Below are 54,504 nucleotides of genomic sequence, written 5' to 3'. Positions count from 1 at the left end.
TACAAAGTGGTGCTGAACCAGTCCTTTACCAACCTATCCGCACTGGAGTTTGAAGAGATGGTCACCTTGCAAGAGGTTGCCCATGTTATCAAGCGGGTAGAGATGGTCATCCGCGTCAAAATGGAAATCAAACGTTACGTCAATGAGCTCGGTACGGAAGGCCGCCTCATCAGCATGCAGATGGAAGAGCTTGTCGGCGGCGTGGAAGAAGAAGCTTGGTTCCTGCTCAAGGATTATGTGAAGGATCCCAACGAGGACCGCATCCGTGAAATTCGCGCGAGCATCCGCAAGCTGAATTCCGAAGAACTGCTGGAACTGGGGCAAATCATGAAATTGCTCGGTTATAGCGGACTAAGCGCTGCATCCGAAGAAATGGTTGCGCCGCGCGGCTACAGATTGTTAAGTCGAATTCCAAGGCTGCCGCAGGTTATCATGAATAATCTCGTGGAACGATTTGGATATTTGCCTCATATTTTGATGGCAACGATTGAGGAATTGGACGCTGTGGACGGCATTGGCGAGGTACGGGCACGTGCGATTAAGGAAGGCTTGAAGCGGATCCAGGAGCAGATGTTCATTGACAGACAAATTTAAATCCCATACAATGAGGGAATGCAGACGGACGCTGGTTACAACTGACAATTAGCCGTATTGCACCCCTTAAACTTCTGGTGGAAGTTATTTTCTCAGTTTGCCTGCACTACTGCAAATTGCGGTTTTAGGGCATAGTAAAGATGAGGTGGAGCAAATGATTACGAAGTCAATACCGAGTCTTTTTACAGTGGCGAATTTATTTCTGGGTATTGTCGCCATTATTCTCATATTTCCTGAGAATGCGAAGCCTGAGGTAGCTGCGATGATGGTTATTATCGCGATGCTGATGGATGGCGTGGACGGCCGAGTCGCCCGCGCACTTAACGCTCAAAGCGAATTTGGTAAAGAATTAGATTCACTGTCGGATGTAATTTCTTTTGGAGTTGCACCTGCTTTTATTATGTATAGTGTTGCTTTCCAAGAACTCACTCCGGCTCCGGCTTGGATTATAACCGCTTTGTTCCCGATTTGCGGAGCATTAAGGCTCGCGAGATTCAATGTCATCTCCGGTATGCCCGGTTATTTCATCGGCTTGCCGATTCCGGCCGCTGGCGGCGTACTTGCCACACTGGCTTTGTTCCACAAAGATATTGCCGTTTCCGTCTTGATGGCTAGCACACTTGTGCTGTCGTTCCTGATGGTCAGCACCGTTCGCTACCCGAACTTTAAGAAGCTCGGCATTCCGAAGAACGCGATCTGGGTTGTACCGATCATCGTGGCGGTCTCCGTCGTGCTCGGCATCTTGTTCCCACATCATCTATCGAAGATCCTATTCGTTCCGCTGGTCCTCTACGCGCTGTACGGCCTAAAAAAAAACGTTGATCGCCGTCTCCCAAGCAGGAAACGCAAGCGTTTAATGGAAAGCAAGCGCCAAGAAGAAGCGGTTCAAAGCGAACATAGCGCATAAGCTGCTAATAAGAAAGACCGCCTTGTCTGTCCCCTGAGGGGATGTACAAGGCGGTCTTTCTTGCGTTTACCGCTGATTATGCCAGCAGATGGGTAAAGACTAAGTAAGATTGAATAAGCCGAGCGTACTGCATTTATCGGATTCGTGTTCAATGACGTCTTCAAGTTGAATGTCGAGCAGATTCGCCATCGCGGACATATAGAACAAATTCCGGCCGAGCTCGTTCTGTATGGCTTCTTTGCAATGTTCGCAGAGCTCGCCTGAAATGTGATGATGAAGCTTTGTTTTGGCTTGCTCGAGGTTAAAGTCATCCGCGAACTGCTGCTTCCGGGCATTTAACTCGATACATCCGCATTCCGTAACGGATTTGGCAACTGCCCGATTAACGGAAGCGCCGGACTGGCCGTACTTCGACATGACGTCTAACAAGCTGCGATGCCGCAACAGCAGTTCAGAGACCTGCTGCTGAAATTGCTCCAGTGTTGGTGCGTTCATCGATTCCACCTCATTTCAGGAATGGATTGCTTTTCTTTTATTATAAGCCTCCCCGCCCTGCATTTCAAAATGGATTTCTACTTTTTGTCCGCTTTTAGGGATAGGTTAATAAATTCTAATGCTTTCGCTCCGCATAGGCGATTAACGTAACCATAATTGGAACATAATTGTAATGGAGGTGGATTTATATGATGAAACGAATGATTCAACTGATTGGTCTTTTGTTCGGCGGATTTCTGGGCGCTCAAATGAACAGCTCCCTAAATGGCAGTGTGAGCTGGGCGGAATCGTCAACCGGTCTTATGCAGCATTCAGGAAGCTATTACATGAACGTCGGCATTGGCGCGTTATGCGGTCTTGCAGCAGCAACGGTATTGGCAGGCTCCATCCTCAAATGGATGCGGCAAGGAGCGGAGCGGGCGTCATCCATTCCGACAGGCGAACTGGTAGCAGGCGGCGGTGGATTAATTGGCGGGCTTGCACTGTCAGCGCTATTGTATCCGGTTTTATCCGGTTTATCGGGAGCAGGCCTATTCATTCCTCTACTACTGACGTTGTTCTTAGGGTATGCAGGACTGCGGGTCGGGTTAAACAAACGTGAGGAATTTACGGAAAGCCTGAGAGGGCTCTTCGAACGTCGGAGCAATGCAGCCCGGGTGGAAGAGGAAAGCAGCTATGAGGAGCATAAGATTCTGGATACAAGTGTCATCATCGATGGCCGCATTGCAGACATTTGCAAAACCGGCTTTATCGAAGGCACCTTGGTCATTCCGGAGTTTGTGCTGGAAGAGCTGCAGCATATTGCGGATTCATCGGATTTGCTCAAACGGAACAGAGGGCGCAGAGGGCTCGATATTTTGAACAAGATTCAAAAAGAGCTCGACGTAAAAGTGCTCATCTATGAAGGAGAAGCCGAAGAGGGCGAAGTGGACAGCAAGCTCGTGAAGCTGGCGAAAGTGCTGCATGGTAAAGTGGTCACCAATGACTTCAACCTGAACAAAGTGTGCGAGCTGCAAGGGGTATCGGTGTTAAATATTAATGACCTTGCCAATGCAGTGAAACCGGTTGTTCTTCCCGGCGAAGAGATTGTCGTTCAAGTCATCAAAGATGGCAAGGAACATGGCCAAGGGGTCGCGTATTTGGATGACGGTACCATGATCGTAGTGGAAGGCGGCAGAGACTACATCGGAACGACGATGGAGGTGCTCGTAACGAGCGTGCTGCAAACCTCTGCGGGCAGAATGATTTTTGCGAAGCCGAAATTGTTGGAAAAAGCGCTGTAACGCGGTATGATAAGTGTTATGCTAATTGGTTTGCGCGTACAATCGAAAGATTGGACATGCAGCATTTAGCTGTATACGAAGTTTACACGCGGGGCGGTTGAAGGCATGGAAGCAGCAGTTGCAAAATGGGGCGTCGTCGTTGTGGCGGCGGGCCGTGGAACCAGAATGGGCACAGCGGAGAGTAAACAATATTTGCTCTTGCGGGACAAGCCTATTCTGGTACATACTCTTGAACGATTTCAAGCCATGGATGACATTGCGGAAGTGGCGCTTATCGTCGGTCGGCAGGATGTGGACCGATGCCGTGAATTCGTAACGGAGTATGGCCTTCACAAGGTGAAGCAGGTGTCAGCCGGCGGAAGCGAGCGTCAGCATTCGGTACATCTCGGATTGGCAGCTTTAAGCGACTCGGTCAACTGGGTCATGGTTCATGACGGCGTTAGGCCGTTTGTGACGGAGCATGCGGTCCGGTCATGTATGCATAAGGCTCTTCAGACCGAAGCAGCTGTGCTTGCCGTTCCTGTTAAAGATACAATTAAGCAAGTGAATGAAACCGGCGCCATTACGGCGACTCCGGATCGGCGAAGCTTGTGGGCGATTCAAACGCCGCAGGCTTTTCGTCGTTCCTTGCTGCAGCAGGCGCTTGATCAAGCAGCCGCGGATCAGTTCCTTGGGACGGATGACGCGATGGCTGTGGAACGATTAGGGGTAACGGTATCTGTTGCCGAAGGCGATTATACGAATATCAAGATTACAACACCGGAGGATTTGCCATACGCGGAGTTTCTGCTGGCAAGCCGAGAGCGGGAGAGGGGATCGAAATCATGATTCGAGTAGGACAAGGGTTTGATGTGCATCAATTGGCAGAGGGACGGCCTTGTATCATTGGAGGTGTCACCATTCCATACGAGCGCGGGCTTCTGGGGCATTCCGATGCCGATGTACTGCTGCATGCGATCAGCGATGCGGTACTTGGGGCGCTTGGCCTTGGCGATATCGGGAAGCATTTTCCGGATACGGATCCGGCGTTTAAGGATGCGGACAGCTTAAAGCTGCTTCAGCATATTTGGGGTTTGGTGAAAGAGCGCGGGTATAAGCTTGGCAATATCGATTCCACGATCATCGCGCAGCGTCCGAAAATGCTGCCTTACATTCCGCAAATGGTCGAGATTATTGCGGGAGCCCTGGAAGCCGAGGATCTCTCGCAGGTGAATGTGAAAGCCACCACGACGGAGCAGCTCGGATTCACCGGACGCGGCGAAGGGATTGCCGCGCAATCGGTTGTCTGTCTTGTAAAAGTTGTGCTATGATTCTGCAATACAATCGCTTGCCCGGGAGGAGTTAAACAAGATGTCAGAACAAATCAGAGTACGGTATGCACCGTCACCTACAGGTCACTTACATATCGGCAACGCCAGAACGGCCTTATTCAACTATCTGTTTGCGCGTAATTTAGGCGGCAAATTCATTATTCGGATCGAAGATACCGACGTGAAACGCAATGTGGCGGGCGGCGAAGAAAACCAGCTCACTTATTTGAAGTGGCTCGGGATCGACTGGGATGAAAGCATCGACATCGGCGGAGGCTACGGTCCATACCGTCAGACCGAACGCCTTGATCTGTATCGCGAGTACTGGCAAGAGCTGCTCGACAAGGGTCTGGCCTACAAGTGCTACTGCACCGAGGAAGAGCTGGAGCAGGAGCGGGAAGAGCAGACGGCACGCGGTGAAATGCCTCGTTATTCCGGCAAGCACCGCAGCTTGACCGAGGAACAGCGGACTGCTTTTGAAGCGGAAGGCCGCATTCCAAGCATTCGTTTCCGCGTACCGGAGAACCGGACCTATACGTTTAACGATCTTGTTAAAGGTCAAATCAGCTTCGAGTCCGACGGTATCGGTGATTTCGTTATCGTGAAGAAGGACGGCATTCCAACGTACAACTTCGCTGTTGCATTGGATGATCATTTGATGGCCATCAGCCACGTCCTGCGCGGAGAGGATCATATCTCCAACACGCCGCGCCAATTGATGATTTATGAAGCGTTCGGCTGGGAGCCGCCGGTATTCGGACATATGACGCTGATCGTCAATGAGAACCGGAAGAAGCTGAGCAAACGCGACGAGTCCATTATCCAATTTATCGAGCAATACGATAAGCTTGGCTATTTGCCGGAAGCGATGTTCAACTTTATTACATTGCTCGGTTGGTCGCCTGAGGGCGAGCAGGAGATGTTCACGCGCGAGGAACTGGTATCGGTCTTCACGGCCAATCGCTTGAGCAAAAGCCCTGCCGTGTTCGATACGAACAAGCTGAGCTGGATGAATAATGAGTACATGAAGAAATCAGACGTTCCGCGCATCGTGGAGCTGTGTATTCCGCATCTTCAAGAAGCGGGACGCCTGCCTGAGGCGCTGAGCGCAAGCGAGCATGCTTGGGCCCATGATCTGGTTGCGCTTTATCAAGATAAGCTGCGGTTTGCGGCGGATATCGTGCCGCTTACGGAGCTCTTCTTCTTGCCGGAGGCGGCAGACGAGGATGAGGCTAAGACCGTTCTGGCGGAGGAGCAGGTGCCGGTTGTCTTGCAAGCTTTCTTGGAGCAAGTGAAAGCGATGGAAGCCTTCGATGTAGACGGAATCAAAGCAGCCATCAAATCGGTGCAGCAAGCAACGGGCTTCAAGGGCAAGCAGCTCTTCATGCCGATTCGCGCCGCTCTGACGGGGCAAACGCACGGACCGGATTTGAATCAGACCCTTGCTCTGCTGGGTCAAGCAAAGGTCGAACAGCGTTTGCAGGGTCGTCTGGTCTAAATCGCGTCAGGTGCCCTAGTGAAATCCACTCTTACCTGTGAGTGATGGGCGTTTGACTACTTGCCAGTTGGGGAGTCCTCAGCTATACTTGAATTAATTTAGAACGATAAGGCTTGGAACAGGATTGTTTATTTCAATACAGGAATACCAGAGAGGGCGACCTTCAAACGGAGCCGCAGATACGGTAGTATAGCGGGTTCGAATGACTGGGTGTAAGTCGCTTATTCTTGGGAATAAACGTTGCGCCTGGGAGCCGCATCTCCGAGCTGCCGTCATCGGCAGGGTGGGTGGTGACGATTGGTCCTCGTTACGGACTATAAGACGGGCGATATGAAGAAGTACAACAATCGTTCCGATGCAGAGTGGGACCGCGTGATTACGCCTCTGCAGCCTTTGGGCTGCGGGGGCTTTTTGTATTCTTGTCGATACCGGAGAGGGGGAATTTCGATGTTTCGAAGCTTGGCGTCTGACATTGAGACCATACTAGAGAATGATCCTGCTGCCCGCAATAAGCTGGAAGTCGTGTTCACTTATTCAGGTCTTCATGCGATATGGTCGCACCGAATCGCACATGCGCTATTCAAACGCAGGTGGTACACGCTTGCCCGCGTCATCTCGCAGACCAGCCGATTTTTTACAGGCATTGAAATCCATCCGGGTGCGACAATCGGGGAAAAGCTGTTTATTGACCACGGCATGGGTGTCGTCATCGGGGAGACCTGCGAAATCGGCGATAACGTCGTGATCTACCAAGGGGTTACGCTCGGCGGGACGGGGAAAGAAAGAGGGAAACGCCATCCGACCATTGGCAACAATGTGGTCATTGCATCAGGGGCAAAGGTTCTAGGCTCCTTCAAGGTTGGAGACAATGTGAATATAGGGGCAAATTCGGTTGTGCTGCGGGAAGTTCCGTCGAACAGCACAGTGGTCGGCATCCCCGGCAGAGTAATTAAGCGCAATGGCACGCGGGTGGGGGATCGCTTAGATCATACCCAGCTCCCGGATCCTGTCATTGAGATGCTGCGGGCGATGCAGAAGGAAGTGTCCGAGTTAAGAATAGAGCTGGAGCAAGAAAGAGAAAGACGCAAAGAGCCAGTTGCTGGAGGAGAAACGAGATAATGAGCCTGCGTATATATAACACACTGACACGTGAGAAGGAAATCTTTCAATCGCTGGAGCCCGGCAAAGTCAAGATGTATGTTTGCGGACCGACGGTTTATGATTACATCCATATCGGGAATGCCCGACCGGCCATCTTCTTCGATGTCGTGCGGCGTTACTTGGAGTCGTCAGATTACGAAGTGAACTACGTCGTCAACTTTACGGATGTGGACGATAAACTGATTCGCAAAGCGGAGCAGCTGGGCACAACGGTCCCCGAAGTCGCAGAGCGGTTTATTCAGGCGTTCAATGCGAATATCGACGGGCTCGGCATCCACAAAGCCACGCTTAATCCGCGAGTGACCGATCATATGGATGAAATTATTGCCTTTATCCAGTCGCTCGTTGATGGCGGCCATGCGTATGAGAACGGCGGCGATGTGTTTTTCCGTACGAGTACCTTTCCTGATTACGGCAAGCTGTCCCATCAGAATATGGATGAGCTGCAGCTGGGCATTCGGATCGGCGTGGATGAGCGCAAAGAAAGCGGTCAAGACTTTGTATTATGGAAAGCTGCGAAGCCCGGAGAAATTAAGTGGGATAGCCCATGGGGAGCGGGACGCCCGGGCTGGCATATTGAGTGCTCCGCGATGGCGCGCAAATATCTCGGCGATACGCTTGATATCCATGGCGGCGGCCATGACCTGCAGTTCCCGCATCATGAATGTGAAATTGCCCAATCCGAGTCCGTGACGGGAAAACCGCTCGCGAACTATTGGATGCATAATGGCTACATCAACATCAACAATGAGAAAATGTCGAAGTCACTCGGCAATGGGATCACGGTCCAGGAGATGCTTACTCGCATTAAACCGGCCGTTATCCGGTACTTTATGTTGTCGGCCCATTATAGAAGTCCGCTTAACTTCAGCGACGAGACGATTGCGCAGGCAGAGAACAGCGTGGAGCGAATCTTGAACTCCGTTTCGAATGTGAAGCACCGCCTTTCACTTGCGGTAAGCGAGCCGGATGCGGCGGCGCTTGACCAGCTTAAAGAGCGGGTTGCTGCGATTCGCGAGCAGTTTAAGGCGAAGATGGACGATGACTTCAACACGCCGGATGCCATTACCGCTATGTTCGAGCTGGTCAGCGAAGCGAATCTGCTTCTGCAGCGTCCGGTTGTATCGCAAGCGGAGCTTGAGCTGCTGCTTACAGCGTTCCAAGATTTTGACCGCGTGCTGGGATTGTTGGAAACGGTAGATGAACTGCTCGATGCCGATATCGATGCGCTGATCGTGCAGCGGACAGAAGCGCGGACCAATAAGGATTGGAAGCGGGCCGATGAGATTCGCGATCAGCTGTCTGCGCTCGGGATTGTACTGGAGGATACTCCGCAAGGTATCCGGTGGCGGCGGAAATGATGGATAACGGGCATTTGGAAAACGAAATCGGAGGAAGCGGTGGAATCGGTTTGGGCATGGAAGAGGGATTATGGTTCCACGCCCCGAACAAACCGGTCCATTTAATGAATCCCATCGTGCTGGCTTACATTGGGGATGCGGTGTTTGAGATGATGGTGCGACAATATCTCATCTCGCGGTCCAATCATAAGCTGCACCATCTTCACCGCCAGGCGACACAATTTGTATCGGCTAAAGCGCAGCGGATCCTGCTGGAAAAGTGGCAGCCGATTCTGACCGAGGAAGAAGCGGATATTGTAAGGCGAGGACGGAATGCCAAGTCAGGCACTTCGCCGAAGAACGCAGATCCTGCCGACTACCAACAGGCGACGGCGCTGGAGTGTTTGATCGGGTATTTGTATTATGGCAAGCAAGTGAGCCGGCTGCGTGAGCTGATGGCCATCGCTTTCGACGAATAGAAGCAGACGAGACATACTTAAGGAGGTTAATGATGCGCGAGGTTGAAGAAGATACACAGGAATGGATCGCAGGCAAGCATCCCGTAATGGAAGCACTGCGCTCCGGACGCGAAATCAACAAAATTTGGGTGGCGGAGCAAGCGCAGAAAGCTGCCCAGCCGATTATGCTGGAAGCGAAGAAAGCGGGACTTGTCGTACAGATCGTGGACAAACGGAAGCTGGACCAAATGGTGGAGGGCGTCCCGCATCAAGGTGTTGTTGCACAAGCGGCAGCCTACCGGTACTACGAGATTGATGAACTTCTTGCGCGGGCTAAAGAAAGCGGCGAGCTGCCATTCTTCTTGCTGCTCGATGAAATTGAAGATCCGCATAACTTAGGCTCTATTCTGCGGACAGCTGAATGTACCGGCGTACATGGCGTTATCATTCCGAAGCGCCGCTCGGCTTCGCTGACAGCTACGGTTTCCAAAACATCGGCAGGTGCAGTCGAGTACATGCCGGTTGCTCGCATTACGAATATGGCACAAACGATTGATAAGCTGAAGGAAGCGGGCGTTTGGGTAGCGGGCGCTGACGTTGGCGCGAAGCAGGATGTGTATTCCTCCTCTACAAAGTTCGATATGCCGCTTGCGATTGTCATTGGGAATGAAGCAAAAGGAATCGGGCGACTGATTCGTGAGAAATGCGATTTCCTCATCAAGCTGCCGATGAACGGCCAATTGAATTCACTAAACGCGTCCGTTGCAGCAGGTGTGCTGATGTACGAAGTCTTGCGGCAGCGCCTCTCCAAGTAGGCGATGAAGCGGCGGGATGACGTTCTGCTGGTTGACGGCTACAATATGATCGGTGCTTGGCCGGTTCTGTCAGCTTTGGGTGACAGGGATCTGGAGGATGCGCGGGATCGGCTGCTGGAAATGCTGGCGGACTATCAAGGCTTCACCGGCATGAAGGTTATCGTGGTATTCGATGCGCATCAAGTTCCCGGAGTGGGCTCCACGTTCAAACAGCATAGGCTTACCGTCGTGTTTACGAAGGAGAAGGAAACAGCGGATGCTTGTATTGAGCGGCTGGCATCGGAGCTTGCGCTTCGAAGCCGAAACATTCATGTCGCGACATCGGATATGGCTGAGCAGGCGGTCACTTTCGGAAAAGGTGCACTGCGGAAATCCGCCAGAGAACTGCTGATCGAAATCCAGCAAAATCGCAAAGCGATAGAACGAAAGGTCGAGCAGAAAACGACGGTTCGCAATGAGCTGGACGGTAATATCAGCATGGATGTTCGCATGAAATTGGAAAAATGGCGCAGAGGCCAAATGTAAGCGCTCGACTGCGTGTTACTAGCATGTGAGATAATAGGACAAAATTCTCGTCGGAGTCGGTGGGAATTCCCATTTTTGCTAGATAATTAGCATGTTTTCGGCGGGATCCTCATTGACGGTTGAAGGTTACATAATGTATACTGAGTCTAAGTTTCTACACGTAGGGTACGTGCTGGAAGGTTGTTTCAGCTCTATTATTTGCTCTGGTTTTTTGAGACATTGCGCGCCGGTATATAGATTAAGCTACTGATAGTTTTGGGCATTGTACGCCTTTCGAGCCGGAGGGATTGTTCGTGAGCATCGACCTCAGAGAATGGAAAACGCTGGATTATGACTGCAAAACGGACGAGGACATTGTCGAGACGGTTCGCGAGGGTGACGGCGAAGCGCTGGAATATTTAATCAATAAATACAAGAACTTTGTCCGAGCCAAAGCGCGTTCCTACTTCTTGATTGGGGCCGACCGCGAAGATATCGTCCAAGAAGGCATGATTGGCCTTTATAAGGCGATTCGAGATTTTAAGGGTGATAAGTTAGCTTCTTTCAAGGCCTTCGCCGAACTGTGCATCACTAGGCAGATTATTACGGCGATCAAGACGGCAACCCGTCAGAAGCATATCCCGCTTAATTCTTATGTTTCGTTGGACAAGCCAATCTATGACGAAGATTCGGATCGCACGCTGCTTGATGTCATTTGCGGTACGAGAGTTTCGGATCCGGAAGAACTCATTATCAATCAAGAAGAGTTTGTCGGTCTTGAGGATAAGATGTCCGAGATCCTCAGTGATCTTGAACGCAAAGTGCTTATGCTCTATTTGGACGGAAGATCCTATCAAGAGATCGCTGTTGATTTGGATCGGCATGTGAAATCCATTGATAATGCGCTTCAACGGGTGAAACGGAAGCTCGAACGGTATTTGGAATTGCGTGATATTGGTAGCTAAATGGATGAAACCAGGGAGCCGATTGCGGCTCTTTTTTAATGGGAGGGCTTTTCGGTGTTTGAATTGTCCTTATCCGGATCATACTGTTTACTGCGGAATGGAAGTTGTCGGCTTTTTTTGTGTTGTTGTCGCCCTGTCTGAGATGTGAGCAAGCAGCACGAGAATAGCAAGTGTGCAGGAATAGTTTTCCGTTGACACTACCTATTGCTTGTGATAAAGTGTTTTGGTAGCCCTAAATAGGTCTTTTTTTATTATGGGTTCAGAATCAGGCTGGTTCACATACAACGTTTTACACTTTATTTATTTATGGTAAGTTCGGGAGGTGTCAGCAATGCGGGTAATTATTACGTTGGCTTGCACAAACTGCAAACAAAGAAACTATGCTTCCAGCAAGAACAAACGGAATCACCCCGACCGTATTGAGATGAAGAAGTTTTGCAAGTATTGTAACGAGCATACTCCTCATCGCGAAACTCGATAAGGTCATTATGGAGGTTGGTGGACGTGGCATTTTTAGCTAAGCTGAAGCAAAGCTTCGGGTCGACTTTTTCCTTCTTCACCGACAGCTTCGCGGAATTAAAGAAAGTCCGCTGGCCAAGCCGTAAGGAATTGACAAGCTATACACTCGTAGTGTTCTTTACGATTATAGCTGTGACAATTTACTTCTGGGTTCTTGACATCGGGATTTCCGCATTGGTCGAACTGATTGTTTAAGAAGGGGCCAAGGGTGGCTTGTTATGGAAACGATGGAGAAAAGATGGTATGTTGTTCACACCTATTCAGGGTATGAGAACAAAGTAAAAGCGAACTTGGAGAAACGTGTTGAATCTATGGGCATGGAAGACAAGATTTTCCGTGTGCTTGTTCCTATGGAAGAAGAAGTGGTAGACAAAGACGGCAAGAAAAAAACCGTCATGCGTAAAGTTTACCCCGGCTATGTTCTTGTGGAAATGGTTCAGACGGATGATTCCTGGTATGTCGTTCGCAACACACCCGGCGTGACCGGATTTGTCGGTTCGACCGGCTCAGGTTCAAAACCAACACCGCTTCTGCCTGATGAAGTGGAACAAATTTTGCGCCACATGGGCATGGAAGAGCCGAAGCCTAAAATCGAATTCGATTTGAAGGAAACGGTGCGTGTTAAAGTCGGGCCATTCGCTAACTTTGTCGGAACAGTGGAAGAAATTCTGCTCGACAAGAGTAAGCTGAAGGTGCATGTCAACATGTTCGGAAGAGAAACGCCGGTTGAGCTTGACTACAATCAAGTAGAGAAAGTCTAATCGCGTTATCTTGGACTTGCATGTGATTATTACGGCAAGGAGGTGTTCATCATGGCAAAAAAGGTCATCAAGTTGGTTAAACTGCAAGTTCCAGCGGGTAAAGCGAATCCGGCTCCGCCGATCGGTCCAGCGCTAGGTCAAGCAGGGGTTAACATCATGGCTTTCTGTAAAGAGTTTAACGCTCGTACTGCAGATCAAGCTGGTTTGATTATCCCGGTTGTAATCACTGTTTTTGAAGATCGCTCGTTTACTTTCGAAACGAAAACGCCGCCGGCTGCAGTACTTCTTCGCGTTGCTGCTAAGATTGCTAAAGGTTCCGGTGAGCCGAACAAGAAGAAAGTTGCGACGGTTAAACGTTCTGTCGTTCGTGAGATCGCTGAACAAAAAATGCCTGACCTCAACGCAGCTTCTGTAGAAGCAGCTATGCGCATGGTTGAAGGTACTGCGCGCAGCATGGGCGTTGTAGTTGAAGACTAGTCGTTAACGGCTGACAGAAGACACACCAGATGGCGTTGTCTGACTGACGAAGCGCTGCTTCGCTCAGGTGGGAGGATCTCCCTTTCGTAGGGAGGATTTTCCGTTACTACCACATAAGGAGGAGAATTCTAATGGCTAAACACGGTAAAAAATATCTTGAAGCTGTTAAGCTGATCGATGTTGAAGCAACGTACGAGGCTGCTGAAGCGATTGAACTCGTTAAGAAAGCCGCTACAGCTAAATTCGACGAAACGGTTGAAGTTGCTGTACGTTTGGGTGTAGACCCTAAGAAACAAGACCAAGCAGTTCGTGGCGTAGTTGTACTTCCTCACGGTACTGGTAAAACAAAACGCGTACTCGTTTTTGCTAAGGGCGAAAAAGCCAAAGAAGCAGAAGCAGCAGGCGCAGATTATGTTGGCGATGCTGACGTAATCGCAAAAATCCAACAAGGCTGGTTCGAGTTCGACGTTTGCGTTGCAACTCCGGACATGATGGCTGAAGTTGGTAAACTCGGCCGTATCCTCGGTGGTAAAGGCCTTATGCCTAACCCTAAAGCGGGTACAGTAACGTTTGACGTTACGAAAGCCGTTCAAGAAATCAAGGCTGGTAAGATTGAATACCGTCTTGACAGAGCAGGTCAAATCCATGCACCAATCGGTAAAGTATCGTTCGACTCCGAGAAGCTGAACGAAAACTTGAAAACACTGATCGATGCGCTGAACCGTGCAAAACCGGCTGCAGCTAAAGGGGTTTACCTGAAAGGTATTTCTGTTTCCTCGACAATGGGTCCAGGCGCTCGTTTGAACGCTGCTTCGTTCCGCTAAGAGAAACAGAAGTTGATAATCGAATATGCATACCGAAGACAGTAGGTGCCTGCACGGCTTAATTTCCTACCGAGGTGTTATGATAAACGTGTTTGTGCGCTTTTCGCCGATTGGCAGGAAGTGATTTACGGACCATCATGGCCTTCGCTACGTCTGCGGGGGCCTTTCTCATGCATCGCGTGGAAGGATTCCGCTGCATTAATCGGGATGTTGACAACATAACGGGAGGTGTACATTATGGCAAACGCAAAAATCATTCAAGGTAAAGAGCTGGCTGTTGCAGACATCACGACTAAACTTCGCGAGAGTTCCTGCACAGTTGTTGCTGATTATCGTGGACTTAACGTGAAGCAAGTAACTGAGCTCCGCAAACAATTGCGCGAAGCGAACATCGAGTTCCAAGTATTGAAAAACTCCCTCGTTCGTCGTGCAACTGCACAAGCGGAACTGTCTGAATTGGATGCTGTTCTGGCTGGCCCTACGGCTATCGCTTTCAGCAAAGAGGATGCAGTTGCTCCAGCTAAGATTTTGGCTGATTTCGCTAAGAAAAACGACGCACTTAAACTTAAGGGTGGCGTAGTTGAAGGTCAAGTCTTCAACGCGGAAGAAATCAAAGCACTGGCGGATCTACCTTCCAAAGAAGGTTTGCTATCCATGCTTCTCAGCGTGCTTCAAGCTCCAATGCGCAACTTTGCTCTTGCAGTTAAAGCTGTTGCAGAGAAACAAGAAGCTTAAAGATAATTGGTTTGTGTCAAGCTCAGCTTGACACAGCATTTATCTAAGAATGTTTGGCTTGAGGCAGTCTGTGGCTGACTCGGCTTTCGGAAATAATACAAAAACAAAACAAACTATTGGAGGTTTATCTAATGAGTAAAGAACAAATCTTGGAAGCCATTAAAGGCATGAACGTTCTGGAACTGAACGACCTGGTTAAAGCAATCGAAGAAGAATTCGGCGTAACAGCTGCAGCACCAGTTGCAGCAGCAGGCGCAGCAGCTGTTGTAGTTGAAGAGCAAACTGAGTTCGACGTAATCTTGAACAACGCTGGCGCTTCCAAAATCAACGTTATCAAAGCAGTTCGCGAAATCACAGGTCTTGGCCTGAAAGAAGCGAAAGACCTTGTTGACGGCGCTCCAAAACCAGTTAAAGAAAGAATCTCCAAAGAAGACGCTGACGCTATCAAAGCTAAGCTTGAAGAAGCAGGCGCTTCCGTAGAAGTGAAGTAATAACCGCTTATGGCGGAAACCCCTTGAAGCTTCGGCTTCAAGGGGTTTCCTTGATTTTAAGGTTGTTCCGGATGGGAGGGATATGATGTCAGACCATTATTACACACGTACACCGGGTATCGCGCATGATCGGCATCTTCTCGAGACCGAGCTTCGTGGATATAAACTGCGTTTTATGACGGATGCAGGCGTTTTCTCGAAAACAGGCATAGACTTTGGCAGTCGAGTTCTTGTCGAAGCCCTTCAGTTGGATAAGCAAGCGAAGGTGCTGGATGTCGGCTGCGGCTATGGACCGATGGGCATTACAGCAGCGAAGCTGGCTGAACAAGGGCATGTGACGATGATCGACATTAATGAACGTGCAGTTGCGCTGGCGACGGAGAATTTGAAGTTAAACGGCGTCTTGAACGCAACAGTACTGCAAAGCGACATTTATGAACAGGTGAAGGATCAAACCTTCGACACGATCATTACGAATCCGCCGATCCGGGCGGGCAAAGAGGTTGTCCATCGGATATTTGAAGAAGGTGCGAAGTTGTTGGTGCCGGGCGGGGCGATGTGGGTGGTCATCCAGAAGAAGCAAGGCGCGCCGTCTGCGGCGGCGAAGCTCGAAGCGGTTTTCGGAAACGTGGAAGAGGTTACGAAAGAAAAGGGATATCGCATATTCAGGGCACAGAAGGAAGTCTAGGAAAAAACGCAACATTTTGTTGACTTGACTTTTCTAATGTGATATCATTATAAAATGTCAGCATTAAAATGGGCACAATCTCTTTAGTCCACTAAAATGTCAAGCGCTTTTTTAAATGAATAGAAACAGCGGATTTGACGTATAATGTTTACATTTTGGGTCAAAATTACTTGATATGAGACTTTTGTGGTTTATTGTACCACAGAGTTGTGGCTGACAGAAGCATGCTCTTTTTTCGATTTCTCGATAAGGGCTTTTCTTTATTTGAATCAGAATTTGCCTGCTGCACATTCTGGTTTTAACAATGTGATAAACGTTCGCGGTCAAGCTCGCACATTTACGGGTACGATTAGCGAACTGTTTAAGCTTGTTTATACAAGGTCATTGTTCACTTTCTGTGAAGCAGACATGAGGGGTGAGGTTAAGTTGGCAGGACAACTTGTTCAGTATGGGCGTCGCACGCGTAGAAGCTATGCCCGCATCCGCGAGGTGCTCGAAGTTCCGAACCTGATTGAAATCCAACAAAAATCGTACGAGAAGTTTTTGGAGAAGGACTTGCTTGAGCTTTTCCAAGACATTTCGCCGATTCAGGATTTTACAGGTAATTTGATGCTTGAGTTCATCGACTATTCACTTGGCGAGCCTAAGTACTCTGTCGATGAGTCGAAAGAACGCGACGTGACCTATGCAGCACCGCTGCGTGTGAAGGTTCGACTCATTAACAAGGAAACCGGCGAAGTGAAAGAGCAAGAAGTGTTCATGGGCGATTTCCCGCTGATGACCGAGACGGGCACATTTATTATTAATGGCGCGGAACGCGTTATCGTCAGCCAATTGGTTCGTTCACCTAGCGTTTACTTTAGCACGAAAGTGGACAAAAACGGCAAGAAAAATTATACGGCTACGGTGATTCCAAACCGCGGTGCTTGGCTGGAGCTTGAAACCGATGCGAAGGACATTATTTATGTTCGTATTGACCGCACTCGGAAGATCCCTGTCACAGTGCTTCTTCGCGCCCTTGGTTTCGGCACGGATGCTGAAATTTTAGAATTGCTGGGCCATGACGAATATATTCGCAACACGCTGGATAAGGATAACACCGATTCCACGGAAAAAGCTCTTATCGAGATTTACGAAAGACTCCGTCCGGGTGAGCCGCCGACGCTGGATAACGCAAAGAGCTTGCTGGTTGCGCGCTTCTTTGATCCAAAGCGTTATGATTTGGCTAACGTAGGCCGTTACAAAATCAATAAGAAGCTGCACATTAAGAACCGTCTGTTCAACCAACGGTTGGCGGAAACGTTGTTTGATCCTTCTACAGGGGAAATCCTGGCGGAAGCCGGTCAAATGATCGACCGTCGTTTGCTGGATGAGCTGATCCCTCATCTGGAGAACAATGTAGGCTTCAAAACGTACAATGTGGCAAATGGCGTTCTTGATGCGGATAGTATTCCGCTTCAAACGGTGAGTGTATTCTCCCCGCTTGATGAGACTAAAGTGATTAAGGTCATTGCCAACGGCATTATCGACAAAGCTGTTAAGCATATTACGCCTGCTGATATAATCGCTTCCATCAATTATTTCATAGATTTGCTGCATGGCGTTGGAAGCACGGATGATATTGACCACCTAGGTAACCGTCGTCTTCGTTCGGTTGGCGAGCTGCTTCAGAACCAGTTCCGTATCGGTTTGTCCCGTATGGAGCGTGTTGTTCGCGAGCGTATGTCCATCCAGGATGCAAATGCGATTACACCTCAGGCGCTTATCAACATCCGTCCTGTTATTGCATCGATTAAAGAGTTCTTTGGTTCATCCCAACTCTCGCAGTTTATGGACCAAACGAATCCGCTTGCCGAGCTGACGCACAAACGTCGTCTGTCTGCACTCGGACCCGGCGGTTTGACGCGTGAGCGCGCGGGCTTTGAGGTTCGTGACGTTCATAACTCTCACTATGGCCGTATGTGCCCGATTGAGACGCCGGAGGGACCGAACATCGGTCTGATCAACTCCTTGTCGACATTCGCGCGTATTAATGAATATGGCTTTATCGAAGCTCCTTACCGCTGGGTAGATCCTAAGACGGCTATTGTTACGGAGCAAATTGCCTACCTGACTGCTGATGAAGAAGATAACTACGTCATCGCGCAAGCGAATGCGAAGCTTACCCCTGACGGTAAGTTCCTCGAGGATGCGGTTATCGTTCGTTACAACAAGCAGGCTGACAATATTTTGACTATGCCTACTGAACGGGTTGACTATATGGATGTATCGCCTAAACAGGTTGTATCCGTCGCTACGGCGCTCATTCCGTTCCTTGAGAACGATGACTCCAACCGTGCGCTCATGGGATCCAACATGCAGCGGCAGGCGGTTCCGCTGCTTATTCCGAAATCTCCGCTTGTCGGAACGGGTATGGAACATAAGTCTGCTAAAGATTCAGGCGTATGTATCGTTGCCAAATACGATGGCGTTATCGAGCGCGTGTCGGCCAATGAGATCTGGCTGCGCCGCGTTGAGATGATTGACGGTAAGCCGGTAACAGGCGACTTGGTGAAATCGAAGCTGCATAAGTTCATGCGCTCTAACCAAGGTACTTGTATCAACCAGCGTCCGATCTGCCGTAAAGGCGACATCGTGAAGAAAGGGGATATCCTTGCGGATGGTCCTTCCACCGAAATGGGCGAATTGGCGCTCGGACGTAACGTGGTCGTTGCGTTCATGACGTGGGAAGGCTACAACTATGAGGATGCGATCCTACTAAGCGAGAAACTGGTTAAAGAGGATGTGTACACGTCCATTCATATCGAAGAGTATGAGTCGGAAGCGCGTGACACGAAACTTGGACCGGAAGAAATTACACGCGACATTCCGAACGTCGGTGAAGAAGCGCTCCGCAACTTGGATGAGCGCGGTATTATCCGTGTCGGTGCTGAAATCAGCGCGGGGGATATTCTCGTTGGTAAAGTAACGCCTAAAGGGGTTACGGAGCTGACGGCTGAAGAGCGTTTGCTGCATGCGATTTTCGGTGAGAAGGCGCGTGAAGTCCGTGATACCAGCTTGCGTGTACCACATGGTACCGACGGTATCGTTGTCGACGTTAAAGTGTTTACACGTGAGAACGGCGACGAGTTGCCGCCTGGCGTTAACCAATTGGTTCGTGCCTACATCGCTCAGAAACGTAAGATCTCTGAAGGGGATAAAATGGCAGGCCGCCATGGTAACAAAGGGGTTATCGCCCGTATCCTCCCGGAAGAAGATATGCCGTTCCTGCCGGACGGAACACCGGTAGAGGTTGTTCTTAACCCGCTGGGCGTACCTTCGCGTATGAACATCGGTCAAGTGCTCGAAGTCCATCTTGGTATGGCTTGTAAGCGTCTAGGCATCCATGCTGCAACGCCGGTATTCGATGGAGCGCGTGAGTATGACGTGTTTGACTCCATGGAAGAAGCAGGTATGCAGCGTAATGGTAAAACAGTTCTTTACGACGGACGCTCCGGTGAGCCGTTCGAGCGTGAAGTAACGGTCGGCGTCATGTACATGATTAAACTGGCGCACATGGTCGATGATAAAATCCATGCTCGTTCCACTGGTCCTTACTCGCTTGTTACTCAGCAGCCGCTGGGTGGTAAAGCGCAGTTCGGCGGTCAGCGTTTCGGGGAGATGGAAGTTTGGGCGCTCGAAGCCTACGGCGCCGCATATACACTGCAAGAGATTTTGACCGTGAAATCCGATGATGTCGTCGGCCGCGTCAAAACGTACGAGTCTATCGTGAAGGGCGAGAACGTTCCGGAACCGGGCGTGCCTGAATCCTTCAAAGTTTTGATCAAAGAGCTTCAGAGCTTAGGTATGGACGTTAAAATCCTATCAGAGAATGAAGAAGAGATCGAAATGAAAGAGATGGACGATGAGGATGATGCAGCAACTGACAAGCTCAACCTCAATTTAGAAGGTGCAGAAGTAGGCGTCGAGTAATCGTTGCTTTCCTGCCGGTAGTCATAAGCATGCCGAATCCAACTTCACGGGCGGATGTAAGGTTGAAGGAGCCGCATGAGCTGTGCTCCTTTAGCCGTTAACGGCGTTAAATACAGCATATTAGTGAACCATGACGAAGGAGGGTTGCTCCTTGTTGGACGTGAACAACTTCGAGTATATGAAGATTGGATTGGCATCTCCGGATAAAATCCGATCGTGGTCCCGCGGAGAAGTAAAGAAACCGGAAACGATCAACTACAGGACTTTAAAACCGGAGAAAGAAGGTCTTTTCTGCGAAAAGATTTTCGGACCGACGAAAGACTGGGAATGTCATTGCGGTAAATACAAGCGTGTTCGTTATAAAGGCGTCGTTTGTGACCGCTGTGGTGTTGAAGTAACGCGTGCGAAAGTTCGTCGTGAGCGTATGGGACATATCGAGCTGGCAGCTCCTGTATCCCATATCTGGTACTTCAAAGGAATTCCAAGCCGTATGGGGCTGGCGCTTGATATGTCGCCTCGTTCGCTTGAAGAGATCATCTATTTTGCATCATATGTGGTAACGGATCCAGGCGATACGCCGCTTGAGAAAAAGCAGCTGTTGTCCGAGAAGGAATACCGCAGCTACCGTGAGAAATACGGCTATGGGTTCCATGCAGGCATGGGTGCGGAAGCAGTTAAGAAATTGCTTCAAGACATCGATGTTGAGCGTGAGCTTGAAACATTGAAAGAAGATCTTCGTACCGCTCAAGGCCAACGTCGTAACCGTGCGATCAAACGTCTTGAAGTTATCGAAGCATTCCGTAACTCCGGCAATATGCCGGAATGGATGATTCTTGATGTGTTGCCGGTCATTCCACCGGAACTTCGTCCAATGGTACAGCTTGACGGCGGACGTTTTGCGACGTCTGACCTTAATGACTTGTACCGTCGTGTAATTAACCGTAATAATCGTCTGAAACGTCTGCTTGATCTCGGTGCGCCGGATATTATCGTGCAGAACGAGAAGCGTATGCTTCAAGAAGCGGTTGATGCTTTGATCGATAACGGCCGCCGTGGTCGCCCGGTAACGGGTCCAGGTAACCGTCCGCTTAAATCGCTCAGCCATATGCTTAAAGGTAAGCAAGGACGTTTCCGTCAGAACTTGCTCGGTAAACGGGTTGACTATTCCGGTCGTTCCGTTATCGTCGTAGGTCCTAGCTTGAAAATGTTCCAATGCGGATTGCCGAAAGAAATGGCGCTTGAGCTCTTCAAGCCATTCGTTATGAAGGAACTCGTTAACAAAGGTCTTGCACACAACATCAAGAGTGCAAAACGTAAAGTTGAACGCGTTAGCCCTGAAGTTTGGGATGTGCTGGAAGAAGTAATCAAGGAGCACCCGGTTCTACTAAACCGTGCCCCGACCCTTCACCGTTTGGGTATCCAAGCTTTCGAACCTATTTTGGTTGAAGGCCGCGCGATTAAACTTCATCCGCTCGTTTGTACCGCTTATAACGCGGACTTTGACGGTGACCAAATGGCTGTTCACGTACCGCTCTCTGCTGAGGCGCAAGCTGAAGCGCGTTTGCTCATGCTTGCTTCGGGTAACATTTTGAACCCGAAAGACGGCAAACCGGTCGTAACGCCTTCGCAGGATATGGTTCTCGGAAGCTTCTACCTGACAATGGATAACAAAGAGGGTAAAGGCAGCGGTTCTGTATTCGCTACTGTAAACGAAGCGATCTCTGCATACCAACGCGGTATCGTATCGCTGCATGCACGTATATTTATCCCGGTTAAAGTTCTGAAGAAAACGTCCTTCACGGATGCACAGCAGAAAACGCTGATTTGCACCACGGTTGGTAAAGTCATCTTCAACGAAATTTACCCGCCGGATTTCCCTTACATCAACGAGCCGACTAAGGTGAACTTGCTGCAAGGAACCCCGGATAAATATTTTGTCCATGATAAGGGCGCGGATTTGCTTAAGTTTATGGATGGATTGGCTCAAATTGGCGGCGTAGGTAAAGAGTACCTCGGCTTGATTATTGCAGAGTGCTTCCGTCAATACCATACAACCAGAACTTCGGTCATGCTTGATAAGATCAAGGAGCTGGGCTTTACGTACTCGACTCGTGCGGGTATTACGGTTGCGGTTTCTGACGTTATTGTTCCGCCTGAGAAGGTTGAGATCTTAAGAGAGTCCGAAGAGAAAGTTAAAGTCGTTTCGAATCAATACCGTCGTGGTTTGATTACAAATGAAGAGCGTTATGACCGTGTTATTGAAATTTGGAGCAAAACCAAAGATCAAATCACTGAAATTCTCATGAAATCGATGGATCGTTACAACTCCATCATGCTCATGGTGGATTCCAAAGCACGGGGTAACAAATCGCAAATTACGCAGCTTGGCGGTATGCGTGGTTTGATGGCGAATCCATCCGGTCGGATTATCGAATTGCCAATCAAGTCCAACTTCCGTGAAGGCCTAACCGTACTCGAGTACTTCATCTCGACGCATGGTGCCCGTAAAGGTCTTGCCGATACGGCTTTGCGTACAGCTGACTCAGGTTACCTGACTCGTCGTCTGGTTGACGTTGCACAAGATGTAATCGTTCGTGAGGATGATTGCGGAACAGACAAAGGCTTTAGAGTAAGCAAAATTCAAGACGGTAAAGAGGTTATCGAAGATCTTTACGACCGTATTGAAGGCCGTTACTCCTTTGAAACTGTACGTAATCCACAAACCGGCGAAATCATTCTCAACCGCAGCCAGTTGATCGATTCCAATAAAGCAGAAGAAGTTATCGCTGCCGGAGTAGAAAGCCTGCAAATCCGTTCCGTTCTTAGCTGCCGCGCTCGTCACGGCGTATGTAAAATTTGCTATGGACGTAACTTGGCAACAGGTAAGTTCGTTGAGATTGGTGAAGCGGTTGGTATTATCGCTGCTCAATCCATCGGGGAACCGGGAACACAGCTTACAATGCGTACCTTCCATACCGGCGGTGTTGCCGGAGACGATATCACGCAAGGTTTGCCGCGTATCCAAGAGCTTTTCGAAGCGCGTAACCCGAAAGGTCAAGCGATTATTTCCGAAATCGACGGTGTTATTAAAGACATCCGCGAGACGAAAGACCGCCGTGAAATCGAAGTCCAAGGTGAAGCAGAATCCAAAGTGTACGCAGTCAGCTACGGCTCGCGTATCCGCGTAATCAAAGGCAAGCAAATTGAAGCCGGCGACGAGCTCACAGACGGTTCGATCGATCCGAAGGATATGCTCCGCATCAAAGGTATCCGTGGCGTTCAGAACTATATCCTTCAGGAAGTTCAACGCGTATACCGGAACCAAGGGGTAGAAATCAACGATAAGCACATCGAGGTTATGGTGAAGCAAATGCTTCGCAAAATCCGTATCGTAGAAGCAGGCGACACTACGCTGTTGCCGGGCGCTTTTGTTGATATTCATGAGTACGAAGCAGCTAACCGCGAAGCAATCCTCTCCGGCAAAGAGCCGGCGGTTGCGAAACCGGTATTGCTGGGTATTACCAAAGCATCCCTGGAAACGGACTCCTTCTTGTCCGCAGCTTCGTTCCAAGAGACAACTCGTGTCTTGACCGATGCCGCTATCAAAGGTAAAGTCGACCAGTTGCTTGGTTTGAAAGAGAATGTTATCATTGGTAAGCTCATCCCGGCAGGTACAGGTATGCAGCGTTATCGCAGCGTACATGTGGCCGGTATGGATGATGAACCATTGGAAGAACTGCAAGTTGAAGCAGAGAGCGTACCGGTTGAATCTTAATCGGAATGTGATATAAAGCAGCATGAGGACAAAGAGCGAGCGGGGCTGCAGCCGTTGCAAACGGAAGTAAGCCTGCCGCTCTTTGCGCCGTCATGCCTTGTCATGAATATCCATTTTCTCCTGTAATTCTTGAAGAGTCATGCTTGACATTCACCAAGCCTAGATGCTAATATGTCGTAGTGTGCCAAATCGCACAACCTCTACGCATGTCATTAACGAAACTTGATCGTTCTAGTTTTGATTGACTTGGAAGGATGGTTGAGATGCGGTTTGTAATAGGTAGCAAGCAAACGACGAAGATGGTTGAGCAAGGCTTAGCCACTCAAGTCTACGTAGCACAAGATACAGATCCGCGGCTGAAGAACAGTATTGTTCGGCTTTGCGAAACATCGGGAGTGCCAATTATCTGGTCTGAATCAATGAAGAGCCTTGGGGAAACCTGCGGGATTGAAGTTGGGGCAGCGATGGCAGCGGTTATACCGGAAATCGAATAAAGAAGTAACGTTTTTACCGAGTGAATACAAGGTAGAAACTTTCGTTTGTTTCTTTATGAACCGCCTGGATCTGTGGGCTTAAATAGCCAATATGTCTTGAACAGCTTTACTAAGTGAGGAAGGGGGATGCAACATGCCAACAATTAACCAACTCGTTCGCAAAGGCCGTGAAGCGAAAATCGTTAAATCGAAATCGCCAGCCCTGCAAAGAGGATTTAACGCACTGAAACGTGAAGAGACAAACCTGAGTTCGCCACAAAAACGCGGAGTTTGTACACGTGTAGGTACGATGACTCCGAAAAAACCGAACTCCGCTTTGCGGAAATATGCGCGTGTACGTTTGACTAACCGCGTTGAGGTTACAGCTTACATCGGCGGTATTGGACACAACCTACAGGAGCATAGCGTAGTATTGGTACGCGGCGGCCGGGTAAAAGATCTTCCGGGTGTTCGTTACCATATCGTTCGCGGTGCGCTTGATACAGCGGGTGTTAACAACCGTAAACAAGCCCGTTCCAAATACGGAACAAAACGTCCTAAAGTTAAAAAATAAGGCATAGCCGGCGACGGTTATCCTCATCCTAAAATGAAAAACTAGAAGAAAGGGGGACTTCCACATGCCACGCAAAGGTCCAGTAGCAAAACGTGATGTATTGCCAGATCCGTTGTACAGCAGCAAGCTTGTAACTCGCTTGATCAACCGTATCATGATCGATGGTAAACGCGGTGTCGCTCAAACAATTTTGTATGATGCGTTCACTCTTATCAACGAGCGTACGGGTAAAGAACCGATGGAAGTTTTTGAAGCAGCAATTAAGAACATCATGCCAGTACTTGAAGTTAAAGCACGCCGTGTAGGCGGTTCGAACTACCAGGTACCAATTGAAGTTAAACCGGAGCGCCGTACATCGCTTGGTCTCCGTTGGCTCGTGAACTATTCACGTAACCGCGGTGAGAAAACGATGGAAGAGCGTTTGGCGGCTGAAATCATCGATGCTTCCAATAACACTGGTTCATCCGTGAAAAAACGCGAAGATACACACAAAATGGCTGAAGCGAATAAAGCGTTCGCTCACTATCGTTGGTAGAATTCGCTTAATCGAAGGGAGACTGAATTATGGCAAGAGAGTTCTCCTTGAAAAATACGCGTAATATCGGGATCATGGCGCATATTGATGCAGGTAAAACTACCACTACAGAGCGGATCCTGTTCTACACAGGCCGTACCCACAAAATCGGCGAGGTGCACGAAGGTGCAGCAACGATGGACTGGATGGAGCAGGAACAGGAGCGCGGAATCACGATTACTTCCGCTGCTACTACTGCTCAATGGAATGGTCACCGCATTAATATTATCGACACCCCGGGGCACGTTGACTTCACTGTTGAAGTTGAACGTTCCCTGCGTGTATTGGACGGGGCCGTTGGTGTTTTCAGTGCTAAAGAGGGCGTAGAGCCGCAATCCGAAACTGTTTGGCGTCAAGCTGACCGTTACGGCGTACCGCGTATCGCATACGTCAACAAAATGGACATTATCGGTGCAGACTTCCTTAACGTTGTTAATGATATGCGCCTGCGTCTTAACGCAAATGCGGTGGCTATTCAATTGCCGATCGGTGCAGAGAACGACTTCGTAGGTGTAATCGACTTGGTTGAACGAGTTGCTTACAAATACAAAGACGATCTTGGCAAAGATCCGGAGAAAATTGAAATCCCTGCAGAATACAAAGACAAAGTTGAAGAACTTCGTCTTGAACTGATCGAGAAAGTTGCTGAGCTTGATGAAGAGCTCACAATGAAATATCTCGAAGGCGAAGAAATCACTGTTGCTGAGATTAAATCCGCGCTTCGTAAAGGTGTTTGCGAAGTTAAGATCTTCCCAGTAATCGTTGGTTCTTCGTACCGTAACAAAGGCGTTCAATTGATGCTTGATGCAGTTGTTGACTACTTGCCGTCGCCAATCGACGTTCCGGATATCAAGGGTACCCTTGAAGATGGTACGGAGACGATCCGCAAGTCTGCTGACGACCAGCCTTTCGCAGCATTGGCGTTCAAAATCATGACTGACCCTTACGTAGGTAAACTGACGTTCTTCCGCGTATACTCCGGCGTACTTAGCTCCGGTTCATACGTTGTGAATGCAACGAAAGGCAAACGTGAGCGGATCGGTCGTATCCTTCAGATGCACGCTAACAGCCGTCAAGAGATCAGCGAAGTTTACTCCGGTGATATCGCAGCTGCTGTAGGTTTGAAAGATACAACTACTGGCGATACGCTTTGTGATGAGAAGCACCCGGTTATCCTTGAGTCCATGAACTTCCCAGAGCCGGTTATCCAGCTTGCGGTTGAGCCTAAGACGAAAGCTGACCAAGACAAAATGGGTATCGCTCTTCAAAAGCTGTCTGAGGAAGATCCTACGTTCCGTGCTCACACGGACGAAGAGACCGGCCAAACGATTATCGCTGGTATGGGCGAGCTTCACCTTGAAATCCTAGTTGACCGTATGCTTCGTGAATTCAAAGTCGAAACAAACGTTGGTAAGCCGCAAGTTGCTTATCGTGAGACGTTCAAAACGGCTGCGAAGGTCGAAGGTAAATTCGTTCGCCAATCCGGCGGTCGCGGTCAGTTCGGTCATTGTTGGGTTGAATTCTCACCGCAAGAGCCGGGAACAGGCTTTGTGTTTGAAAACAAAACTGTGGGTGGCTCTATCCCGCGTGAGTTTATCGCTCCAATTCAAGCAGGTATCGAAGAATCGATGAAAAATGGTGTCATCGCCGGCTTCCCGGTTGTTGATATCAAAGCAGTCGTTGTCGACGGTTCCTACCATGACGTTGACTCCTCGGAGATGGCGTTCAAAATTGCTGGATCGATGGCGCTTAAAGCAGCGAAGGACAAATGTTCTCCGATTTTGCTTGAGCCTATCATGAAAGTAGAAGTTAGCGTTCCTGAAGAGTACATGGGCGACGTAATGGGTATGTTGAGCTCCCGCCGCGGTCGTATCGAAGGTTCGGACACACGCCATGGTGCGTTGATCGTTCGTGCTAAGGTGCCTCTGGCTGAGATGTTCGGTTACTCCACTACACTTCGTTCCGGTACACAAGGACGCGGCGTGTTCTCCATGGAGCTTTCGCACTATGAAGAAGTACCACGTTCGATCTCGGAAGAGATCATCTCCAAATCCAAAGGCGCTGCTAACTAGTAGTCCTTTAACAACTTGTATCTCATAAGTTGTACTTTGGCTGAATGCTGGGGGCAATAGCTCCCACACAGCCGATCACATAATCTTCTATCTATTAAGGAGGAATAGTTCAATGGCTAAGGCTAAATTTGAACGTAATAAACCGCACGTTAACATTGGTACAATTGGTCACGTCGATCATGGTAAAACAACTTTGACTGCTGCAATCACAACAGTTCTTTCGAAAAGATACGGTGGTGCTGCTGTAGCATTCGACCAAATCGACAAAGCTCCAGAAGAGCGCGAGCGCGGTATCACAATCTCCACAGCTCACGTTGAGTACGAAACTCCTAACCGTCACTATGCACACGTTGACTGCCCAGGTCACGCCGACTATGTTAAAAACATGATCACTGGTGCTGCACAAATGGACGGAGCAATCCTGGTTGTATCCGCAGCAGACGGCCCAATGCCGCAAACGCGTGAGCACATCCTTCTTTCCCGCCAAGTAGGCGTACCTTACATCGTCGTATTCCTGAACAAATGCGACATGGTTGAAGATGATGAGTTGCTTGAACTCGTTGAGATGGAAGTTCGCGACCTTCTTAGCGAATACGAGTTCCCAGGTGATGATACTCCAATCATCCGCGGCGCTGCTCGTGAAGCTCTTCAAAACCCAGACGGCCCATGGGCTGACAAAATCATCGAATTGTTCGAACAAGTCGATACTTACATCCCAACTCCACAACGTGATACTGACAAGCCGTTCCTTATGCCAGTTGAGGACGTGTTCACAATCACAGGTCGTGGTACAGTTGCTACAGGACGCGTTGAGCGTGGCGTAGTTAAAGTATCTGACGAAGTTGAAATCATCGGTATTGCTGAAGAAACTCGCAAATGCGTTGTAACAGGCGTAGAGATGTTCCGCAAATTGCTTGATTCCGCACAAGCTGGTGACAACATCGGCGCATTGCTTCGTGGTGTAGACCGTAAAGACATCGAGCGTGGTCAAGTACTTGCTAAGCCAGGTTCCGTTAAACCACACACGAACTTTACAGCTCAAATCTACGTTCTGACTAAAGAAGAGGGCGGACGTCACAAGCCTTTTTTCACAGGTTACCGTCCACAGTTCTACTTCCGTACAACTGACGTAACTGGTATCATCAGCTTGCCTGAAGGTACTGAGATGGTTATGCCAGGCGACAACATCACAGTTACGGTTGAGCTTATCGCTCCAATCGCTCTGGAAGATGGTACTCGCTTCGCTATCCGTGAAGGCGGCCGTACTGTTGGCGCCGGCGCTGTAGCTTCCATCCAAAAATAATGAAACTGCAGCGTAAGCTGCAGCTCATGAAGCCCTCACTTCGGTGGGGGCTTTTTTATTACTAAATTTTGATGTTTGATTAAATGTCGTACATTCATTAATATAAGTGAAGACAAAGACGCGCAGAAACAAAGTGAACAAAGTGAATGCAGTTAATCGTAAATGGCTCGGAGTATTCAAGCCATTTTTATTATGTCTTCACCACGGGTTTTGAAAATAGCATTTATGAGAAGCAGCAACTGTATCGGAGAGAATTGTGAGTCGGAGAGTTTACGTGCTGCCTTTGAAATTAAGTTTCCACAGCTGAAGTTATTATTAATGAAGAAACTTAATTTCAACAGCAGCCGAAGGCCATATTTCATGCCGTGTAGCGGAATTTGCTTCCTAAATGATTCATTTTAACAAAACCAACATTTTTGTTGCATTCGCCCACCGTTTCAGATATAATAGTGAGCGTTGGTCTGTGACGTTGCGATGATGCGAGAGGTTGCCGACACACACGGCTCCTTTGCCATGAGGGGCGTGTCGGGTTTTCTTGCGGAGTATGTCCGATACTAAATTGGGCGATAGAAGGAGGGACTTATATGGCTAAGCAAAAGATTCGTATTCGCTTGAAAGCATACGATCATAGAATTCTGGATCAATCCGCAGAGAAGATTGTTGAAACTGCGAAACGTTCCGGTGCAGGCGTGTCTGGGCCGATTCCGCTTCCTACTGAGAAGCAAATCATCACCATTCTGCGTGCGGTACACAAGTACAAGGATTCTAGGGAGCAATTCGAAATGCGCACTCATAAGCGTTTGATCGACATTGTTAACCCAACGCCGCAAACGGTTGATGCATTGATGCGCTTAGATCTGCCATCCGGTGTAGATATCGAAATCAAACTGTAAGTTATGCATATTTGAAAATGGAAAGGAAATGAGGTGTCAACATGAAAGGTATCTTAGGTAAAAAACTTGGAATGACGCAAGTGTTTACTCCTGAAGGTAACGTAATTCCGGTTACGGTTATCGAAGCAGGCCCTTGTGTTGTTTTGCAGAAGAAGGACCAAGACAACGACGGTTACGTATCCGTACAACTTGGTTTCTCCGACAAGAAAGAATCGAGAGCTACTAAGCCAGAAATCGGCCACGCTAAAAAAGCGGAAACGGCTCCTAAGCGCTACGTTCGTGAATTCCGCAGCATCAACATTGCTGAATATGAAGTTGGCCAGGAATTGAAAGCCGACCTATTCACAGCTGGCGAGTTCGTTGACGTTACAGCTACTTCCAAAGGTAAAGGTTTCCAAGGTAACATCAAACGTTGGAACCAAAGCCGCGGCCCTATGGCGCACGGCTCGCGTTACCACCGCGGTCCGGGTTCGATGGGTTCTATCCAAGCGAACCGCGTACCAAAAGGCAAACACCTTCCAGGTCACATGGGTAACGAAACCGTTACAATCCAAAACCTTGAAATCGTGCGCGTCGATGCAGAACGCAATGTATTGCTCGTTAAAGGCTCCATTCCGGGCCCTAAAAATAGCTTTGTAAAAGTTAAATCCACGGTGAAGAAATAATCGCCTAAGAAAGGAGGAACATGAAATGCCGAAAGTAGCACTTTATAGCGTGAACGGCTCGCAAGTTGGCGAGGTTGAATTGTCCGAAGCGGTATTCGGAATTGAACCAAACGTACACGTATTGCATAGCGCAGTTCTTTTGCAGCAAGCTTCTGAACGCAGAGGTACGCACAAAACAAAAGGTCGCTCCGAAGTACGCGGTGGCGGTCGTAAACCTTGGAAACAAAAAGGTACAGGCCGTGCACGTCAAGGTAGCATTCGCTCCCCACAATGGGTTGGCGGTGGTACAGTATTCGGACCAACTCCACGCAGCTATAGCTTCAAACTTCCTAAGAAAGTTCGTCGCTTAGCAATCAAATCTGCTTTGTCTTCCAAAGTGATCGACAACGAAATCATCGTTCTGGATCAACTGGCGTTCGCGCAACCGAAGACTAAAGAATTCGCAGCGATTCTGAACAACCTGAAAGTGGCTCGCAAAGCACTGGTTGTAACAGCTGGCTACGAAGATAATGTAGCACTTGCAGCTCGTAACATTCCTAACGTGAAGTTCGTTGCAGCCGATGGCATCAATGTTCTAGACGTTATGAAATACGACAAGCTGATTATCACTAAAGAAGCGGTTGAAAAAGTACAGGAGGTGCTTGCGTAATGAAAAATCCTCGCGATATTATCAAGCGCCCAATCATTACTGAACAAACAAGTGATTTCATGGCGAACAAAAAGTATGTATTCGAAGTTGATCTTCGTGCAAACAAAACTGAGATCAAACTTGCGATTCAATCGATCTTCAAAGTGAAAGTATCGAGCGTGAACACGCTTCGCATGCCGGCTAAGCCTAAACGCTACGGCAAACACAGCGGATACACATCCGAGTGGAAAAAAGCGATCGTTCAATTGAGCGCAGATAGCAACGAGCTAGAATTTTTCGAAACAGTTTAAGTAGCGAAGAAGCCCCCGGCTTCTCGTGAAAGAACGTTAGATATCGGTTAAGGAGGGAATCGAAGTGCCAGTTAAGAAGTATAAACCGACATCTCCAGCGCGACGTGGTATGTCCGTCTCGACATTCGAAGAGATCACCACAAGCACACCGGAGAAATCGCTTCTTGCGCCGCTTTTCAAAAAAGCTGGTCGTAACAACCAAGGTAAAATTACGGTTCGTCATCACGGTGGCGGCCATAAACGTAAATACCGGATCATCGACTTCAAACGTAACAAGGACGGTATCGTAGGTAACGTAGCGACGATCGAATACGATCCGAACCGTACGTCCAACATCGCACTTATCCACTATGTGGATGGCGAGAAAGCCTACATCATCGCACCTAAAGGACTTAAAGTTGGGGATAAAATCGTTTCCGGAGCAGATGCTGACATCAAGATCGGTAACGCGTTGCCACTTGAGAACATCCCGGTAGGTACAGTTATCCACAACATCGAGCTGAAACCAGGTAAAGGCGGACAGTTGGTTCGTGCTGCTGGAACAGATGCTCAACTTCTTGGTAAAGAAGAGCAATACGTCACAATTCGCTTGACGTCCGGCGAAGTACGTCGTATTCTGAAAAAATGCCGTGCTACAATCGGTTCTGTTGGTAACGAAGATCACGAACTCGTGAAAATCGGTAAAGCCGGCCGTTCCCGTTGGATGGGCAAACGCCCTGAAGTACGTGGTGTTGTAATGAACCCGAACGATCACCCACACGGTGGTGGTGAAGGCCGTGCTCCAATCGGACGTAAATCTCCAATGTCTCCATGGGGCAAACCGACACTTGGTTTCAAAACACGCAAAAAGAAAAAAGCATCGAGCCAATACATTATTCGTCGTCGTACGAAGTAATAGGCGCCTCGGCGTCATGAGCGTGACGCGCTGCGTCGCGTAACGCTAGCGTGAAGGGAGGATCATCCATGGGTCGCAGTTTGAAGAAAGGACCGTTTATTGACGGTTACTTGCTGAAAAAGGTTGAAGTTCTGAACGAGCAAGAGAAGAAGACAGTTGTTAAAACTTGGTCTCGCCGTTCTACAATCTTCCCGCAATTCATTGGTCACACTTTTGCTGTTTATGACGGTAAAAAGCACGTGCCGGTATATGTGACGGAAGATATGGTTGGCCACAAACTCGGTGAGTTCGCGCCAACGCGTTCGTACAAAGGACACGGTAACGACGATAAGAAAACTGGTCGCCGTTAATCGTTTTATAGTTACGTGATAAAGGTCGAGAGGAGGTTCATCCATGCAACAAGCTAAAGCGTTCGCTAACCACGTCCGCATTGCACCTCGTAAAGCACAGCTGGTTGTTGATTTGATCCGTGGTAAGCAAGTCGGCGAAGCAATCGCGATTCTGCGCCATACACCAAAATCGGCTTCCCCAATCGTTGAGAAGCTGCTGAATTCCGCAATTGCTAATGCGGAGCACAACTACCAGTTGGACGTGAACAAACTTGTGATTACACAAGTGTTTGTAAACCAAGGGCCAACAATGAAACGTTTCCGCCCGCGCGCAATGGGTCGTGCTAGCCGGATTAACAAAAGAACCAGCCACATTACTTTGGTGGTATCCGAAAAATAAGGAGGGAAAACGTGTGGGACAAAAAGTAAACCCGGTCGGTCTACGTGTTGGTATTATCCGTGATTGGGAATCCAAATGGTACGCAGGCAAAGACTTCGGCGAATTGCTCATGGAAGATGTTAAAATCCGTGAGTACCTCAAAAACAAATTGAAAGATGCGGCTGTCTCCAAGTTCGAAATCGAGCGTGCAGCTAACCGCGTTAACGTTACAATTCATACAGCTAAGCCTGGTATGGTAATCGGTAAAGGCGGATCTGAAGTTGAAAACCTTCGTTCCGAACTGTCGAAAATCGCTAAAGGCAAAAAAGTGCACATCAACATCTCTGAGATCAAACATCCAGAACTTGATGCGATTCTCGTAGCTGAGAGCATTGCACAACAACTTGAGCGTCGGATCTCGTTCCGCCGTGCAATGAAACAATCCATCCAACGTACAATCCGTTCGGGCGCGAAAGGTATCAAAACTTCCGTTAGCGGTCGTTTGGGCGGCGCTGAGATTGCTCGTCAAGAAGGTTATAGCGAAGGTACAGTTCCACTTCATACGCTGCGTGCAGACATTGATTATGGAACAGCAGAAGCTGCGACAACATACGGCCGTATCGGCGTAAAAGTATGGATCTATCGCGGTGAAATCCTTCCAACTAAGAAGAAAGCTCCACAGGAAGGAGGCAACTAATCATGTTGGTCCCAAAACGTGTCAAACATCGTAAACAACAACGTGGTCATATGAAAGGTCGCGCTAAAGGCGGTACTGAAGTAGCCTTCGGCGAATACGGTCTGCAAGCACTTGAGCCTTCATGGATCACTAACCGTCAAATCGAAGCAGCGCGTATTGCGATGACTCGTTACATCAAGCGTGGCGGTAAAGTATGGATCAAGATTTTCCCTGCGAAACCAATTACGCAAAAGCCTCTCGAAGTCCGGATGGGTAGCGGTAAAGGTAACGTAGAAAAATGGGTTGCTGTCGTAAAACCGGGCAAAATAATGTTCGAGCTTGCTGGCGTATCTGAAGAGATCGCACGTGAAGCTATGCGTCTTGCAGCACATAAACTCCCAGTTAAAACGAAGTTCGTGAAACGCGAAGAAGTGGGTGGTGAAGCAAATGAAAGCTAATGATTTCCGCAACCTAACCTCTGTTGAACTCGAACAAAAAGTCGCTGGATTCAAAGAAGAGCTATTCAACCTTCGTTTTCAATTGGCTACCGGCCAACTGGAAAACCCAACTCGCATCCGCGACGTACGTAAGGATATAGCTCGTGCCAAAACCGTTCTTCGTGAAAGAGAACTCGGAATCAGCAGCTAAACTGCGATTGTCCGTGAGCGATAACGAATGCATGGAAGGAGGATGAACATGAGCGAACGTAATGCCCGCAAAGTTCAAGTAGGTAAAGTCGTGAGTGATAAAATGGACAAAACAATCGTTGTTGCCATTGAAACTTACAAAAAACACGATCTGTACCACAAACGTATTAAATACACGAGAAAATTCAAGGCGCACGACGAGAACAACCAAGCTAAGATCGGTGATATCGTTAAAGTCATGGAAACTCGCCCGCTATCGAAAGACAAACGGTTCCGTTTAGTCGAGATCGTTGAAGCTGCTGTTATTTTGTAAGAAATGCTTCTTAGTAAGCATTTTCCCGAAAGGAGGACGTTGAAATGATTCAACCATTTACACGTTTGGCTGTCGCTGACAACTCTGGCGCGAAAGAACTGATGTGCATCCGTGTGCTCGGTGGTACTGGACGTCGTGTTGGCCATATCGGCGATTTGATCGTCTGCTCCGTCAAACAAGCAACACCCGGTGGCGTTGTCAAAAAGGGTGATGTAGTTAAAGCGGTTATCGTGCGTACGAAGCGTGCGGTTCGCCGTAAAGACGGTTCATACATCGCATTTGATGAGAATGCAGCGGTTATCGTAAAAGAAGACAAAAGCCCGCGCGGCACACGTATTTTTGGACCAGTTGCTCGTGAACTTCGCGACCGCGACTTCATGAAAATCGTATCGCTTGCTCCGGAAGTTATCTAAAAAGTACTTTGCGCATTCCGCGCAAGCACGCAGGAGGTGTAACTCATGCCACGGTTGAAGAAAGTGTTGGAATCTCATAACAATAAATTGCACGTGAAGAAAGACGACACGGTAATGGTCATTACGGGCAAAGACAAAGGCAAAAAAGGCCGCGTTATTGCAGCGTATCCGCGCCAAAACCGCGTACTCGTCGAAGGCGTCAATATGGTGAAGAAACATGCTCGTCCTTCGCAAGCTAATCCGCAAGGCGGCATTATCGAACAAGAAGCGGCGATTCACGTTTCCAATGTTATGCACATCGATCCTAAGAGCGGTAAAGTAACTCGGATCGGATATAAAGTGCTTGATAACGGCAAAAAAGTCCGGATCGCTAAAAAATCCGGCGAGGTAATTGATTAATTGACCGATACGGAAAGGAGGTCCACGTTACATGGCAGCAAGAATGAAAGATCGTTTCCTGAATGAAATCACTCCTGCTCTTATGCAGAAGTTCAACTATACAACAGTAATGCAAGTGCCTAAGATCGAGAAAGTCGTTATCAACATGGGTGTTGGTGAGGCTGTTTCCAACTCTAAAGTTCTCGATGTTGCTGTTGAAGACATGCGTTTGATCTCTGGTCAAAAGCCTGTAGTAACTCGCTCCAAGAAATCGATCGCTGGTTTCAAACTTCGCGAGAACATGCCGATCGGGGTTAAAGTAACACTGCGCGGTGAGCGTATGTACTACTTCCTTGATAAACTGTTCAATGTCACACTTCCACGCGTACGCGATTTCCGCGGCGTATCAAACAAAGCGTTTGATGGCCGTGGTAACTACACTCTGGGTCTGAAAGAGCAATTGATCTTCCCGGAGATCGAGTATGATAAAGTTGACAAAGTACGCGGTATGGACGTCGTCATCGTCACGACGGCAAAATCGGACGAAGAAGCTCGTGAACTGCTGACCCAAATGGGCATGCCGTTTACGAAGTAATCCACAGGAGGTGTAATACCAAGTGGCAAAAACTTCGATGAAGGTTAAGCAGCAACGTGCTCCTAAATTCAAAGTGCAGGCTTACACACGCTGCGAACGTTGCGGCCGTCCGCATTCCGTTTTGCAAAAGTTTAAAATTTGCCGGATTTGTTTCCGTGAATTAGCATACAAAGGCCAGATTCCTGGCGTTAAAAAAGCAAGCTGGTAATCAGCCTAGTTCGGGAAGGAGGTTTACACAATGGTTATGTCTGATCCGATCGCAGATATGCTTACACGCATTCGCAACGCAAACGTTGTGCGTCATGAGACCGTAGAAATGCCTGCTTCGAAAGTAAAGAAGCAAATCGCTGAAATTTTGAAACGCGAGGGCTTTATCCGCGATGCCGAGTATATTGAAGATAACAAACAAGGGATGATCCGTATTTTCCTTAAATACGGCCCGAACCAAGAGCGTGTAATTACGGGGCTGAAACGTATCAGCAAACCGGGTCTACGCGTTTACACGAAAAGCACTGAAGTGCCTCGCGTATTGGGCGGCCTGGGAATGGCGATCATTTCCACGTCCCAAGGAATTATGACTGATAAAGAAGCTCGTCAGGTTAAATCCGGCGGCGAAGTCGTCTGCTACGTTTGGTAATTAACTGTCACAACGATTGGAGGTGTAACAATGTCTCGTATTGGCCGTAAACCGATCCAAGTTCCAGGTGGCGTAAACATCGACTTGGACAACAGCACTATCACTGTTAAAGGACCTAAAGGTACACTGAGCCGCGAAATCCACAAAGATATGAATGTGGTGGTAGCTGACAGCGTAATTACCGTTGAGCGTCCTTCCGACAATAAATTGCATCGTTCCCTACACGGTACAACTCGCAGCATCATCGCTAACATGGTTAGTGGTGTAACTGAAGGCTTCGTAAGAAACCTTGAGCTAGTAGGCGTTGGTTACCGTGCAAACAAAACTGGCGAGAAAATCGTACTTAACGTTGGTTACTCGCACCCAGTAGAAATCACTCCTGAGAACGGCATCGAGTTCGAAGTTCCTTCGAACACGAAAATCATCGTAAAAGGCATCGACAAAGAACTCGTTGGTGCAACTGCTGCGAAGATCCGTTCCGTACGTGAGCCAGAGCCGTATAAAGGTAAAGGTATCAAGTATGAAGGCGAGCGTATCCTTCGTAAAGAAGGTAAAGCTGGTAAGAAGAAGTAAGCAGCCGCGAATGCAGGCGCTTAATCGGATAGCTTCATAAGGACCCAAGGAAAGGAGTGTACAACGAATGATTACAAAAGGCGATAAAAACAAAGCACGTCTCAAACGTCACCTGCGTGTGCGTAAGAAAATCAACGGAACTACGCAGCGTCCGCGTCTCTCTGTATTCCGTTCCTCCAAACACATCTATGCACAACTGATTGATGATGTTCTAGGCGTAACGGTCGCTTCAGCGTCCACGCTTGATAAAGAAATCGCAGAACAATTCACAAATGGTGGTAACATCGAGGCTGCTCGCAAAATCGGTGAAGTTATCGCTTCTCGCGCTAAAGCGAAAGGCGTTGACCAAGTGGTTTTCGACCGCGGCGGTTACTTGTACCATGGAAGAATTCAAGCACTGGCTGATGCAGCTCGCGAAGCAGGACTTGAGTTTTAATCGATAATACTTATGAAGGAGGTAAGTCGACTTGCGTATCGATCCAAATACGTTGGAACTAACTGAAAAAGTAGTTCAAATCAACCGTGTAGCGAAAGTAGTAAAAGGCGGACGCCGTTTCAGCTTCAGCGCACTGGTAGTTGTAGGTGACGGTAAAGGATATGTTGGCGCAGGGATCGGTAAAGCTGGCGAGGTACCGGATGCAATCCGCAAAGGTATCGAAGATGCTAAGAAAAACCTGATCCATGTACCACTTGTGAAAACAACAATCCCACATCAAGTGCTCGGACACTTCGGCGCTGGCCGCGTATTGCTTAAACCAGCATCTGAAGGTACTGGAGTAATTGCAGGCGGTCCGGTTCGTGCCGTTCTTGAGCTTGCAGGTGTAGGCGACATTCTAACCAAATCGCTTGGTTCTTCAAACTCCATGAATATGGTTAACGCGACACTAGAAGGACTTTCCCGTCTGAAACGTGCCGAGGACGTTGCCAAACTTCGTGGTAAAACCGTGAAAGAGCTTTTGGGCTAAGGAGGAGAATACGATGGCAAAATTGCAAATCACCCTCGTTCGCAGCCTGATCGGTCGTAACGAGAAGCAGCGTGCGACAGTTGCTACGCTTGGTCTTCGCAAGATTCGTCAATCGGTTGTCCACAGCGACAGCCCGGCTATCCGTGGCATGATTACTCATGTCAGCCACTTGGTTAAAGTGGAAGAAGTACAAGCATAAATCGTCTTTAATGGCGTAAATGATATACCGCTTCAACAGTATGCTTTCAAAGACGAGTTTTGCTGATGAAGCAAACTCGTACAGAAAGCAGCGTAAAACATTAAGGAGGTGCAACGTACGATGAAATTGCATGAACTTTCACCAGCACCGGGTTCTCGTAAAGAGGGCTTCCGTAAAGGCCGTGGTATCGGTAGCGGCAACGGTAAGACAGCCGGTCGTGGTCACAAAGGTCAAAATGCTCGTTCCGGTGGTGGCGTTCGCCCAGGGTTCGAGGGCGGACAAAACCCATTGTACCGTCGCTTGCCTAAACGCGGCTTCAACAACCCGTTCCGTAAAGAGTATGCGATTGTGAACATCGATGAGTTGAACAGCTTTGCAGCTGGCACAGAGGTAACACCTGAGCTTCTGCTTGAGCAAGGTATCGTTAAAAACCCACAGAGCGGAATCAAGATCTTGGGCAACGGCGAAATCACTGTTCAGCTTACGGTAAAAGCAAGCAAGTTCTCTCAATCTGCGGTAGAGAAAATCCAGGCTGCCGGCGGTAAAACCGAGGTGATCTAATTGTTCAAGACCGTGTCCAACATTTGGAAAGTGGAAGACCTTCGCAAGCGGATCCTGTTCACGCTGTTCATCCTGTTGGTTTACCGGATCGGTTCCTTTATCCCGGTTCCTGGTGTCAATAAAGATGTATTTACACAAACTGATCAGGCCGGTTCTGAATTGTTTGGTTTGCTTAATACGTTTTCCGGTGGGGCACTGTTCCAGTTCTCGATCTTCGCGATCGGGATCATGCCTTACATTACCTCATCGATCATCGTACAGCTTCTGTCGATGGACGTTATCCCTAAATTCGCCGAATGGGCGAAGGAAGGCGAGAACGGTAAACGTAAACTTGCTCAAATTACTCGTTACGGTACGATTGTTCTTGGTTTAGTCCAAGGTTTTGGTACTGCAATTGGTTTTAACCGGCAATATCAGTACGATATGATTCCTGGTGCAACGGTTACGGATTATATTATGATTGCGATAATTCTGACGGCGGGAACAGCCTTCCTCATGTGGCTCGGTGAGCAGATTACAGAGAGAGGCATCGGCAACGGGATCTCGGTCCTGATCTTTGCCGGTATCGTAGCAGCAATTCCTACACACATTCGCTCGATTTACACAGCGGAGTTTGTTGATGCAAGCAACATCTTCCTGAGCATCATCAAGGTAGTCGTGATTGTAATTGCGATCGTCGCGATTATAGTCGGCGTTATCTTTGTACAACAAGGTATTCGTAAGATTCCGGTACAATACGCTAAACGCGTTGTTGGACGGAAAATGTACGGTGGGCAATCTACCCACATTCCGCTGAAAGTTAACGGTGCAGGTGTTATCCCGGTTATCTTTGCGGTATCGCTTCTGATGTTCCCGGTTACGATCGCGAACTTCTGGTCGACGCATGCTTGGGCAACATGGGTTCAAACTCATATGTACTACGACAAGCCGCTTGGCATGGTGTTGTACGTAATACTGATTATCGCTTTCACGTTCTTCTACACGTTTGTGCAAATCAATCCGGTGCAGATGGCCGATCAAATGAAGAAAAATGGTGGTTATATCCCGGGCATTCGTCCTGGCAAACCGACATCTTCCTACATTACGCGCGTCATGTCGCGGATCACACTCAGCGGAGCGATCTTCCTATCGCTCATCTCGATCTTGCCGGTACTCTTCGGCACGCTCGCTGATTTGCCTCGTGATGTGAAGCTCGGCGGAACCTCGCTGCTAATCGTAATCGGTGTTGCACTGGATACGATGAAGCAAATCGAGACGCAATTGATCAAGCGCCACTACAAAGGGTTTATCAATAAATAACAATAGGTTCGCAAGCGGGCTTCCGCGCATCTAATTGTGTGGCGGGACCCGGCCGAGCCTATTATGTTTAAAGCGAGGAACACGCTAATGAACATCTTATTCATGGGCCCTCCGGGCGCCGGCAAAGGCACACAGGCGGAACGTATCGTGGACACTTTCAGTGTCCCGCACATTTCCACTGGCGATGCTTTCCGTTTAGCAATGAAGCAAGGCACACCTCTTGGTCTGAAGGCGAAAGAATTCGTGGATCAAGGACTTCTTGTCCCGGATGAAATCACGAACGGTATCGTTCGTGAACGTCTCCAACTTGAGGATTGTAATGGCGGCTTCCTGCTGGATGGATTTCCTCGCACGCTGCAACAAGCTGAGGCGCTGGACGGGATGTTGGCTGAAATGGGACGCAGTATCGATCATGTTGTTAACTTGAAGGTTGACCGCGGTCTACTGCTTGCGCGTCTGACCGGTCGTCGCATTTGTAAAGCATGCGGCTCCACTTACCATGTTATGTTCAACCCGCCGAAGCAAGAAGGCGTTTGTGATAAATGCGGCGGCGAGCTGTATCAGCGGTCAGACGATACGGAAGCAAAAGTAGGCACGCGTCTCGACGAATACATCTCCAAAACAGCTCCATTACTTGAGTACTACACAAGTAAAGCCGTTTTGTGCGAAGTAGACGGCGAGAAAGAAATCGACGAAGTTACAGCTGACATCGTTAGCTGCCTGCGGGGAACGGCAGAATGATTATTTGCAAATCCGAATCGGAATTGCAAGTAATGAGAATAGCTGGCCGAATTGTATCGGAGACGCATCGCTTGCTCAAACAAGCTATTCGTCCCGGCATTACGACCAAAGAATTGGACGATATTGCTGAGACGTACATTCGCAGTCAGGACGCAATACCTTCTTTTAAAGGGTACAATCAATTTCCTGCCAGTATCTGCGCTTCTGTAAACAATGAGCTGGTACACGGTATTCCAGGATCACGCAAGCTGAACGATGGCGACATCATCAGTATTGATATTGGCGCACAGTATAAAGGTTACCATGGCGATTCCGCTTGGACCTACGGTGTAGGCAATATTAGTGAAGAGTCCCAGCGACTGCTCGACATTACAGAACAATCGCTCTATGCAGGACTCGCGCTCGTGAAACCGGATGTTCGTTTGTTTACCATCTCGCATGCGATTCAACAAGTGATTGAAGCTGCTGGTTTTTCTGTTGTTCGAGACTTTGTGGGGCATGGCATTGGTGCAGATCTGCACGAAGAACCGCAAATCCCGAATTTCGGATTACCCGATCGCGGACCTCGTCTAAAACCAGGAATGGTGCTGGCGATAGAACCGATGGTCAACATCGGTGAGCGATATGTGCGTACGCTGGAGGATAATTGGACAGTCGTTACACAGGATAACAGCCGGTGCGCTCACTTCGAGCACACGGTTGCCGTCACAGAGGATGGCTGCGAAATCTTAACCCTATCCAGGGAGCAGGCAGGTTGAGTGCATTGGAACATATGCCGGAGATCGGCCGCATAGTTAAGGTCCTTAAAGGAAAAGACGGAGGCTCATACGCCGTCATCATTCAGGTTCTGGATGAACGTTTCGTCCTTGTAGCTGACGGAGACAAGCGGCGCTTCGATCAATCGAAGAAGAAGAACGTACTGCATCTTCTGATGCAACCGGTCGTCAGTCATGAAGTGGCTGACAGCATGCGGGAAACCGGCCGTGTTACTAACGCAAAACTGCGTTACGCAATTCAGAAGGCTGTGCAAGGGAAAGGAGAATGACTATGGCCAAAGAAGACGTCATTGAAGTCGAAGGTACGGTCATCGAACCACTACCTAACGCCATGTTCAAGGTTGAACTTGAGAATGGACACCAAATTCTCGCCCACGTATCGGGCAAACTGAGAATGCATTTTATCCGCATTCTGACAGGAGATAAAGTAGTCATTCAATTGTCGCCTTATGATTTATCTAGAGGACGCATTACCTATCGGAAGTAGGCCATAAAGGCCTGCCGACGAAAGAATTCGGGAGGTAATCACAATGAAGGTTAGACCATCGGTCAAGCCGATTTGCGAGAAATGTAAAGTCATTCGCCGCAAAGGCAATGTTATGGTGATTTGTGAAAATCCGAAACACAAACAAAAACAAGGATAAGGAGGGATAACGATACATGGCACGTATTGCTGGTGTAGACTTACCGCGTGATAAACGCGTTGTCATCGCTCTGACATACATCTTCGGTATTGGCAGAACGACTGCTAATAAAATTCTTAGCACAACCGGTATTAGCGAAAATACTCGCGTTCGTGATCTGACAGAAGATGAAGTCAGCCAACTTCGCGAAACAATCGACAAAACGGTTAAAGTAGAAGGCGACCTTCGCCGTGAAATTTCGCTTAACATCAAACGTCTGATCGAGATCGGCTGCTACCGCGGTGTTCGTCACCGTCGTGGTCTTCCGGTTCGTGGTCAACGGACGAAAACAAATGCTCGTACGCGTAAAGGTCCTCGCCGGACTGTAGCGAACAAGAAGAAATAAGAAGGAGGGATAACCGAAATGGCTAAACCAAAAAAAGTGGTTCGTACGAAACGTCGTGACCGTAAAAATATTGATACTGGCGTAGCGCATATCCGCTCGACATTCAATAATACGATCGTTACGATTACTGATCCGCACGGAAACGCGATTTCTTGGGCAAGCTCGGGTAACCTCGGCTTTAAAGGTTCCCGTAAGAGCACGCCGTTCGCAGCTCAAATGGCTGCTGAATCTGCAGCAAAAGCGGCAATGGAACACGGTATGAAAACTGTCGAAGTAATGGTTAAAGGTCCTGGCGCAGGCCGTGAAGCAGCAATTCGTTCGCTTCAAGCTGCAGGTCTGGAAGTTAACCTTATTAAAGACGTTACTCCAGTTCCGCACAACGGATGCCGCCCGCCAAAACGTCGTCGCGTATAGTCAATTTTTGTGGTATCAAATGACTACAACTTGTGAATAATGGTTGTGAAGGTTTGCCATACTACATGATTTGACTACTTATGCGATAATGGTAACGGAGCGACGTTTTGAGGGAGGGTACTATTGTGATTGAGATCGAAAAGCCGAAAATCGAAACCGTAGAACTAAACGAGGATGGCACGTACGGAAGGTTCGTCGTTGAACCGCTTGAACGTGGATACGGAGCAACGCTCGGGAATTCGCTTCGCCGGATTCTGTTGTCGTCGCTGCCTGGTGCAGCGGTAACCTCTGTTCAAATCGATGGTGTACTTCACGAGTTCTCTACGGTTCCAGGTGTGATGGAGGACGTTACCGAAATCATCCTGAATCTCAAAGGCCTCTCGCTGAAAATCCATTCCGACGAAGAGAAGGTATTGGAGATTGACGCGGAAGGCGATGGCAACGTTACGGCTGGCGATATTCGCGCAGACAGCGATGTCGAGATTTTAAGCCCTGATCTTCATATCGCGACGCTGGCCTCCGGTGCACGGCTCCACATGCGGGTATTTGCTAATCGCGGACGCGGTTATGTGCAAGCAGATCGGAATAAACGGGAAGACCAACCAATCGGCGTCATTCCTGTTGATTCGATCTACACACCGATTACTCGTGTAAACTACTCGGTTGAGAACACTCGTGTTGGTCAAGTGACTAACTACGATAAGCTCACACTTGAAGTTTGGACCGACGGAAGCATTCGTCCGGAAGAGGCTGTAAGCCTCGGCGCCAAAATTTTGACTGAGCATCTGGATCTGTTCGTCGGTCTGACTGACGAAGCGAAAGATGCTGAGATCATGGTTGAAAAAGAAGAAGACAAGAAAGAGAAAGTACTTGAGATGACGATCGAAGAGCTCGATCTCTCGGTACGTTCTTATAACTGTCTGAAACGTGCAGGTATCAACACCGTCCAAGAGCTGATCACGAAAACGGAAGAAGACATGATGAAAGTCCGTAACCTCGGACGCAAGTCTTTGGAAGAAGTTCAAGAAAAGCTCGAAGAACTGGGTCTTGGCCTCCGCATGGAAGAATAAAAAGCAGCGTAGACTAAAGGTCGATAGACTGTTTTAAGGAGGGGAAAATCGATGGCATATTCAAAATTGAGCCGTGACGCAAGTTCGCGGAAAGCATTGTTCCGTGACCTCGTTACAGACTTGTTCTTGTATGAGCGCATTCAAACGACTGAGGCGAAAGCAAAAGAGCTTCGTCCAATCGCTGAGAAGCTAATCACACTTGCAAAACGTGGTGATCTGCACGCTCGTCGTCAAGTTGCAGCTTTCGTTCGCCGTGAGTCTTTGGTTGCTGGTGAACAGGATGCAATTCAAAAATTGTTCTCCGAACTGGCTACCCGTTACTCGGAACGTCCGGGCGGATATACGCGTATTTTGAAACTAGGACCACGTCGCGGTGACGCGGCACCTATGGTTTACTTGGAACTGGTGGATCGCGCGTAGCAAGAAGAAACGGCTGGCGACATAACTGGCGCCCGCGAAAGTTTCTTTCGGAAAGGGTGGACCTTGCGGCCACCTTTTTTTGTTGCCCTTGATACCGTGCATAAGGGGGACCATATGGGATGAAGAACATACGGATGGTTGTCAGCTATGTAGGCACGCATTACCATGGCTTTCAAACGCAGCCCATCGGAAATACGGTGCAAGACGTGCTTGTGCAGGCGATTCATGTGTTGACCGGCGAGAAAGTGAATATCGTGGCATCCGGAAGAACGGATGCAGGTGTGCATGCGAGGGGTCAGGTGTTTAACTTCATCACCTCCTCGCCAATTCCGATCGGACGCTGGGCGCTAGCCTTGAACTCTCGATTGCCGGGTGACATCGCCATCTTAAAGGCCGATGAAGTGCCGCTTGATTTTCATTCGAGCTACAGCGCGAAACGAAAAACGTATCGCTACTCCATCGACACCAATAAGTTTGCAGATGTATTCGAACGGGATTACCGGTTTCATTATCCCATGCCTCTTCGCTTGTCCGAGATGAGGGAAGCATTGTCTAAAGTGGTAGGCAAGCATGATTTCACTTCCTTTGCTTCGCAGCGTTCTACGAAGCGCTCACATGTGCGAACGATTCTTGAAGCAAGAATCGAGCAAGGTGAGGGGAAACTGGATCTATTTGTGACAGGTGATGGCTTTCTCTATAACATGGTGAGGATTATTGTGGGCACCTTACTATGGGTAGGGGAAGGGAAGCTGTCCGTATCGGATTTTGAGCGCATTCTTGAAGCGAAGGACCGCACTGCGGCCGGACCGACAGCGATGGCTCACGGTCTGATGCTCTGGGAAGTTTCCTACGACGATTGACGAGTATTACCAGTGCTCTGAGGGCATAAAGCCTAAACAAATAGCTTGCACTTGTTAATCCTATGTTGTAGAATATAACTTGTGCTTTCTTAGTGGCTCTCCCACAGCCCCGACTGAGATCGCCAACCAACAATAGCATTTTTGAATGGAATCGAGCCGGTTACAGATGATGGCTTTGAGAAGACCCTTGGTCGATCCACCATTCATCTCTAACGGAACCGTAACATTATAAATTAGAACCACCAATGTTTGAATGAACAAGGAGGAACATCCATGCGCATTACCTATATGGCAAAGTCCAGCGAAGTTGATCGCAAATGGTTTGTCATTGACGCAGAAGGCAAAACGCTTGGTCGCTTAGCGAGCGAAGCTGCTAGCCTGATCCGCGGCAAGCACAAACCAACATTTACTCCACACGTTGATACTGGTGATTTCGTAGTTATCATCAACGCGGAGAAAATTCACCTTACTGGTAAAAAACTTCAAAACAAAATGTACTACCGTCACTCCATGTACCAAGGCGGACTTAAAGTAACTCCGGCTCAGGACATGATCAAGAACAAACCAGAGCAAGTATTGGAACAAGCTATCCACGGCATGCTTCCAAAGAACCGTCTTGGCGATAAAATGAAGATGAAGCTCAAAGTTTATGCCGGACCAGAACATCCACATCAAGCACAAAATCCAGAAGTTTACGAACTTCGCGGGTAAATAGAGGGAGGACAGTTTCATGGCACAAGTTCAATACTATGGAACCGGTCGTCGTAAACACTCTGTAGCACGTGTACGTCTCGTGCCGGGTGAAGGACGAATCATTATTAACAAACGTGACTTGAATGATTACTTCGGTCTGGAAACACTGAAGCTGATCGTTAAACAACCGCTTGCTCTTACTGAGACTGCAAGCAAATACGATATCTTGGTTATCGCACACGGCGGCGGTATCTCCGGTCAAGCCGGCGCTATCCGTCACGGTATCTCCCGTGCTCTGCTTAAAGCAGATCCGGAATTCCGTCCAGCTTTGAAACGTGCAGGATTCTTGACTCGTGACCCACGTATGAAAGAGCGTAAAAAATACGGTCTTAAAGCGGCACGTCGCGCGCCACAATTCTCCAAACGTTAATATCGACTTACAAAAATGCCTTCTCTGCTTGCAGAGGAGGCATTTTTTTCATATTCCGGATATCATTTAAAAATATTGAACAAATGAAGCAATCGACGTATAATTTAATGTAGATTAGTTTACTAGGAATTTGAATATGGAGGTCAACACCATGAACTTGTTTGAAAAGGAAGCACTCATCAAGCAAAAAGCGGAAGAATTGGAAACAGCAACGCCGCAGGAGATTATTAAATTCGCGGTTGAAACTTTCCCGAACATTACCTTTGCCTGCAGTTTTGGCGCGGAAGATGTCGTACTTGTCGATATGCTGCAAAAAATCAGCCCGAAAACAGATATTTTCTATCTGGACACGGACTTCCACTTTAAAGAAACGTACGAAACACGCGATAAAATGGCAGAGCTCTACAACCTTAGCTTTGTCGAAGTAAAGCCTTTGATCACGCCGGAAGAGCAAGCTGCTCAATATGGAGAAGAGCTATGGAAAAGCAATGCCAACCAGTGCTGTGACATCCGGAAGGTTCAACCGTTGACTCAGATCCTTTCCAAATACGAAGCATGGATTACGGGTATCCGCCGTGACCAAGCACCTACGCGTGCAAATGCGAAGAAGATTGAATATGATACGAAGTTCGGACTCGTGAAATTCAATCCGATTGCAAATTGGTCGTCTGAAGATGTATGGGACTATATCCGTACGAACAATGTGTACTACAATCCGCTTCATGACAATCACTATCCGAGCATCGGATGTGAGCACTGTACTCGTCAGGTTATGCCTGGTGAAGATCCACGTGCCGGCCGTTGGTCGGGTCAAGAAAAAACAGAATGCGGATTGCATAAATAAGAGGAGGCTTTCAGAGCATGAGCAGCATTAAGCCACATGGCGGCGTACTCATCAACCGAGTCGCAAGCGGAGCTGAGCGCGATGCGCTGCTGGCAGAAGCGGCAGCATTACCGGTCATCGTTGTAAACACTTGGGCAATATCGGACTTGGACCTGATCGGAGTCGGCGCTTTCTCGCCGCTTACCGGTTTCTTGAATGAAGCAGACTATCGCTCGGTCGTTGAACGTATGCGCCTTGCAGACGGCACGGTATGGAGCATTCCGATTACACTGGCAGTAGAAGAGGCGAAAGCTTCTGAATTGTCCACAGGGCAGCGCGCAGCGCTTGTAGGCGAAGATGGTACCGTTTACGGCGTTATCGATATCGAAAGCATCTACAGCGTTGATCTGAAGCATGAAGCTGTAAATGTGTATAAGACGGATGACATCGAGCACCCGGGAGTTGCGAAAACCTACAGCCGTCCTAATACGTATGTTGGCGGACCGATTACGGTTCTTAATCGTCCGGTACCTGAGAAGTTCAATGAGTTCTATTTTGATCCATCTGAGACAAGACGGATCTTCGCGGAGAAAGGCTGGCGTACCGTTGTCGGCTTCCAAACGCGTAACCCGGTACACCGTGCACATGAGTATATTCAGAAGTGTGCGATGGAAATCGTAGATGCGCTATTCTTGAACCCACTTGTAGGCGAAACCAAATCGGATGATGTGCCTGCAAACGTTCGGATGAAAAGCTACATCGCGCTGCTGGAGAACTATTATCCGGCAGATCGGACGTTCCTTGGCGTGTTCCCGGCGGCTATGCGCTATGCGGGTCCTCGCGAAGCGATCTTCCATGCGATGGTTCGCAAAAACTACGGCTGTACGCACTTCATCGTTGGTCGCGACCACGCAGGTGTAGGCGACTACTACGGCACGTATGAAGCGCAGGATCTGCTTCGTTCCTTTACAGCTGATGAGCTTGGCATTATTCCACTTTATTTCGAACACAGCTTCTTCTGCACGAAATGCGGCAATATGGCGTCGAGCAAAACTTGTCCGCATGACAAAGAGAGTCATTTGACGTTGTCGGGTACGAAAGTTCGCGCATTGCTGCGTGATGGCGTTTGCCCGCCGCCGGAATTCTCACGACCGGAAGTTGCTAAAATTCTTATCGAAGGCATGGCTGAGCAGCCTGTTAATTAATAGGTTACCGCACAAAACGCTTTTGATCGCCTACAGCAGGCGGCAAAGGCGTTTTGTGCTTCGCTTCCGTGCAAATGAATTTCCTGCAACATCCGGTAAATATGCATTTATGCATGGGGTTGTTCGCATAACAAGCCATCTCGTCCCATAAGATGATAAAGAGTACAGGACAGACTCCTGTGCACGATCATCGGATGGAGATTGGGGTGGCTTTTGGTATGCGCGGAGTTCGGAAACGTTTCGTCATCTGGATCACGTATCGCGGTGCTGTACGCATTTCTCTTGGCGTGGTGGCGGTTATCCTGACTGTTATTCTGCTCACGCAGGAGGTGCCAGCCACGCGCACCTGGACGTATTGGACCCTCCCATTATCCGGCAAGGTGATTGCCATCGATGCCGGACACGGCGGTGTAGATGGCGGAGCGGTCAGCAAGCAGGGCATGGTGGAGAAGGATTTAAATTTAGCCATCGCTCTGCAGCTGAGAGATTATTTACAACAAGCCGGCGCAATCGTAGTTATGACTCGAGAAGGGGATTACGATCTGGCAGAGGAAGGTACGTCGAAGATAAGCAAGCGTAAGACACAGGACTTAGTTAATCGCGCTAAGTTTGTCAAAGATAAGAATGCCACCATGCTGCTCAGCATTCATATGAACAGCATCCCGTCCCCTCGTTGGTCGGGGGCACAGACTTTCTTTTATCCGAATTTACCGGAGAATGCGGTCCTTGCTTCGTTGATCCAGGATGAAATTCGGCGCAATCTTGCGAATACCGAGCGGGTGGCTGCGACTGTGAACTCGGTGTATTTGCTCAAAGCGATGGATGAAGTTCCGAGCGCCTTAGTGGAGGTTGGGTTCTTATCTAACCCTGGTGAAGCGGCACGACTTGCAGACGGGGAGTACCAGAAGAAGGTTGCGGCTTCGATCTATCAGGGGGTTCTTCGTTTTACCGCCGGTGAGAAATGGGGATCAGCTTCGGGCACGGAACCGAGTGAACCCAAATAACCGCGGCTTGGAACAGGGTCTTGGTCTTGTTATAATGAAGCGAGTACATACACACCTAACAATATAAGCACTTATTCAAGGACAAGAGGAGACGGTTGAATATGTTGACCCGCATAGAAGCTTTAGCGGCCGCCGAGTCTGCGGCGGCCCCATATATGGCGGAAGGGGCGATTTCCTTCCGCGATGTGATGGTTAAGGAGGACCGTCACGTATCCATGACGGTCCTTGGGGCTAGCGCGAGCGCCGAGCGCGCGCTCGAGGCTGCGCTGCGAGCAGCGCTTGCCGCCGCCGGGGCCGAAACCGCGCACTTCCGGTTTCGTGCCGGCGAAGGCGCGCCTGCGGCGCAGCAGCCCGCGGCAGCGCAGCCGCAGGCTGCAGCCTCCGGCCCCGTACGTGGGCACGGGGCCGGGCTGGAGGCACATCCGCTGCTCAGCAGCAGCAGCGGGGTGCAGTTCATTGCCGTCGCCAGCGGCAAGGGCGGCGTCGGCAAATCCACGGTGACCGTCAATCTCGCGGTCGCCTTAGCCCGCAAGGGCAAACGCGTCGGCATCATCGACGCGGATATTTACGGCTTTAGCGTGCCCGATATGATGGGCATCGAAGATCGCCCGCAGATCGTGAATGAGCGCGTCATCCCGATCGAGAAATTCGGCGTGCGCGTCATGTCGATGGGCTTCTTCGTGGAAGACAATGCGCCTATCGTATGGCGTGGACCGATGCTGGGCAAGATGCTCCGCAACTTCTTCGCGGAGATCGAGTGGGGCGAACTGGACTACCTGCTGCTTGATTTGCCGCCGGGTACAGGAGACGTTGCGCTGGATGTGCATCAGCTGATCCCGCAAAGCAAAGAAATCATCGTCACGACGCCGCACGCGACGGCTGCGTTTGTTGCTGCGCGCGCAGGAGCGATGGCGATTAAGACCGAACATGAAATCATCGGAATCATCGAGAACATGTCCTACTTTGTAAGCAAGAGCGGCGAGCATGAATATGTATTCGGACGCGGAGGCGGCGCAAGGCTGGCCGAATCGCTTAATGCCGAGCTCATGGCTCAAATCCCGCTAGGCGCGCCGGACAACCATCCGTCCGAGCCGGATTTCTCCCCTTCGGTATACAAGGCGGATACGGAGAACGGCCGTATTTACCTAGACATCGCCGACCGCGTTATCGCGAAATGCGAAGCATAATCATTTTTCACCAATTAAATCATGCTTCACCCCTTAAAAAAGCCGGTATTCCCCACACAATCGTGGGAGAATACCGGCTTTTTATCCGTTCATCAACCGCCTTGATCACTCATACCGCTGTCACCTTCGCCACCGCTTTCGCCTTCACCGCCGCCTTCGCCTTCTCCTTCACCGCCACCTTCGCCGCCGCCTTTATCGCCGCCTTCTTTTTCCTTCGTGACCTTCTCGTCCGGCTTAGGCTTAAGCTCTTCCTGAACGGCCTTCTTGAGCAGGTCCAGAATTTCAAGACGGAACAGAGGATTTTGCATGGATTCCTGCATGAGCGACATCGTCTGTTTCCGGTATTGCGTGCTTTGCAGCACTTCAAGGATCATTTTGTCCATTTCCGGACTCTTCATCACTTGAATGAGGTCCTTTTGGTACGTTGGATCCTTCAGCAGATCCTTATGAATCTGTTTGTTTTGCTTATTTACGGCTTTCGCAAATTCTCCCGCAAAACGAGGATCCGTCATCAACTTCTCAATAACCTTGCTGTACTCCGGCGCCACCAGAGTTTCTTTGACGGCTAGTCGAACCTGCTCTTGATCCTGTACGGAGAGCGACCGGAGGCTGGAGCCGTTGTTACCGCTTGTGGCGGAAGCCGATTCCTGTAACGCCTTTTGTGCGTCCTCGGTTTTGAGTATGTCAATTACCATAGACTTCATGTCTTTATAGCTGATCGGCTCGCTTGATGCGCTGGATTGTTGCGTACCACAGCTTGACAGGCTGAATGTCAGGACAATGAGGGCACCAAGCCATGTAATTCGTTTAACCATGCTGTCAGTGTCTCCCTTCTGAAAAAGCAACTGTTTCTGTGTGTAGTATGCGACAATGTTCATCGTATTATCATGGAAGCGGCATGGCTTTTTGTATGGGACATGGTAAAATGAAGGGTAGTTTCGGCATATTCGGAAACGCTGGCGATAATCGCCTGAAACATAACGGATTCAACAATCTCAACAAACCTGTAGGAGTGGAAAATAGTGAACTTGCGCAAATTGTTTTTCTTATTTTGGAGCACGATGGCCGTCGGCGGTGTTGTAACCATCGTTGTCGGAAGTATCATGCAATGGACAGATGCTTCATTTGGCTTCATGGGACTGGAGGCAGCAGGCTTTAATGCCGCCATGATGGCACTGGTCGGCCTGCTCTTCGGCGCATTCAGTCAAATGGGCTTCTTTGCTTACATGACCTTGAATTACATCGCACTTAGCGTCATCCGCAGAAACTACATGTGGAACGCACTACAAGCCTATACAACGTTGTTTGCACTTGGCGGGATCGGTTACTTGCTTTACCAGGATCGCGTGAAGCTGGACAACAATTGGATATTCTGGGTGCTTCCGCTTGGACTGGGACTTGCATCATGGGCAGTGGCGTACTACAAAGCCAAGCTAACAAACAATAATGCATTCATTCCGACGTTGTTCCTACAAGTTGTAGTTACACTGCTCGAAGCATGGCCAAGCATCAGAGGCGAGGAAAGCAATGTAACGGCAATGATATTTATGATCATCCCAATGTTCGTGTGTAATGCCTACCAAATCTTGTGGCTTCACAAGCTGGTGCGCAAACAACAAACAACCGACTCCGCATCAGATGCGAAGCCGGCTGTATAAGCTGCTGCATTTATTGTACGGCCAAAGCATCTAGCTGCTGCTCGAACATCGCAGTTTTATCCTGCACCGTTTTACCTTGGAGCTCAGTTTGGGCGATTAATTCCGATACCGTTACAAATTCATAGCCCTTGGAGCGCAGCTGATCGATAATGGCCGGCAGCGCTTCGTGGGTTTGCTTCACGGAATCGCTGGCGTGCATCAGGATGATATCCCCGGGATGCGCTTTGCTGACGACGCGATTGATGATTTTATCCGTGCCGATATTCATCCAGTCGAGGGAGTCGGTGTCCCATTGAATGACTTTGTAGTTCATTTGCTCGGCAATGCGAAGTACACGTTTGTCAAAATCCCCATTAGGCATACGGATCAAGCTAGGCGTTTTACCGGTAACTTGAGTCAAAATCGTTTGAGCCGTTTCGATCTGGCTGCGAATTTCCTCATCGCTGAACGTGCTGTAGTTGTCATGCTTGTGACCGTGACTGCCGATTTCATAACCGCCATCGACGATCTTCTTTACGATATCGGGGTGGGTCTGACTCCAAGGCGAAGAGAGGAAGAAGGTGACGTTCTTCACGCCTTTCTCTTTCAATACCTCTAGAATCGGTTCTGTTCGTTTCTCCCCCCAGCTGATGTCAAACGTCAGGGCGATAACCTTCTTATCTGTTGGCACGCTGTAGATGGCCGCAGGCTGGTTGGGAGCGAACACGGTAATATTGTCCTTCTCCGCGTAAATAACGCCCGCAGCAAACAGAATACCTACGGTGACTAGAAAGTAACGCTTCAGTTTCCGTCCGTTCATCACATAAAACATATTCATTACAATTGCACTCCTCTCCAATAAGGGCTTGTTCTAGTACAATCTATGCTCGTACCAACAACTTATTCTTGTTATCCCAAAAACAGCCCAAAGAGGTGACCCCGGCTTATGTTTTCGCCTAAAGAAATGCTTCGCCATTTGCAGTCGATGCGGCATTATATCGCGTTCAGCACTATATTTTTGTTAGCCGGCATCGTTGTAGGTGCAACAAATCCTGCATTAGATGCCTTTATCAACAGTCAACTAAGCGGTCTGAAAGGTGTCGCGGAAAATATTGATTCAAGCTCGCACCCGACCTTATTCTTAATGCTGTTTATTTTCTTCAATAATGCCATTAAAGCCATTCTCGTCATGTATGTAGGCTCACTGTTCGGACTCGTCCCCATTGCGTTCCTGGCTATTAACGGTATGCTGCTCGGTTACTTGGTCCACAAGACAGCCGAACAGGGGAATGAAGCCGTATTTACGATCGTGTTTAAGGGATTGCTGCCGCACGGCATCATCGAGATTGCGGCAATCATTATTGCTTGTGCGTATGGTTTACGGTTCGGCAGAATGATGCTTCAGGGGCTTGGTACCCTCTTTACGAAGCGCAAGGGCTGGGGGCAGGAACTTGAGCTATTCGTCATGCGGACACTGCCGGTCATGGTTTTAATTGTGGTTATGTTGATTGTTGCGGCTGTTATTGAGAGTACGGTAACAGTTTGGTTGCTTAGTTAGTAATAAATTTCCAATTATTTGAGCATAACAATAAAGCGGCGTTTATCGTGACATGCGATAAACGCCGTTTTTCTACATTATGGGATTTAACGGTATTTATAATTTCCATAATGTCTTTGGGACTTGCTGCGCCGCCGTATAGGCCGGCGAAAGTCGTTTCTTCTTGGGCTGATTATTTGAAGGGGGCCACCAACGGTTATGCTCGGAATTCTGTTCAACGACAAAGAATGTAAAGAACTCGACTACGTACTACGCAAAGAACTCGACGAAATGCTGCTCGATTTGAACGATTCCCGGCTAGATGGCGATATTAAAACCGCGATTGCCAAACGCTACAAAGTCATTTTCCGCATGTATGCCCGTATTGCTTCCCCGAAAGAGCTGTCCCGTTACGCATTAAATATGCGTACATACCGCTGATATCAACGGTTTTTCAAAGGGTTATAAACATGTGGATAAAAAAATCAAAAAACCCCTTGCATTGTTTATAAGGCATGTGATATATTAATCAAGTCGCCGCTGAGACACGGGCGAATGAACAACGGAATTTGTTCTTTGAAAACTGAACAATGAGCGACCAGTCAAATGGTTATAAATCGCGAAACTAACGTTTCGCAAAGCTAGTTTTTTGAATGAGCTACCAAGCGAATTCTTAAAAATGGCCAAGCCTTCGGGCTTACCACTTTTATGGAGAGTTTGATCCTGGCTCAGGACGAACGCTGGCGGCGTGCCT

At 48.8% G+C, this 54,504-nt stretch carries 72 protein-coding genes and 1 other annotated feature (1 of these 73 only partly in view); of the genes, 68 read left to right on the top strand and 4 right to left on the bottom strand.

What is annotated here, in order from left to right; all coding sequences use genetic code 11:
* Positions 1-594, top strand: partial view of a DNA integrity scanning diadenylate cyclase DisA gene (disA, locus tag I8J30_RS29135; protein WP_091225542.1) — the 3' portion only. It extends 483 nt beyond the left edge of the window; the window shows 594 of its 1,077 coding nt (coding positions 484-1,077); its start codon lies off the left edge, out of view; the stop codon is at positions 592-594.
* A 154-nt stretch (positions 595-748) separates the two neighbouring features.
* Positions 749-1,501 carry a CDP-diacylglycerol--serine O-phosphatidyltransferase gene (pssA, locus tag I8J30_RS29130; protein WP_210663961.1) on the top strand — a complete coding sequence of 251 codons (753 nt, stop codon included), beginning with the start codon at positions 749-751 and terminating at the stop codon, positions 1,499-1,501.
* A 99-nt stretch (positions 1,502-1,600) separates the two neighbouring features.
* Here pssA and I8J30_RS29125 read toward each other — a convergent pair whose 3' ends face one another.
* On the bottom strand, positions 1,601-1,996 hold the full coding sequence (locus I8J30_RS29125) for a nucleoside triphosphate pyrophosphohydrolase family protein (RefSeq protein WP_090986375.1): 396 nt from the start codon (positions 1,994-1,996) through the stop codon (positions 1,601-1,603).
* Positions 1,997-2,184: 188 nt separating this feature from the next.
* Here I8J30_RS29125 and I8J30_RS29120 point away from each other — a divergent pair, with 188 nt between their 5' ends.
* The 63 genes from I8J30_RS29120 to I8J30_RS28810 all read left to right on the top strand — a co-directional run bounded on the left by I8J30_RS29120 (position 2,185) and on the right by I8J30_RS28810 (position 50,576).
* A complete protein-coding gene (locus I8J30_RS29120) occupies positions 2,185-3,279 on the top strand; it encodes a PIN/TRAM domain-containing protein (RefSeq protein ID WP_210663960.1) in 1,095 nt (364 codons plus the stop codon).
* Positions 3,280-3,384: 105 nt separating this feature from the next.
* On the top strand, positions 3,385-4,107 hold the full coding sequence (gene ispD / locus I8J30_RS29115) for a 2-C-methyl-D-erythritol 4-phosphate cytidylyltransferase (protein ID WP_210663959.1): 723 nt from the start codon (positions 3,385-3,387) through the stop codon (positions 4,105-4,107).
* Positions 4,104-4,589: a 2-C-methyl-D-erythritol 2,4-cyclodiphosphate synthase gene (ispF, locus tag I8J30_RS29110; protein ID WP_210663958.1), complete on the top strand. Its 486-nt coding sequence runs from the start codon at positions 4,104-4,106 to the stop codon at positions 4,587-4,589. Before ispD ends, ispF begins: the two co-directional genes overlap by 4 nt.
* Before the next feature lie 40 nt (positions 4,590-4,629).
* Positions 4,630-6,087 (top strand): glutamate--tRNA ligase, encoded by a 1,458-nt coding sequence (gene gltX, locus I8J30_RS29105; RefSeq protein ID WP_210663957.1) that lies wholly within the window; start codon positions 4,630-4,632, stop codon positions 6,085-6,087.
* Positions 6,088-6,534: 447 nt separating this feature from the next.
* The gene (gene epsC, locus I8J30_RS29100; RefSeq protein ID WP_091225582.1) at positions 6,535-7,206 is read left to right on the top strand and encodes a serine O-acetyltransferase EpsC; all 672 of its coding nucleotides are present in this window, start codon (positions 6,535-6,537) and stop codon (positions 7,204-7,206) included.
* Positions 7,206-8,609 (top strand): cysteine--tRNA ligase, encoded by a 1,404-nt coding sequence (gene cysS / locus I8J30_RS29095; RefSeq protein WP_210663956.1) that lies wholly within the window; start codon positions 7,206-7,208, stop codon positions 8,607-8,609. Before epsC ends, cysS begins: the two co-directional genes overlap by 1 nt.
* Positions 8,609-9,067 (top strand): Mini-ribonuclease 3, encoded by a 459-nt coding sequence (locus tag I8J30_RS29090; RefSeq protein WP_420831261.1) that lies wholly within the window; start codon positions 8,609-8,611, stop codon positions 9,065-9,067. Before cysS ends, I8J30_RS29090 begins: the two co-directional genes overlap by 1 nt.
* 29 nt (positions 9,068-9,096) lie before the next feature.
* Complete coding sequence (gene rlmB, locus I8J30_RS29085; RefSeq protein WP_240548463.1) at positions 9,097-9,861, top strand: 23S rRNA (guanosine(2251)-2'-O)-methyltransferase RlmB; 765 nt, start codon at positions 9,097-9,099, stop codon at positions 9,859-9,861.
* A gap of 3 nt (positions 9,862-9,864) precedes the next feature.
* The gene (locus I8J30_RS29080) at positions 9,865-10,386 is read left to right on the top strand and encodes an NYN domain-containing protein (RefSeq protein WP_091225549.1); all 522 of its coding nucleotides are present in this window, start codon (positions 9,865-9,867) and stop codon (positions 10,384-10,386) included.
* A 293-nt stretch (positions 10,387-10,679) separates the two neighbouring features.
* Positions 10,680-11,330 carry an RNA polymerase sporulation sigma factor SigH gene (sigH, locus tag I8J30_RS29075; RefSeq protein ID WP_210663955.1) on the top strand — a complete coding sequence of 217 codons (651 nt, stop codon included), beginning with the start codon at positions 10,680-10,682 and terminating at the stop codon, positions 11,328-11,330.
* A 331-nt stretch (positions 11,331-11,661) separates the two neighbouring features.
* Positions 11,662-11,811: a 50S ribosomal protein L33 gene (gene rpmG, locus I8J30_RS29070; RefSeq protein WP_090583192.1), complete on the top strand. Its 150-nt coding sequence runs from the start codon at positions 11,662-11,664 to the stop codon at positions 11,809-11,811.
* A gap of 23 nt (positions 11,812-11,834) precedes the next feature.
* Entirely contained in the window at positions 11,835-12,044 is a 210-nt protein-coding gene (secE, locus tag I8J30_RS29065; RefSeq protein WP_091225550.1) for a preprotein translocase subunit SecE, read from the top strand.
* A gap of 32 nt (positions 12,045-12,076) precedes the next feature.
* A complete protein-coding gene (nusG, locus tag I8J30_RS29060) occupies positions 12,077-12,610 on the top strand; it encodes a transcription termination/antitermination protein NusG (protein ID WP_090986393.1) in 534 nt (177 codons plus the stop codon).
* A gap of 51 nt (positions 12,611-12,661) precedes the next feature.
* Positions 12,662-13,087 (top strand): 50S ribosomal protein L11, encoded by a 426-nt coding sequence (gene rplK / locus I8J30_RS29055; protein WP_090986357.1) that lies wholly within the window; start codon positions 12,662-12,664, stop codon positions 13,085-13,087.
* A 131-nt stretch (positions 13,088-13,218) separates the two neighbouring features.
* Positions 13,219-13,911 (top strand): 50S ribosomal protein L1, encoded by a 693-nt coding sequence (gene rplA, locus I8J30_RS29050; protein WP_210663954.1) that lies wholly within the window; start codon positions 13,219-13,221, stop codon positions 13,909-13,911.
* Positions 13,912-13,925: 14 nt separating this feature from the next.
* Positions 13,926-14,089, top strand: a sequence feature (ribosomal protein L10 leader region).
* Positions 14,090-14,148: 59 nt separating this feature from the next.
* Entirely contained in the window at positions 14,149-14,646 is a 498-nt protein-coding gene (gene rplJ, locus I8J30_RS29045) for a 50S ribosomal protein L10 (protein WP_090986353.1), read from the top strand.
* A 131-nt stretch (positions 14,647-14,777) separates the two neighbouring features.
* A complete protein-coding gene (gene rplL / locus I8J30_RS29040) occupies positions 14,778-15,137 on the top strand; it encodes a 50S ribosomal protein L7/L12 (protein ID WP_091225552.1) in 360 nt (119 codons plus the stop codon).
* Positions 15,138-15,222: 85 nt separating this feature from the next.
* Positions 15,223-15,825, top strand: coding sequence for a class I SAM-dependent methyltransferase (locus I8J30_RS29035; RefSeq protein WP_210663968.1), 603 nt, complete (start codon positions 15,223-15,225; stop codon positions 15,823-15,825).
* A 408-nt stretch (positions 15,826-16,233) separates the two neighbouring features.
* Positions 16,234-19,797 (top strand): DNA-directed RNA polymerase subunit beta, encoded by a 3,564-nt coding sequence (gene rpoB / locus I8J30_RS29030; RefSeq protein ID WP_210663967.1) that lies wholly within the window; start codon positions 16,234-16,236, stop codon positions 19,795-19,797.
* 130 nt (positions 19,798-19,927) lie between these two features.
* Positions 19,928-23,572, top strand: coding sequence for a DNA-directed RNA polymerase subunit beta' (gene rpoC, locus I8J30_RS29025; RefSeq protein WP_476703949.1), 3,645 nt, complete (start codon positions 19,928-19,930; stop codon positions 23,570-23,572).
* A gap of 263 nt (positions 23,573-23,835) precedes the next feature.
* Positions 23,836-24,066, top strand: a complete 231-nt coding sequence (locus I8J30_RS29020; RefSeq protein ID WP_091225556.1) for a ribosomal L7Ae/L30e/S12e/Gadd45 family protein — start codon at positions 23,836-23,838, stop codon at positions 24,064-24,066.
* A gap of 133 nt (positions 24,067-24,199) precedes the next feature.
* Positions 24,200-24,619, top strand: coding sequence for a 30S ribosomal protein S12 (rpsL, locus tag I8J30_RS29015; RefSeq protein WP_091225557.1), 420 nt, complete (start codon positions 24,200-24,202; stop codon positions 24,617-24,619).
* Between the two features lie 64 nt (positions 24,620-24,683).
* The gene (rpsG, locus tag I8J30_RS29010) at positions 24,684-25,154 is read left to right on the top strand and encodes a 30S ribosomal protein S7 (protein ID WP_091225558.1); all 471 of its coding nucleotides are present in this window, start codon (positions 24,684-24,686) and stop codon (positions 25,152-25,154) included.
* Positions 25,155-25,183: 29 nt separating this feature from the next.
* Positions 25,184-27,265 (top strand): elongation factor G, encoded by a 2,082-nt coding sequence (gene fusA / locus I8J30_RS29005; RefSeq protein WP_090986339.1) that lies wholly within the window; start codon positions 25,184-25,186, stop codon positions 27,263-27,265.
* 112 nt (positions 27,266-27,377) lie between these two features.
* Positions 27,378-28,568 carry an elongation factor Tu gene (tuf, locus tag I8J30_RS29000; RefSeq protein ID WP_210663953.1) on the top strand — a complete coding sequence of 397 codons (1,191 nt, stop codon included), beginning with the start codon at positions 27,378-27,380 and terminating at the stop codon, positions 28,566-28,568.
* Between the two features lie 584 nt (positions 28,569-29,152).
* Positions 29,153-29,461: a 30S ribosomal protein S10 gene (gene rpsJ / locus I8J30_RS28995; protein WP_005544556.1), complete on the top strand. Its 309-nt coding sequence runs from the start codon at positions 29,153-29,155 to the stop codon at positions 29,459-29,461.
* A gap of 41 nt (positions 29,462-29,502) precedes the next feature.
* On the top strand, positions 29,503-30,126 hold the full coding sequence (rplC, locus tag I8J30_RS28990; protein ID WP_091225561.1) for a 50S ribosomal protein L3: 624 nt from the start codon (positions 29,503-29,505) through the stop codon (positions 30,124-30,126).
* Between the two features lie 25 nt (positions 30,127-30,151).
* Positions 30,152-30,775, top strand: coding sequence for a 50S ribosomal protein L4 (gene rplD, locus I8J30_RS28985; protein ID WP_090986334.1), 624 nt, complete (start codon positions 30,152-30,154; stop codon positions 30,773-30,775).
* Positions 30,775-31,065 carry a 50S ribosomal protein L23 gene (rplW, locus tag I8J30_RS28980; protein WP_210663952.1) on the top strand — a complete coding sequence of 97 codons (291 nt, stop codon included), beginning with the start codon at positions 30,775-30,777 and terminating at the stop codon, positions 31,063-31,065. The genes rplD and rplW overlap by 1 nt, the downstream gene beginning before the upstream one ends.
* A gap of 64 nt (positions 31,066-31,129) precedes the next feature.
* Entirely contained in the window at positions 31,130-31,960 is an 831-nt protein-coding gene (gene rplB, locus I8J30_RS28975) for a 50S ribosomal protein L2 (RefSeq protein WP_210663951.1), read from the top strand.
* A 68-nt stretch (positions 31,961-32,028) separates the two neighbouring features.
* Positions 32,029-32,310 (top strand): 30S ribosomal protein S19, encoded by a 282-nt coding sequence (gene rpsS / locus I8J30_RS28970; RefSeq protein WP_091225564.1) that lies wholly within the window; start codon positions 32,029-32,031, stop codon positions 32,308-32,310.
* A 43-nt stretch (positions 32,311-32,353) separates the two neighbouring features.
* Positions 32,354-32,689 carry a 50S ribosomal protein L22 gene (gene rplV, locus I8J30_RS28965; RefSeq protein WP_090986326.1) on the top strand — a complete coding sequence of 112 codons (336 nt, stop codon included), beginning with the start codon at positions 32,354-32,356 and terminating at the stop codon, positions 32,687-32,689.
* 13 nt (positions 32,690-32,702) lie between these two features.
* Positions 32,703-33,365 (top strand): 30S ribosomal protein S3, encoded by a 663-nt coding sequence (gene rpsC, locus I8J30_RS28960; RefSeq protein ID WP_091225565.1) that lies wholly within the window; start codon positions 32,703-32,705, stop codon positions 33,363-33,365.
* Between the two features lie 2 nt (positions 33,366-33,367).
* Positions 33,368-33,802, top strand: a complete 435-nt coding sequence (gene rplP / locus I8J30_RS28955) for a 50S ribosomal protein L16 (protein WP_090986323.1) — start codon at positions 33,368-33,370, stop codon at positions 33,800-33,802.
* Positions 33,792-33,992: a 50S ribosomal protein L29 gene (rpmC, locus tag I8J30_RS28950; RefSeq protein ID WP_090583239.1), complete on the top strand. Its 201-nt coding sequence runs from the start codon at positions 33,792-33,794 to the stop codon at positions 33,990-33,992. Before rplP ends, rpmC begins: the two co-directional genes overlap by 11 nt.
* Positions 33,993-34,040: 48 nt before the next feature.
* Positions 34,041-34,304: a 30S ribosomal protein S17 gene (gene rpsQ, locus I8J30_RS28945; protein WP_090986321.1), complete on the top strand. Its 264-nt coding sequence runs from the start codon at positions 34,041-34,043 to the stop codon at positions 34,302-34,304.
* Positions 34,305-34,348: 44 nt separating this feature from the next.
* Positions 34,349-34,717 carry a 50S ribosomal protein L14 gene (gene rplN, locus I8J30_RS28940; protein WP_090583243.1) on the top strand — a complete coding sequence of 123 codons (369 nt, stop codon included), beginning with the start codon at positions 34,349-34,351 and terminating at the stop codon, positions 34,715-34,717.
* 45 nt (positions 34,718-34,762) lie between these two features.
* On the top strand, positions 34,763-35,116 hold the full coding sequence (gene rplX / locus I8J30_RS28935) for a 50S ribosomal protein L24 (RefSeq protein WP_091225566.1): 354 nt from the start codon (positions 34,763-34,765) through the stop codon (positions 35,114-35,116).
* Between the two features lie 31 nt (positions 35,117-35,147).
* Positions 35,148-35,690 carry a 50S ribosomal protein L5 gene (gene rplE, locus I8J30_RS28930; RefSeq protein WP_090986316.1) on the top strand — a complete coding sequence of 181 codons (543 nt, stop codon included), beginning with the start codon at positions 35,148-35,150 and terminating at the stop codon, positions 35,688-35,690.
* Positions 35,691-35,712: 22 nt separating this feature from the next.
* Positions 35,713-35,898, top strand: a complete 186-nt coding sequence (locus I8J30_RS28925; protein ID WP_090583249.1) for a type Z 30S ribosomal protein S14 — start codon at positions 35,713-35,715, stop codon at positions 35,896-35,898.
* 30 nt (positions 35,899-35,928) lie between these two features.
* On the top strand, positions 35,929-36,327 hold the full coding sequence (gene rpsH / locus I8J30_RS28920; RefSeq protein ID WP_090986314.1) for a 30S ribosomal protein S8: 399 nt from the start codon (positions 35,929-35,931) through the stop codon (positions 36,325-36,327).
* 30 nt (positions 36,328-36,357) lie between these two features.
* Positions 36,358-36,900, top strand: a complete 543-nt coding sequence (gene rplF / locus I8J30_RS28915; RefSeq protein ID WP_210663950.1) for a 50S ribosomal protein L6 — start codon at positions 36,358-36,360, stop codon at positions 36,898-36,900.
* Between the two features lie 67 nt (positions 36,901-36,967).
* The gene (rplR, locus tag I8J30_RS28910; protein ID WP_091225568.1) at positions 36,968-37,336 is read left to right on the top strand and encodes a 50S ribosomal protein L18; all 369 of its coding nucleotides are present in this window, start codon (positions 36,968-36,970) and stop codon (positions 37,334-37,336) included.
* 31 nt (positions 37,337-37,367) lie between these two features.
* Positions 37,368-37,865, top strand: a complete 498-nt coding sequence (rpsE, locus tag I8J30_RS28905) for a 30S ribosomal protein S5 (protein WP_090986309.1) — start codon at positions 37,368-37,370, stop codon at positions 37,863-37,865.
* Positions 37,866-37,878: 13 nt separating this feature from the next.
* Complete coding sequence (rpmD, locus tag I8J30_RS28900) at positions 37,879-38,064, top strand: 50S ribosomal protein L30 (protein ID WP_090986308.1); 186 nt, start codon at positions 37,879-37,881, stop codon at positions 38,062-38,064.
* Between the two features lie 120 nt (positions 38,065-38,184).
* Positions 38,185-38,625: a 50S ribosomal protein L15 gene (gene rplO / locus I8J30_RS28895; protein ID WP_090986306.1), complete on the top strand. Its 441-nt coding sequence runs from the start codon at positions 38,185-38,187 to the stop codon at positions 38,623-38,625.
* Positions 38,626-39,924 carry a preprotein translocase subunit SecY gene (secY, locus tag I8J30_RS28890; protein ID WP_210663949.1) on the top strand — a complete coding sequence of 433 codons (1,299 nt, stop codon included), beginning with the start codon at positions 38,626-38,628 and terminating at the stop codon, positions 39,922-39,924.
* Positions 39,925-40,011: 87 nt separating this feature from the next.
* On the top strand, positions 40,012-40,665 hold the full coding sequence (locus I8J30_RS28885) for an adenylate kinase (RefSeq protein ID WP_090986302.1): 654 nt from the start codon (positions 40,012-40,014) through the stop codon (positions 40,663-40,665).
* Positions 40,662-41,423 (top strand): type I methionyl aminopeptidase, encoded by a 762-nt coding sequence (gene map, locus I8J30_RS28880; protein ID WP_210663948.1) that lies wholly within the window; start codon positions 40,662-40,664, stop codon positions 41,421-41,423. The genes I8J30_RS28885 and map overlap by 4 nt, the downstream gene beginning before the upstream one ends.
* 14 nt (positions 41,424-41,437) lie before the next feature.
* Positions 41,438-41,710, top strand: coding sequence for a KOW domain-containing RNA-binding protein (locus I8J30_RS28875; protein ID WP_090986392.1), 273 nt, complete (start codon positions 41,438-41,440; stop codon positions 41,708-41,710).
* A gap of 2 nt (positions 41,711-41,712) precedes the next feature.
* Positions 41,713-41,928, top strand: a complete 216-nt coding sequence (gene infA / locus I8J30_RS28870; RefSeq protein ID WP_015847200.1) for a translation initiation factor IF-1 — start codon at positions 41,713-41,715, stop codon at positions 41,926-41,928.
* 43 nt (positions 41,929-41,971) lie between these two features.
* Positions 41,972-42,085: a 50S ribosomal protein L36 gene (gene rpmJ / locus I8J30_RS28865; RefSeq protein WP_003333770.1), complete on the top strand. Its 114-nt coding sequence runs from the start codon at positions 41,972-41,974 to the stop codon at positions 42,083-42,085.
* 16 nt (positions 42,086-42,101) lie between these two features.
* Positions 42,102-42,470: a 30S ribosomal protein S13 gene (gene rpsM, locus I8J30_RS28860; protein ID WP_091225571.1), complete on the top strand. Its 369-nt coding sequence runs from the start codon at positions 42,102-42,104 to the stop codon at positions 42,468-42,470.
* Between the two features lie 18 nt (positions 42,471-42,488).
* Positions 42,489-42,884, top strand: a complete 396-nt coding sequence (gene rpsK / locus I8J30_RS28855; protein WP_090986296.1) for a 30S ribosomal protein S11 — start codon at positions 42,489-42,491, stop codon at positions 42,882-42,884.
* Between the two features lie 125 nt (positions 42,885-43,009).
* Positions 43,010-43,954, top strand: a complete 945-nt coding sequence (locus I8J30_RS28850; RefSeq protein WP_090986294.1) for a DNA-directed RNA polymerase subunit alpha — start codon at positions 43,010-43,012, stop codon at positions 43,952-43,954.
* 51 nt (positions 43,955-44,005) lie between these two features.
* The gene (rplQ, locus tag I8J30_RS28845; protein ID WP_090583277.1) at positions 44,006-44,374 is read left to right on the top strand and encodes a 50S ribosomal protein L17; all 369 of its coding nucleotides are present in this window, start codon (positions 44,006-44,008) and stop codon (positions 44,372-44,374) included.
* Between the two features lie 119 nt (positions 44,375-44,493).
* Positions 44,494-45,234: a tRNA pseudouridine(38-40) synthase TruA gene (gene truA / locus I8J30_RS28840; protein WP_210663947.1), complete on the top strand. Its 741-nt coding sequence runs from the start codon at positions 44,494-44,496 to the stop codon at positions 45,232-45,234.
* 273 nt (positions 45,235-45,507) lie between these two features.
* The gene (gene rplM, locus I8J30_RS28835; RefSeq protein WP_091225573.1) at positions 45,508-45,945 is read left to right on the top strand and encodes a 50S ribosomal protein L13; all 438 of its coding nucleotides are present in this window, start codon (positions 45,508-45,510) and stop codon (positions 45,943-45,945) included.
* Between the two features lie 19 nt (positions 45,946-45,964).
* The gene (gene rpsI / locus I8J30_RS28830; protein WP_090986288.1) at positions 45,965-46,357 is read left to right on the top strand and encodes a 30S ribosomal protein S9; all 393 of its coding nucleotides are present in this window, start codon (positions 45,965-45,967) and stop codon (positions 46,355-46,357) included.
* Between the two features lie 151 nt (positions 46,358-46,508).
* Positions 46,509-47,201, top strand: a complete 693-nt coding sequence (locus tag I8J30_RS28825; RefSeq protein WP_210663946.1) for a phosphoadenylyl-sulfate reductase — start codon at positions 46,509-46,511, stop codon at positions 47,199-47,201.
* Between the two features lie 17 nt (positions 47,202-47,218).
* Complete coding sequence (gene sat / locus I8J30_RS28820) at positions 47,219-48,385, top strand: sulfate adenylyltransferase (RefSeq protein WP_210663945.1); 1,167 nt, start codon at positions 47,219-47,221, stop codon at positions 48,383-48,385.
* A gap of 218 nt (positions 48,386-48,603) precedes the next feature.
* Complete coding sequence (gene cwlD / locus I8J30_RS28815) at positions 48,604-49,389, top strand: N-acetylmuramoyl-L-alanine amidase CwlD (protein ID WP_210663944.1); 786 nt, start codon at positions 48,604-48,606, stop codon at positions 49,387-49,389.
* Positions 49,390-49,490: 101 nt separating this feature from the next.
* Positions 49,491-50,576 carry a P-loop NTPase gene (locus tag I8J30_RS28810; protein WP_210663943.1) on the top strand — a complete coding sequence of 362 codons (1,086 nt, stop codon included), beginning with the start codon at positions 49,491-49,493 and terminating at the stop codon, positions 50,574-50,576.
* Between the two features lie 92 nt (positions 50,577-50,668).
* Here the strand turns inward: I8J30_RS28810 and gerD are convergent, their stop codons facing one another.
* The gene (gene gerD / locus I8J30_RS28805) at positions 50,669-51,391 is read right to left on the bottom strand and encodes a spore germination lipoprotein GerD (RefSeq protein WP_091225578.1); all 723 of its coding nucleotides are present in this window, start codon (positions 51,389-51,391) and stop codon (positions 50,669-50,671) included.
* A gap of 207 nt (positions 51,392-51,598) precedes the next feature.
* Between gerD and I8J30_RS28800 the strand changes: the two genes are divergently transcribed.
* The gene (locus tag I8J30_RS28800) at positions 51,599-52,234 is read left to right on the top strand and encodes a KinB-signaling pathway activation protein (protein WP_338044973.1); all 636 of its coding nucleotides are present in this window, start codon (positions 51,599-51,601) and stop codon (positions 52,232-52,234) included.
* Positions 52,235-52,244: 10 nt separating this feature from the next.
* Here the strand turns inward: I8J30_RS28800 and pdaB are convergent, their stop codons facing one another.
* Positions 52,245-53,051: a polysaccharide deacetylase family sporulation protein PdaB gene (gene pdaB / locus I8J30_RS28795; protein ID WP_210663942.1), complete on the bottom strand. Its 807-nt coding sequence runs from the start codon at positions 53,049-53,051 to the stop codon at positions 52,245-52,247.
* 108 nt (positions 53,052-53,159) lie between these two features.
* Here pdaB and I8J30_RS28790 point away from each other — a divergent pair, with 108 nt between their 5' ends.
* Together I8J30_RS28790 and I8J30_RS28785 are read left to right on the top strand one after the other, a co-directional pair.
* Positions 53,160-53,771 carry a stage II sporulation protein M gene (locus I8J30_RS28790; RefSeq protein WP_210663941.1) on the top strand — a complete coding sequence of 204 codons (612 nt, stop codon included), beginning with the start codon at positions 53,160-53,162 and terminating at the stop codon, positions 53,769-53,771.
* A gap of 198 nt (positions 53,772-53,969) precedes the next feature.
* Positions 53,970-54,191 (top strand): hypothetical protein, encoded by a 222-nt coding sequence (locus I8J30_RS28785; protein WP_090986273.1) that lies wholly within the window; start codon positions 53,970-53,972, stop codon positions 54,189-54,191.
* An 84-nt stretch (positions 54,192-54,275) separates the two neighbouring features.
* Here I8J30_RS28785 and I8J30_RS28780 read toward each other — a convergent pair.
* Positions 54,276-54,504, bottom strand: a 229-nt coding sequence (locus I8J30_RS28780) for a hypothetical protein (protein ID WP_210663940.1), incomplete at its 5' end; no start/stop codon positions are given.

Source organism: Paenibacillus lignilyticus (assembly GCF_017942085.1).
In the GTDB taxonomy this organism is placed as follows: domain Bacteria; phylum Bacillota; class Bacilli; order Paenibacillales; family Paenibacillaceae; genus Paenibacillus_Z; species Paenibacillus_Z lignilyticus.
Note: the sequence above shows the minus strand (reverse complement) of the source record. Positions and strands in the feature narration are given on the sequence as shown.

Excerpts from the sequence above, each read along its gene's own strand:
- pssA (WP_210663961.1), top strand. The coding sequence starts at position 749 with ATGATTACGAAGTCAATACCGAGTCTTTTTACAGTGGCGAATTTATTT.
- I8J30_RS29125 (WP_090986375.1), bottom strand. The coding sequence starts at position 1,996 with ATGAACGCACCAACACTGGAGCAATTTCAGCAGCAGGTCTCTGAACTG.
- I8J30_RS29120 (WP_210663960.1), top strand. The coding sequence starts at position 2,185 with ATGATGAAACGAATGATTCAACTGATTGGTCTTTTGTTCGGCGGATTT.
- ispD (WP_210663959.1), top strand. The coding sequence starts at position 3,385 with ATGGAAGCAGCAGTTGCAAAATGGGGCGTCGTCGTTGTGGCGGCGGGC.
- ispF (WP_210663958.1), top strand. The coding sequence starts at position 4,104 with ATGATTCGAGTAGGACAAGGGTTTGATGTGCATCAATTGGCAGAGGGA.
- gltX (WP_210663957.1), top strand. The coding sequence starts at position 4,630 with ATGTCAGAACAAATCAGAGTACGGTATGCACCGTCACCTACAGGTCAC.
- epsC (WP_091225582.1), top strand. The coding sequence starts at position 6,535 with ATGTTTCGAAGCTTGGCGTCTGACATTGAGACCATACTAGAGAATGAT.
- cysS (WP_210663956.1), top strand. The coding sequence starts at position 7,206 with ATGAGCCTGCGTATATATAACACACTGACACGTGAGAAGGAAATCTTT.
- I8J30_RS29090 (WP_420831261.1), top strand. The coding sequence starts at position 8,609 with ATGGATAACGGGCATTTGGAAAACGAAATCGGAGGAAGCGGTGGAATC.
- rlmB (WP_240548463.1), top strand. The coding sequence starts at position 9,097 with ATGATGCGCGAGGTTGAAGAAGATACACAGGAATGGATCGCAGGCAAG.
- I8J30_RS29080 (WP_091225549.1), top strand. The coding sequence starts at position 9,865 with ATGAAGCGGCGGGATGACGTTCTGCTGGTTGACGGCTACAATATGATC.
- rpmG (WP_090583192.1), top strand. The coding sequence starts at position 11,662 with ATGCGGGTAATTATTACGTTGGCTTGCACAAACTGCAAACAAAGAAAC.
- nusG (WP_090986393.1), top strand. The coding sequence starts at position 12,077 with ATGGAGAAAAGATGGTATGTTGTTCACACCTATTCAGGGTATGAGAAC.
- rplK (WP_090986357.1), top strand. The coding sequence starts at position 12,662 with ATGGCAAAAAAGGTCATCAAGTTGGTTAAACTGCAAGTTCCAGCGGGT.
- rplA (WP_210663954.1), top strand. The coding sequence starts at position 13,219 with ATGGCTAAACACGGTAAAAAATATCTTGAAGCTGTTAAGCTGATCGAT.
- rplJ (WP_090986353.1), top strand. The coding sequence starts at position 14,149 with ATGGCAAACGCAAAAATCATTCAAGGTAAAGAGCTGGCTGTTGCAGAC.
- rplL (WP_091225552.1), top strand. The coding sequence starts at position 14,778 with ATGAGTAAAGAACAAATCTTGGAAGCCATTAAAGGCATGAACGTTCTG.
- I8J30_RS29035 (WP_210663968.1), top strand. The coding sequence starts at position 15,223 with ATGTCAGACCATTATTACACACGTACACCGGGTATCGCGCATGATCGG.
- rpoB (WP_210663967.1), top strand. The coding sequence starts at position 16,234 with ATGAGGGGTGAGGTTAAGTTGGCAGGACAACTTGTTCAGTATGGGCGT.
- rpoC (WP_476703949.1), top strand. The coding sequence starts at position 19,928 with ATGACGAAGGAGGGTTGCTCCTTGTTGGACGTGAACAACTTCGAGTAT.
- I8J30_RS29020 (WP_091225556.1), top strand. The coding sequence starts at position 23,836 with ATGCGGTTTGTAATAGGTAGCAAGCAAACGACGAAGATGGTTGAGCAA.
- rpsL (WP_091225557.1), top strand. The coding sequence starts at position 24,200 with ATGCCAACAATTAACCAACTCGTTCGCAAAGGCCGTGAAGCGAAAATC.
- rpsG (WP_091225558.1), top strand. The coding sequence starts at position 24,684 with ATGCCACGCAAAGGTCCAGTAGCAAAACGTGATGTATTGCCAGATCCG.
- fusA (WP_090986339.1), top strand. The coding sequence starts at position 25,184 with ATGGCAAGAGAGTTCTCCTTGAAAAATACGCGTAATATCGGGATCATG.
- tuf (WP_210663953.1), top strand. The coding sequence starts at position 27,378 with ATGGCTAAGGCTAAATTTGAACGTAATAAACCGCACGTTAACATTGGT.
- rpsJ (WP_005544556.1), top strand. The coding sequence starts at position 29,153 with ATGGCTAAGCAAAAGATTCGTATTCGCTTGAAAGCATACGATCATAGA.
- rplC (WP_091225561.1), top strand. The coding sequence starts at position 29,503 with ATGAAAGGTATCTTAGGTAAAAAACTTGGAATGACGCAAGTGTTTACT.
- rplD (WP_090986334.1), top strand. The coding sequence starts at position 30,152 with ATGCCGAAAGTAGCACTTTATAGCGTGAACGGCTCGCAAGTTGGCGAG.
- rplW (WP_210663952.1), top strand. The coding sequence starts at position 30,775 with ATGAAAAATCCTCGCGATATTATCAAGCGCCCAATCATTACTGAACAA.
- rpsS (WP_091225564.1), top strand. The coding sequence starts at position 32,029 with ATGGGTCGCAGTTTGAAGAAAGGACCGTTTATTGACGGTTACTTGCTG.
- rplV (WP_090986326.1), top strand. The coding sequence starts at position 32,354 with ATGCAACAAGCTAAAGCGTTCGCTAACCACGTCCGCATTGCACCTCGT.
- rplP (WP_090986323.1), top strand. The coding sequence starts at position 33,368 with ATGTTGGTCCCAAAACGTGTCAAACATCGTAAACAACAACGTGGTCAT.
- rpmC (WP_090583239.1), top strand. The coding sequence starts at position 33,792 with ATGAAAGCTAATGATTTCCGCAACCTAACCTCTGTTGAACTCGAACAA.
- rpsQ (WP_090986321.1), top strand. The coding sequence starts at position 34,041 with ATGAGCGAACGTAATGCCCGCAAAGTTCAAGTAGGTAAAGTCGTGAGT.
- rplN (WP_090583243.1), top strand. The coding sequence starts at position 34,349 with ATGATTCAACCATTTACACGTTTGGCTGTCGCTGACAACTCTGGCGCG.
- rplX (WP_091225566.1), top strand. The coding sequence starts at position 34,763 with ATGCCACGGTTGAAGAAAGTGTTGGAATCTCATAACAATAAATTGCAC.
- rplE (WP_090986316.1), top strand. The coding sequence starts at position 35,148 with ATGGCAGCAAGAATGAAAGATCGTTTCCTGAATGAAATCACTCCTGCT.
- rpsH (WP_090986314.1), top strand. The coding sequence starts at position 35,929 with ATGGTTATGTCTGATCCGATCGCAGATATGCTTACACGCATTCGCAAC.
- rplF (WP_210663950.1), top strand. The coding sequence starts at position 36,358 with ATGTCTCGTATTGGCCGTAAACCGATCCAAGTTCCAGGTGGCGTAAAC.
- rplR (WP_091225568.1), top strand. The coding sequence starts at position 36,968 with ATGATTACAAAAGGCGATAAAAACAAAGCACGTCTCAAACGTCACCTG.
- rpmD (WP_090986308.1), top strand. The coding sequence starts at position 37,879 with ATGGCAAAATTGCAAATCACCCTCGTTCGCAGCCTGATCGGTCGTAAC.
- rplO (WP_090986306.1), top strand. The coding sequence starts at position 38,185 with ATGAAATTGCATGAACTTTCACCAGCACCGGGTTCTCGTAAAGAGGGC.
- I8J30_RS28885 (WP_090986302.1), top strand. The coding sequence starts at position 40,012 with ATGAACATCTTATTCATGGGCCCTCCGGGCGCCGGCAAAGGCACACAG.
- map (WP_210663948.1), top strand. The coding sequence starts at position 40,662 with ATGATTATTTGCAAATCCGAATCGGAATTGCAAGTAATGAGAATAGCT.
- I8J30_RS28875 (WP_090986392.1), top strand. The coding sequence starts at position 41,438 with ATGCCGGAGATCGGCCGCATAGTTAAGGTCCTTAAAGGAAAAGACGGA.
- infA (WP_015847200.1), top strand. The coding sequence starts at position 41,713 with ATGGCCAAAGAAGACGTCATTGAAGTCGAAGGTACGGTCATCGAACCA.
- rpmJ (WP_003333770.1), top strand. The coding sequence starts at position 41,972 with ATGAAGGTTAGACCATCGGTCAAGCCGATTTGCGAGAAATGTAAAGTC.
- rpsM (WP_091225571.1), top strand. The coding sequence starts at position 42,102 with ATGGCACGTATTGCTGGTGTAGACTTACCGCGTGATAAACGCGTTGTC.
- rpsK (WP_090986296.1), top strand. The coding sequence starts at position 42,489 with ATGGCTAAACCAAAAAAAGTGGTTCGTACGAAACGTCGTGACCGTAAA.
- rplQ (WP_090583277.1), top strand. The coding sequence starts at position 44,006 with ATGGCATATTCAAAATTGAGCCGTGACGCAAGTTCGCGGAAAGCATTG.
- truA (WP_210663947.1), top strand. The coding sequence starts at position 44,494 with ATGAAGAACATACGGATGGTTGTCAGCTATGTAGGCACGCATTACCAT.
- rplM (WP_091225573.1), top strand. The coding sequence starts at position 45,508 with ATGCGCATTACCTATATGGCAAAGTCCAGCGAAGTTGATCGCAAATGG.
- rpsI (WP_090986288.1), top strand. The coding sequence starts at position 45,965 with ATGGCACAAGTTCAATACTATGGAACCGGTCGTCGTAAACACTCTGTA.
- I8J30_RS28825 (WP_210663946.1), top strand. The coding sequence starts at position 46,509 with ATGAACTTGTTTGAAAAGGAAGCACTCATCAAGCAAAAAGCGGAAGAA.
- sat (WP_210663945.1), top strand. The coding sequence starts at position 47,219 with ATGAGCAGCATTAAGCCACATGGCGGCGTACTCATCAACCGAGTCGCA.
- cwlD (WP_210663944.1), top strand. The coding sequence starts at position 48,604 with ATGCGCGGAGTTCGGAAACGTTTCGTCATCTGGATCACGTATCGCGGT.
- I8J30_RS28810 (WP_210663943.1), top strand. The coding sequence starts at position 49,491 with ATGTTGACCCGCATAGAAGCTTTAGCGGCCGCCGAGTCTGCGGCGGCC.
- gerD (WP_091225578.1), bottom strand. The coding sequence starts at position 51,391 with ATGGTTAAACGAATTACATGGCTTGGTGCCCTCATTGTCCTGACATTC.
- pdaB (WP_210663942.1), bottom strand. The coding sequence starts at position 53,051 with ATGAATATGTTTTATGTGATGAACGGACGGAAACTGAAGCGTTACTTT.
- I8J30_RS28790 (WP_210663941.1), top strand. The coding sequence starts at position 53,160 with ATGTTTTCGCCTAAAGAAATGCTTCGCCATTTGCAGTCGATGCGGCAT.
- I8J30_RS28785 (WP_090986273.1), top strand. The coding sequence starts at position 53,970 with ATGCTCGGAATTCTGTTCAACGACAAAGAATGTAAAGAACTCGACTAC.